Here is a 48,097-nt window from a genome sequence, read left to right as displayed (position 1 = left end):
ACAAACGATAGCAACTATAGATGAAACACAAACTGATAACCCTTATACACTAAAAAAACGTTATTGCATCAGCGCCAATCCGCTCTATGCAATAACGTTTTTGTCATTTTAAGTAAGCTCGTTTCAGTTCCCCAATCATGCTATCCGTAATGCCTACAACGGTGTGTAAATACGCCTGTATGCCCCCGTATTCTTCATTGATCAACGACATCGCTCGTTGGTAATAATCCAGCTTAACGGTCGATAAATCACACACTGAGTTAATAAACGCCGGCGACATATTCGCCTGCCGCGCCTCGGCTACCCGCCATTGAACGCGTTTTACCGACAATGGATTGGTCATTAAATAATCCGCTTCAATGTACTCTGGACTAACACCTAACGCAAACAACAATAGGATGCTACACATCCCAGTCCGATCTTTACCGGCTGAGCAGTGAAACAACACCGTTTCATCCTTTCCATGAGCCGCTAAATAGGCTAAAAAGCGATGGTAGGTCCGCTGAGCTTGCGGGTTGATCACTAAATCGCGGTAAACGTCCAGCATCCGTAAATAACCACCCTCTGGATTCGTCGCGTACACCTGCTGTAATTGTTCACTAATTTCAGTACTCTCAGTTTCATCATCATCGAGAACGGGCAAGTGAATATAGCGGGTTCCCGTCATCATCCGATCCGGATATTGCCGAAGCTCAGCCGACGACCGTAGATCAACGTTCACCGTAATCCCGTAATCTGCTAACTTCACCTCGTCAGCAATCGTTAACTCTGCCAAGTCCCGGCTCGAACAAGCTTATGCCACTTTGTTTGACGGCCATCTCGCGTCAGATACCCGCCGAGGTCGCGAAAGTTAACGCCACCCGTTAATGAAATTGCCTGCGTTGCCATCTCACAACCTCCCATCTTATTTAGTCGTTCAATAGCCGTTGCGCCCACGTTGGTTCACTGACGATTGGGGTCGCAATCCCAATTAAATCAGCGTTGCTGGTCGCAACATCCGTTTTGGTGCGGATATGGCCAGCAATCATCACCGGTACCTGACTGGTTGACTTCACAATATCCGCAACCGTCCAAGTTGCCAGTCGTGAACTCGTTTGCGGCCGTTGGTCATAGTGGTGCAACGATAAACTCAGATAATCAATGCCCAACCGCTCAAGAATTTGCATCAAAAACAGGTTGTCCTCTAGGGTTAGACCACCTGGTTCAGCCTCCTCGGGCGAGATTCGGTAACCAACCGCAAAGGGCCGATTAGCAGCGTTCGCTTCTTGGACAACTAACCGAGTCAGTATCGCCGGAAACTGAATGCGATTGACTAACGGACCGCCAAATTCATCGTCACGCTGATTAGAGGCTGGTGACATAAACTGCTGGCATAAAAACGTATTGGCACCGTGAATTTCAACGCCATCAAATCCAGCCTGAATCGCTCGCCGAGTTGCGTCAACGAAGTCCTGCATGATCTGAATAATTTCATCCCGCGTCAGTTCTCTTGGAATGTCGACTTGACCGTGCTTCGCTTGAATCGCACTTGGCGCAACAACGTCATGTCCAGCCGTCACAAACCGATTGGTCATCCGACCAGCGTGAACTAACTGTAAGATAGCCCGACTGCCACCCGAATGAATGGCCTGAGCCAACTGACTTAACCCCTCGATAGCGTCATCCGATGCACAGCTAACCGCTCCAAAGCCTGAGTTGCCAGAAGCTGAGACATAGCCCGACCCAATAATCGATAAGCCAACCGATTGACTCCGCTCGCGATAAAATTCAACGTCCTTTTCAGTCACTCGGCCACCAGCTGATAACTGAGCATTCATTGGTGCCATCACCAACCGATTACGTAAAATGATCCCTAATTTCAGGTATAACTCTGCCTTAACTGATCCATACGGCATTCCTCCATGGCATTTAGTTGACCCAACATCGACGTTGGGGACTCACCCATTTCTCTCAGATAAACCAATAAACCAACCGGCTTATTCGCTTATCTGAGGGGATAAACCACTGGCTTATCCCACCCAAGAATGTTAAACCACGTTACCGTGCGCGGGCTTTCGTCCTACCGACACCATTAACTATCAAATCGGTCAATGATCCCGACAATTGCAGCGTCCATCACATCAGCGTGCGGATCACCTTGAGGACTACTATTTCGAGCACCAGCCCCCCGAACATAGAGGACGTACTCACCAATCCCGGCACCTACTGTATCAGCAGCCACCTCTTCGTGACGCACCGTTTGACCATCCGCATTAATTGGTTGAATAATCATTAACTTTCGACCAACTAGTGACGGATCCTTCTGCGTTGAAACAACGCTGCCAACGACTTTTCCCATATACATGGCATCTGCCGCTTCCTTTAACTATTCTGGTTCATGATCGTACATTGCAATACCTAGTGGTGTCACGAATTGTGGAAAATCCGGTTTATAGGCGGGTAACGTTAGCGTTTTACTGAAAGTTGGAATGAACTGTTTGAAATTGATCGCCCCGCCAACAACGATAACGGGTTGCTTAACTTCCGTTGTCACTGCAGTTTTAGTGATCATGCCATTTTTTCGACAACTGGCCGAATGACCGCAAACACTTCGCCTTCCTTGCTTTCATCACGCTTCATTAACTCCGCTTCTGCCGAATCAACGTGGTGGTAACCCGCTAACACTAAGGTCATATGGAACCCACCAGTTGCTTCATCCAGCACTTCGTTGAGGTGACCGTGCTCAAAGACACTGATTCCCGTTGTCCCACCACCAATATCAACTACGGTGCCATCCTGCATGTGCAGGAACTGCGCCGCAGCAGTTGGTTCATCAACTATTTCGCGACACTCAAACTCGGCTGATTCAATTACGTTCGTCACGATTTTAGCACTGCCATGTCCCGTTCCCGGTGGCACAGCACCACAGGCCGTGGTTAGGGTGACCCCTAACACGTCTTCCGCCTTTTGCTTCAACCGCTTTAAAATCTGCACTGATTCGATAAAGTTGACCACGATACCATCGCGGACGGCGTTATCGTATTCAAATGCACCATATAGCGGCTGATTCTGTTCATCTAATACCGTCAACACAATTGACGAGGTCCCAAGATCCACGCCGACTCGTAGCTGTTCGTCAGCCGTTACTTCCCGGATTGGGTGGTTACCGTTCACAACGGTCGCAAATGCTTGGAGTTGCTGATTGACTTGTTTAAGATCAACTTGCGTTTTAATCGTCATCATCTTTCGCCTCACTGATTGTAGTTTCCCTAGGTTCGGGTAATGGTCGAAACTGAGAAATCAAGAATATCCTGCAACTTAGTCACGACTTCGCGTAGAGCAGCATCAACTTCTGACACTTCTCCACACACGACAACGGAACCACTGAAGCGATCAATGAATCCTAGACTGACACTACTGGCCTTCGTCGCGATATCACTAGCAATAATTGACGCCTCGCTGGGCGTAATGGTTAGAATCCCCAATGCAGTGTTCGTATCACTTAACCCTAATTTTTCGAAAATATCCTTATCCGGATTAGCGATAATGTGCGCTAGGGTGATCTGTTTGCCGGGAACGTACTCTTGAATCATCCGTTCCGGTTCAGTTCGATGTTCCTGTGATGAATCTGTTACCATTATTCATACCCCCTCAACAACCTGATGCCGTCACTCACCTGCGTTAACAGTTGTCGCACCACTCGTTGGTCGCACACTACGTTAACCCCTGATTGTCACTAAGCTTGGTTCGCCCAGTCGGCAGGATAAGTGATATAGATAAACCGAGCTTCCTTTGGTGCAGAGAATTTAATTTGACTGCCCTTAGGAATCAAGATGATTTGGCCAGGACCCGCCGTAGCAGTCCCGTTCTTCCCAATCACACTGAGTTCACCGGAAACAACGTAATCCACTTCGTCGTAGTTAAGGGTCCAATCGAAGGTACTTTCCTTCATGGTCATTAACCCGGCACCAAGACGGGGGCTTTCGTTCAGGTCAAAGAAATCCTTGGTGTAAACTTGATCACTTGGATTTCCCGTATCCATTCTGTCAGCTTCCGACACACTCCAATTAGGCAGGTCAATGCTGATCAGCATCTGGGGTCGTAGTTTTATTGGTCCCTAACTTTTCCAACACAATTTTCCGAATAATGGCTTCAACCTGTTCACGATCAATGTTCATCTGCAATCACGTCTCCTTCTTCGGCTTTCTTATCTTCTTTACCTAACACCCGGTTAGCCATAAACATTGCGACTGCAATGGCTGTAATCCCGGCAACTAACTTGCTGACAATCATTGGAAAGATCATTTCTTTGGCTACCCCAGCGGTAAACCCTAAGTGATCCCCAAAGACGAAGGCTGCAGAAACGGCAAAGGCAACGTTGATGATCTTACCGCGGTCATCCATATCCTTCATCATTTCAAACATTGGAATGTTGTTGGCCAACGTAGCAACCAAACCGGCAGCCGCCGTTTCGTTCATCCCAAGCGCCTTCCCTAAGCCCATCAATGGCTTGCGGAAGACCTTAGTAATCACGTAAACCAGCGTAAATGCACCGGCTAAGGTCATTGCGATCCCACCAACAACTTGGATACCTTCACGAACGTTCCCCATACCAGGGATAACTTTAATGCCAACCATTGATTGAATGGCACCAATGGCTAACCCTAAGGTCCCGATAATCACGATCAATTGACCGAAAATGGAGAATCCCTTGATCATGCCTTCCGGTTTGAACCAAAGCCCTAATGCGATCAAAGCGGCAAACAAGATGATTGGCACAAGGTTCTTCAAAATCATCATCAATGGCATACCCATCAGCAAACCACCAACGAAACAGCCAATTGGAATGGTGATCATCCCTGACAACACGCCGGTTGCCAAGAAACGGTGATCCTTCTTATCAATGATTCCTAACGCAACTGGAATTGAGAACACGATGGTTGGTCCCATCATTGAGCCGAGGATAACGGCTGCGAACATCCCAGCTTGTGGATCAACGGCCATTTGTTGGGCTAATTGGAAGCCACCCATATCAAGCGCAATCAAACTCGTCGCAAACATTGATGGGTCAGCACCTAACGCCGTGTAAACTGGCACAACAACTGGTGATAAAATCTTGGCCAAGATGGGCGCCAAGATGATGATCCCGACCATGGAGAGCGCCAAAGCCCCCATGGAGTTGATCCCTTCTTCGAACTTTTCACCCAAGCCGAATTTGTTACCGAGCATCTTATCAACGGCGCCTAAAATCATGAAGAGCACCATGACATACATAATTATTTCATTAATTCCCATAATCTAAACTGCCCCCTTCCAAACACGCGTTACAAACGTTAAAATCAATAATTGCTGTTTGGCTCACCAAGTTGTCAGCCAAACAAATTCGGTTAAACTTTGAGCCGATGATCACGGGCCCATTCAGCAGCCAAGTCCGTTAACACCTCACCCTCGTTCAGCAACGGTTGCTTATTTTGCCACCGTTGTTGGAGCGTAAGTTGGGTGATAAACTGGCGTTTGATTGGTGCTGACGCCATGACTTGTGACTGCTTCGGCAATGTTTTCAGTCGTTGCGTTAGTGCGACATCATCCTTGATAAAGTGAATGTTAAACTTGGCCACTTTTTGGAGTGCCAGTTGTAATTCATGCCACACCGCGTACTTTGCCTGCTTTCGGTACGGTCCCAGTTGTGGTGCCGCTGCCAAAATCCAAACTGGCTTGCCTTTCAACAAAAAGTCGATGACTTGGGTCGTTTCTGGATCAATGGCAGTCAGACTCGCCACGGCGAGTAACTGCTGTAATGTCATCTGACTAAGACAAAGCAGGATAGCATCGCTATCCTGCTTTTGTCCAAACTCGAAATGGAAGTCAGCTGAAAGTTTTTCGACATACGGTGCAGGATACGCTTCAATTTTGTCCTGAAACAGAATACTGTCTTGGGTAACGACTTCAAGTTGCGCTAAAACCCGGTCCGTGACGATTTGAATGATTCTTTCTATTTCAGCAGACTGCATTTTTAAAACCTACTTTTTATAAAGTGTTCCCCGCGTTCCCTTGGTTAGGCCACAAGCGTTGGCTTCATCAAAGTCGATGTGCATCCGGGTAGCAAACCGATCACTCACCCGAATGACCACGTTATCAAACGTTAAACCGCGATCGCCGCCAATTTTGACGCTGACGATATCGCTATTTTTAACCCCAAATAACTGGGCATCAGCTGGCGTCATATGAATGTGACGTTGCGCGATCATCACCCCAAGTGGAATGGTGACCTGTTGGTTATCGTGAATCAACGTGACACCTGGCGTCTGGTCAAGATGACCACTTTCGCGTAATGGTGCTTTCACACCTAACGTCATGGCATCCGTCAATGACAGTTCAACTTGTGATTGTTTCCGGGCAGGACCAAGAATCGCAACGTTCTCGATTTGGCCTGCGGGTCCCTGAATCGTTAAGCGTTCTTCACTGACGAACTGGCCCGGTTGGGATAGTGGTCGTTTAGGCGTTAATTGATAACCCTTCCCAAACAACCCATCGATTGTCGCCTGATCCAAGTGGATGTGGCGGGCCGAAGCCTCAACTTCAAACGAGGTCTTCTTACGTAATTCGGTTACAATGTCTTCAACTAATTCATTTAAATTCTGCGTTGTCTTCACCTACTCTCTATTAGTGACTGTGTCCAGTCCTGAATCATGGTTTGCCATGTAATCACTGCTTGGTAGTAAGCCGATTGTTTTAAGTCCGGCTGAACGGTTAAGTAGTTTGCTAACGCATCGGCAACCAGCCCTAAGCTGAGCTGCAGATTCGAAATACTGAAGGTTGAAACTTCAGGAAGTTTCACCTCTGCCAGTTTCAAATCATCTACCGCATACTCCTCGTTAGTGAGGATCTCTTCAAACGTCGTCGTCGTGAGTGAATTAACAAAGGTGGTAATATCGGTGACGATCGTTTGATTCAATTCTCCGGTTGTTTCGCCGAGAATCGTTAGCCATCGCAATAACTGATCTCTTAAAGCGGACTGTAAGTGAACTAACGGAGTGCCATAATAGGTTAATTGATTAAAATCAATTGGCTGATGAGTCACCTGAATCGTTTGAAGCCACGGGTTCGGTTTCGGCTTTTCAGCTTCTTGAATTCTAACCTCACTGGTTTCCGTGCCGGATAAGTTGACCTTAATCTGGTGTTCGGTCAAAAATCCGCGGGCCGCTGGGGTCAGAATAGTACCTCTTGGCAAGGTCAGTTGATCTTGGTCGGTCAATTTGTTGACCCGCATCAACTGTCTCACTGAGCTTTCAGTTAGTAATTTACCCAAGAGGCACCTCCTTTCATGGACGACTTACCGTGATCACTGATTAATCTAAGGTTTCACCAGCAGCATCGGATAAGTGAGGTAAGATCCCTTCAACTTCGTTGTGTGGACGTGGGATAACGTGGACAGAAATCAATTCGCCAACTTTTTCACTAGCAGCAGCACCGGCATCAGTAGCAGCCTTAACGGCACCAACATCACCACGAACCATAACCGTTACCAACCCTGAACCAATTTGTTCCTTACCGATCAAAGTAACGTTAGCAGCTTTAACCATGGCATCGGCAGCTTCAATTGCACCAACTAAACCTTTAGTTCGATCATTCCGAGAGCGTTTTCGTTTGACATAATAATGTCCTCCTTTTAAATGTAAGCTATTGAATTTGAGCTAAAACCTGACGCACTAATTCATCAACCAGTTGTTTTTGATCAACTGGGGTGGTACTTGGTGCTGCAGTAACACCAGTTGGTGCTACCTCAGCAACTTCGCGCTTAACTTCTTCGATTTCCCGAACGCCGGTCGCAACGTGCTTCACATCCAGCAAGTTCAATGGGCTAACGTTTTCTGAAGTTGCGCTACCACCAACGGCCCCACAACCTAACGTTAAGGCTGGGTTGAGGTTCGTTGAGGCCCCGATACCACCCAAGGTTCCTGGTGTGTTGATCAGGATCCGAGAAGCTGGTACCTTAGCTGCGTACTGACGAATCACCTTTTGGTTCTCCGAATGTAAGATGGCCGTGTGACCGGCACCTTCATTCGTCAATAATTTGACAGTCAAATCAGCAGCTGCCGCACAATCTGCGACTTCAAAGTAGGCCACGATTGGGGTCAACTTTTCACGTGAGAATGGATCTTGTGGGCCAACGTTTTCGGGTTGGTCTTCAACGATCAAGACGCGCGCTTCCATTGGGACGTTCAAACCGGCTAAGTCGGCAAGTTGTTGAACGGACTTCCCAACGATTTGCGGGTTCATCGTGTTGTCACCGCGAAGGATGAACTTCGATAACTTCGCTACTTCATCAGGGTTTAAGAAGTAACCGCCCTGCTTTTTCAGTTCGGCACGAACTTCAACCTTGTTGGCATCTTCAGCAATGATCGATTGTTCTGATGCACAAATCGTCCCATTGTCAAAGGTTTCAGAATCCATGATCCGTTTAACAGCTTGGGCCACGTTGGCACTCTTTTCGATAAAGGCTGAGCCGTTACCTGGGCCAACACCCAAGGCTGGGGTTCCTGATGAGTATGCGGCGTGAACCATCGCGCCCCCACCAGTTGCCAAGATCAACTTGGTTTCCTTATGTTTCATCAATTCATCGGTTGCTTCCAACGTTGGGCGGGTAATGCCTGAAATTAAACCTTCAGGTGCCCCAGCCGCAGTAGCAGCGTCGGAAACGACTTTAACGGCTTCCAAAATACAGTTCTTAGCATTTGGATGTGGCGAGAAGACAATGGCGTTCCCCGCTTTAACCGCGATCAATGCTTTATAAAACACTGATGAGGTTGGATTAGTTGATGGAATCAACCCGGCGATAACACCGACTGGCACGGCCATATCGATCGTCTTTAATTCCGGATGTTCTTCAACGATACCGACCGTCTTTAAATCACGGTACTTTTCGTAGATTGTTTTGGAACCAAAGACGTTTTTGATCACCTTGTCTTGCCAAATCCCAAAACCAGTTTCCTTTTGTGCCATTTTGGCTAGTCGTTTACTAGCTGCAACACCTGCATCGGCAATGGCTTTGCAGACAGAGTCAACTTGTTCTTGTGAGAACCGGCCAAATTGTTGTTGTGCCTTGGTAGCAGCGTGTAACAGCGTCCGTACTTCCTGGATGGAAGCTAAATCGTTATCAACTAGATTCAAGTGTTATCCCTCCTTTGCAAATCATCTAAGATAGCCTGGACTAGCGTCTTCTTGTTGCCCATCTTAATTTGCTTTTTAGTTAAGGTCTTGATGTTCATGCGGTAAGCTTGCCGACGAAGATCGACGACCCGCATCTTTTCAAGTTCTTGTTTATCAGTTACCCAGGTCTTCTCATCACCGGTAATTGGCTTTTGAGGGGTACTGCTGGTCTGAGTAGCTGGTTGTTTGGCTTCAGGTTTTGCTGAAACCGTTGGCTTACTTGCTTGTGGTTTCTCTGGTACTGCTTCGGGTTGTGCAGATGCGTTTTCAGTTTTCGGTGCGTCTGCTTGTGCGTCCGAATCAGTGACCGAACTTGGCTCATCGATTTGAGGTTCAGCTAGTGGTGCTGGTTGATCGACGACCGGTTTTGGCGCTTCCGGCTTCGGATCTGGATCATCTGGCAATGGTGCTGCGCCATCACTGCCGTTTGATTATCCATTCGTGCGATCACGTGTTGTGAAATTAAGCAGTTGAAGTCTTCGATAATGGCAACCCCAGCATCCACACTCGCATTGACTGCAGCAACGTCTCCCGTTAATAACACGGTGACCAATCCGCCGCGCGTAATCGGCATATCACTTAACTGAACGTTTGCGGCCTTAAGTGCCGCATCGGCTGCAACGACAGCGCCAAGGAAACCCCGTACTTCAATCATGCCAAGGCTTTCCACTGCCATTTTCAGTCACATCCTTAATCGATTCCGGTTGGGTCAGCAGCAATTTGTTTAACGGCTGTGGCAAATGCGTCACAGGCTGCCTTACATGCTGATTGAGACCCCGTCAATAAGCCCCCACCAAAGTTGGTTTCCGAAGGAGGACCGTAGAGAACGCCCATTTGGACGTCGGCTGCTTTCATCGCAGCATCTAATCCGTAAATGGATTCCAATGGTGGTGCGATCAGGTAAGCAATTGCGCCACCCTCTTGAGCACCGGCAACCTCTGATAGGTAACTCCCAGTTCTTGAGATCGTGTGTGCAAAGTAGACGATACTATCGTCTTCGTTAGCGCTTACAAAATGGGCTTCTTCTTCAATCACCCGAACGCAAGCATCCAACCCGCTTCGAACTTCAGCGGGGTTAGGCCCGCCAAGGATCCCGATAACTTCACCGGCTAACTTAGTCGAGGCGTTGCCGGCACCAGCGTACATACTCTTACCGTAAACAACTTCAACGGCAGCGGTTTTCGTCGCTTCGTCCAAGGCAACGTAGGTAACATCATCACAGTCTGATGTGATGAGACCCAGACTCTTGATGTGACTTGGTAAATCTAGGGCTTTGGCCAATGCGGCATCCACGTTAGGAATCAACCGGGTACTCAGGACATTAGCTTTAAGTAAATCGTTCTTCACTTTGTAATTCCTCCTTCCGTTATCCGATAACGGGGTTAAGCACCAGCGTTTTCAGCGGTCTTCAAGTCGATCCCGGACTTCTTCAAGCGAACCATCTTATCTAACAGTTCAGCAATGTAAGCCCCTGCTTCAACGGCTGGTAACCCACCGTCATGGATATTGGAAACAACGGTCCGGTTTGCTTCAGGCATGCCGACAGTTGGTTTGTAGGCAATGTAAGCACTCATTGACTTAGCAGTAACTAACCCTGGCCGTTCGCGACGAGCATGCAGACAACGTCTGCGCCAGTTAAATCACCGATATGGTCTTCAGCGCCAACCCGAGCGTATTTGACGAAGATGACGTCCTTGTTTTCAAATCCCAAGCCGTAAACTTTTAACCCTTGTTGAATGGCTGGAATAATTTCACGAACGTTAGCTTCAATTGCGGCTGAACTTAGGCCGTCACCAACAACGATTTGAATCTTAGCGTTTTGCTTAACACCACTCTTGATCTTAGCCGCCATTTCATCAGAGAACTTCCGGCCGTGATCAGGACGAGTTAAGTATTCATCCTTTGATTCACAGGTTGTTTGGGTTTCAAGGAAGCCCATTTCCTTTGGTAATTCTGGATCAACGTCGCTGAAGACAGCGTCTTGAGCAGCGGCATGGTCAGCTCTGAAGCGAAGGACTGAAGCGGTCTTGTAACGAGACCCGGCACGCCACATCCCTAAACGAGCTGGTGTAAATGACTTGATTTTAAGATAGCCATCACGATCAGCAGCATTGGGTACTAAGAATTGCTTCTTTAAGTCGATCTTGGTGATATCGTCCAATACTTCTCCGGAAACTTCCGAACTCGTATCCGTCGTTGTTGCCGTTGCTTGTGATGACGTGTTGTTGTCTGAAGTGTTACCCGCAGTTACGTCTGACAAAATGTTCTCAATCATTGCTTTTAAATCTTGTTCATTCATGTCATATCACCTTCTTTTTTAGTTTAAGAAAATTGAAGCGTCGCCGGCGCGGTCAGTTAACTTACCGTTGTGGCTAATACCCATTGATTCCATCCAGTCTTCGAATTCCTTGATTGGGTGGTAACCGAAGATATCACGAACCGTTGCGGTTTCTTGGAAGCCAGTTGATTGATAGTTCAACATGATATCATCTGCATGAGGGATACCCATGATGTAGTTGCAACCTGCGGCAGCTAACAGAACCGTTAAGTCTTCGCCGTCGTTTTGGTCGGCCTTCATATGGTTGGTGTAGCAGACGTCACACCCCATTGAGATGCCTTGTAACTTGCCCATGAAGTGATCTTCAAGACCGGCACGAGTAACTTCCTTTGAATCGTAGAGGTATTCAGGTCCGATAAACCCAACCACCGTGTTGACCAAGAATGGATCGTAGCGCTTAGCTAAGCCGTAGCAACGAGATTCCATGGTTAATTCATCGGCGTCGTAGTTGGCTTCGGCTGATAATTCAGAACCTTCACCAGTTTCGAAGTACATGACGTTAGGACCTGGGCATTGACCTTCATGTAAGGCTAAGTCGTAAGCTTCGTCCAACATGTCGACCGTGACACCAAAGGCCGTGTTCCCCTTTTCAGAACCAGCGATTGATTGGAAGATCAAGCCAGAAGGTGCACCACGACGAATGGCTTCCATTTGAGTGGTAACGTGGGCTAAAACAGAACATTGAGTAGGTACGTTCCATTGCGCACGGAATTCTTCGAACTTGTTCAAAATCTTAACCACATTATCAACGGAGTCATCGTTAGGGTTCAAGCCGATAACGGCATCCCCAATCCCCATACTCAAACCTTCCATAACCGTTGCCATCACACCGTCGATGTTGTCGGTTGGGTGGTTCGGTTGAAGCCGTGAGCTAAAGGTTCCTGGACGACCAATAGTTGTGTTGGCAGTCTTTTCAACGTGAATCTTCTTAGCCGCAACGATCAAGTCCATGTTGGTCATTAACTTAGTAACGGCTGCAACCATTTCTGAGGTTAAGCCTTGGCGAATCCGACGAATTTCGTGGTCGGTGGTTGAATCTGATAATAACCATTCGCGTAGGTCTGAAACCGTCCAGTTCTTGATTTCGTTGAAAATTCGCTTGTTGATGCCATCGGTGATGATCCGAGTAACGGCATCAATGTCATATGGCACTGCTGGGTTGTTGTAAATGTCGTTTAAGGTTAATTGTGCTAAAACAATTTTGGCAGCAACTCGTTCTGTTGAATCGGCTGCGGCAACGCCGGCTAATTTATCACCAGACTTTTCTTCGTTGCTTTTGCCATAACTTCTTTAACGGATTTAAAACTGAATAATTGATCAGATAACATTGTTTGTAAAATCATTATTGTGTTGCCTCCCTTACAGGTTAGATGGTTTACAGTTAGCCAAAGACCAAGGTTTTCACGATGACAGGCAGCACTTCGCCGCCCGCAACGGGTTCCCCAATATCGATGTAATCCCCATTTTCAACCTTCACGCTGTCAATGCAGACAAACGGATAACGGTCTGGTAACTGTGCAAACAAGCTATGACCTAGCGCTTTGGCCATATCTTCATGAACCATGATGATGAGCGGTTCATGTTTATCAATTAAAACTTGAGCACCTTTGACAATGCCGGCTGCATAACGTTGAATATCTGAGAAGGTTGGGCTGCGCTTGCCAACCAAGGCTAAAACAACGTTGTTCAGTTCATTTTGAACTTGATACCACTTAATCTTTTCGGATATCCGGGTTGCTAAATCATCCGCTTCAAGCCCCTCATCGCCCTTCGCAATCTTAAGGATCGGTAAGTTACGTAGGGGAAGGATGCCGTCAGTATAGGCAATCGTGCTCCCAGTCACGTCCGTTGTGTGTGATCCCGCACCCACGACTGTTGCACGAATCGTTTCGACGGAAGGATAGACAGTCTTTTGTTTGAAAATTTCGGACTGCGCAACGGCGTGACCCAGCAAGACGCCAATGTCACCATAGCGGAATTCATCAGCTGGTAAAATTTCATTCAGACAATCGGCAACGCCACCGGAGAAGGTAACGCCGTCAACCAAGTACTCTGGATGTAAGGCGTGGTTCGTTACGAACAGGTCGAAGTAGGGGCTCTTATTCCCTAAACCAATACTGTTTTCGAGGACTTGCGTCAACACGTCAATGATTGGTTGTAACCGTTCCTTAGTCGCCACTGTTTTTTCGTGGATATCCAAGTGAAGTTCTTGAATTAATTGCTTAACTTTGGGTGAAATATAGGTAATTTCGTGAGTCTCTGGTGTGACTTTAATCAGACGACCACCAATATCGAAACAAGCGGTATCGAGCACATCATCATCGTTGAAGAGTCCCAGGTTACTAGTTCCCCCACCGATATCCATGTTGACCACGTTCTTGCGAGTCTTCTTGGCAATCACGTTGGTACCAGCACCCTTCCCAGCGATGATACTTTCTAGGTCGGGGCCGGCCGTCGCAACCACGAAGTCGCCGGCGTAGCCACTCAAGGCGTGGGTCACGGCACTGGAATTTTGCTTCCGCGCCGTTTCCCCCGTGATGATCACGGCACCCATTTGGATGTCTTGCTTGGAGATACCTGCTTTTTGATATTGATCAGCAACAAACTTCTTAATCGCCTCGGCGTCAATTTCAGTTTGGGTGGCCAGAGGAGTGAAGATAATATCACTCTGGAAAATAACCTCTTTCTTAGCAATATTAATTCTGGGCACTGAAAATGCTGACGCGAAGTTTTTAATCGTGAGTCGCGATAGAATCAACTGAGTTGTGGATGTCCCTAAGTCGATCCCAACACTCAGTATCGTGTCGTCTTTCATAAAACCTCCCTCCTTCCGAAAAAATGGGGCTCAAGGTCAAACCAGCTTCAAAACACGATCCAATTCAAAAATTGGTTCATGCTAGAAAATGGTTTGATCTTGAGCCCCATTGCTACTGCCACAACGTCAATGTTGTGGTTTTTGATCAAACGAGAAACTAACTTCAGTTCCTTGTGTTGTCGATTCAATTTTCAATTTACCCAACAACTTATCCTTAACGTAACTCCGAATGATGGTTAACCCCAAGCTGCCAGGACGCGTATTATCGAGGTCGAAGCCCACGCCATTGTCTTTGATGCGCATCGTAATGATTTCATCGTTAACCTTTCCTTCAACCAACACGTTGTTAGGCGGTGTGGTTTGTTCTTCTGGAAAGGCGTGTGACACGGCGTTTTGCAATAATTCGTTAACAATTATTGAAATGGTCACGACCTGATCACTGTCTACGGTGATCTTAGGATCAATATCAGTCGTTATATCCAACTTCCGGTTTCATCGTTAAGTTGGACAAAGTGGGAAACTAATAGTTGAATCGTGGCTTGCAGATTCGTCTCATCACCCAACTGCTTCGACATTAATTCGTAAGTCGAGGCAATCGCCATGATGCGACTGACGCTCTCAGTTAAGACTTTTTTCGCTTCCGCACTCTTTAATCGGCGTTGTTGGATCCGTAGTAATGAGATCACCGACTGCAAGTTATTCTTAACCCGGTGATTGATCTCGCGAATCGCAACCGATTTGGAAATGATCTCAGCTTCTTTCATCTTTACATCCGTCTTATCCTGAATCAGAATGACAACTTGCTGATTCTTGCGATTCCAGAACTTTCTGGTAGTAAAGTAGTAGTTCAGATAACTAAAGTTATAAGTTAATGGCTGCTCGTCCTCTGAAACGCCTTGTAACTGTTTCAACACTGTTTTGAATTCCGACCCGTCTAACGACAAATTATCGTAAACTTGGCCAACGATGTTACCGATATAACCGACCTGTTTGTACACCGTCAACGCTGTATGGTTGGCAAGTACTAACCGACCGCTCTTGTCAAAACACAAAATGGCGTCCGCCAACTGGTCCGTAATCGTTGTGTCCAGACGTCCCAACATCTGAATCGTTGCTGACACGTTACTGTACTTAAGTTCGAGGTTTTGAACTTTAAAGTCATCCAAAACGTCCGATTCAACGATCGTAACCCCAATCGTCCTATTATTTCGGGAGATAGGATAGATTTTCTGCTGGATCAAACGGTGTTCCTGCGTCTCTGCTAATAACCCAACGGAATCAAGCTTGGTCTCTAGCGTATGAAACACGCCGGGTTCGTTAGTTCTAAGTGCATCCTGGCCGACGACCTTCTTGCGATAAAGCGAAGGCACACTAGTAGGAGGCTTATGGTAAATCACAATGGCTTGATTGTTTAATTCGTTACGCGCGTCGATAAAAACGTCAAAGTCACGATACGCTGGATTAAGTTCAATCAGCTTCGTCTCGGCCACTAAGGTTGCAATATCAGTATCCGTTAGACTCGTATACTTATGGCAAAGATCTGCTAGTTCAGTCATCAGGCATCAGTCACGATCAGTTCGGCAATGTCGTTCATTGGGCAACGCTTGGTCATACTCAGATCACGAAGCATCTTGTAAGCGGCGTTTTCGGTCATGTTGTTTTCTGCCATTAAAACACCCTTGGCGCGTTCGATCACTTTACGTTGTTCCAACTTCACTGACAATTTTTCAACCTTCTCGCAAGCTGCCGGTTGTGCTCAACTCGCGCTAAGCCAACGTGAATGGTTGTGAGCAAGGACCGCTCTGATAATGGTTTTACTAAATACCAACTGCCCCAATTCGCCCAGCCGTATCCGTATCCGCTTCATCACTGTAAGCAGAGAGATAAATAATCGACTGAGTCAACTGATCTTCAATAATTCGTTTGCCGGCCTTTAATCCGTCCAACAATGGCATCCGGATATCCATGATGACCAGGTCAGGCTTTTGCCGTTGGCACACATCGATGGCTTCAAACCCATCACCCGCTTCGCCAACAACTTCATACCCTGCCTGTTCCAAAATATCTCGAATGTCTAACCGAGTAATCGGTTCATCATCAACAATTACAATTCGTTCATTCACGATAACCACCCCTTATCGCCATAGTTAAAATCAACTTTTCAGTTACTATCAGAAGCACATGGTTGATATCGAAACGCTTCCATTTATTCTGCCATGTTAGCTGACATTCTTGTTCCTATCAAGTAATAAAAAAATTACAATTCATCAACATTTCTCATTTAAGCGATTTTTCACAATGGCGTTAGTTTTAAGAGTAGCTTGTCTCCAAAATCTTGATCACATCATCAGCGCTTGGTACCCGAGGGTTAGCAGCCGTTGTGCCATCCTTGAGGGCAGCTTCAGCAATTTCGTGCTTCGTTTGTTCGAAGAGCTCATGGCTGATACCGTAGTCTTGGAAAGTTGCTGGCATGTTCAACTTCTTACGGAATTGGATAATGTGGTTGATCAAACTACGAACCGCAATCTTGGGGTTGGATCCGCGAATGCCAAGAAAGCGTGCTAACTTTGCATACTTGATGGCAGCCTGGTTTGGTGTTTCCATGATACCCTTTTCCATTTCAGCGTTGAATTCAATGATGTGTGGCATGAGAATTGTGTTCAGTCGACCGTGTGGGATATGGTACTGGGCACCAGCTGCGTGCGCGATACCGTGATTCAATCCCAGGTTAACGAGGTTAAACGCCATTCCGGCGATACATGACGCATCATGCATCTTCTGGCGAGCTTCCAAGTCAGAACCGTCATCGCTTACCCGTTGTAGGTATTCGAACACCATCCGGAATCCCTTTTCTGCTAACGCGTCCGAGAAATCGTTGGCGTTAATTGAAACGTAAGCTTCCAAACAGTGCGTTAGGACGTCCATCCCCGTATCAACTGTGATATGTTGTGGTGCTGAGACAACCAAGTTAGCGTCTAGCAAGGCAATCTTTGGTAAAATCTCATCAGTTACCAGCGGGTATTTGATGCCCTTTTCGCTGTCGGTAATGACTGCGAAGTTGGTTACTTCCGATCCGGTCCCACTCGTTGTTGGCACCGCAATCAAATCGAGGTCGACTTCACCGTGTGATGCTTGTTTGGCGAAATACTTCATCGCCTTCGTTGCATCAATCGCTGAACCACCGCCAACAGCAACCAACAACGTTGCTTTAAATTCCTGAAGTGCGGCGATTCCTTTGGTAATCTTGGTAATTGGCGGATCAGGTTGGATATCCGAGAAGATCGACAACTCATTCTTAGCTTCAAGATGGTCGGTAATCTTACTCAAACTGCCTGATTCAACCATAAATGGATCAGTTACAACAAAGATCCGCTGATCATGGATGTCTTCCAAGCCGGATAACGCCCCGTCACCAGACCAGATCTGTGTTTTAAACTGTATTTTCTCCAATCGCATAACCTCCTTTACACTTTCGATTAATAAATAAAAATGAAAAAGGTGCTTTAGGCCATACTAAATAGTATGAACTAAAGCACCATCGCTTTTTTGTGTACGCCATTGTACGAATTATCAATTTTATTTACGTATTAAATATAGCGCTTACATGAATTGGTGTCAACGTTTTTTTAGTGCATTAATATATAACTCACTAAATGATTGGGAAAGCCATCACAAGCAAAATTAAAGCAATTGCCGTCACTACGCGGTTAACACCTGTTCGCTAAAAAAATGAGCCTCAGGGGCTAACCCCAGCCTCGTTTGCCAACTTTTTCAATTAAAAAAGAGCCGCATCGCTGCGACCCCACCATAAACGCCATTGTTTACGTTACCCGCACCCCATTGTGCAGGTTGAATTGACATGAAAAACATTTCGCCTTTTCCACGAGGCAAAATGTCACTTCTCATAAGTAGCTTACTAAAAAGATCTGACTGATAGTAGTATACCACTACTAATCACAGTGGCGGGTCCGTACCGGAATTACACCGGTTTCCATTTAGTAAGCCTTTTCATTCAATTGTTGATTTTAGAATACCATTTTTATACAAATTTGTCTACTAACACTATTTTGTGCTACAACTACTATTAGTACTTTGACTGGCGTTATTTGTTGATATGATAAGTTTCGCACAATTCACTAATTTACTAAATTAATAATTGGTCTAGTTATTAATGAAAAACCTGATTACCATGCTCATAGAAAACTTCAGGTGTCCCCTGTCGATAGTTAACCACCCGCGCCAGTGCGTAAAAATAGTCGGATAATCGGTTAATAAACTTCAACATCTCGCTTGGTAAGGTTACTGACCAATTCAGTGACACAATCTGCCGTTCCGCTCGCCGCGTGATCGTCCGGCATACCTGGAACAAGGCCGATTGCTCACTGCCACCAGGTAAGATAAACCGTTGAATAGCCGGTGGCTCATCCTGATACTGATCAATCTTACTTTCTAACCATCCAACGTACTTTGGGTTAAAGCGCATCGTGTCATCATTGAGGTTGGGATTGGCAAGATCACTCCCAAAATCAAATAAACAGTGTTGCAACTGCAGCAGTTCCGCTTGAATATCTTGTTCCTTTGAATCAAGTTTAGTGGCAGCCAAGCCAATAAAGGTATTTAATTCATCAATCGTGCCATATGCCCACACACGATCAGAATCTTTGCTGACGGTTCCGCCGCCAACCAATTTCGTGGTGCCCTTGTCGCCAACTTTCGTATAGAGTTGCATCTCAAGTCCTCCTTTACAACTAAAAAAGGAGCACCAAATAACGACTCAACCCTGAGTCATCATTTGGCGCCCTTGCCAACTTATTACCGTCAGTATAGCGCTTACATCATTACTATTCAACCATCGTTATGACCCAAGGCTGACAAATTAAGTGCTTAATTATAGGAAAACAATTTTTAAATTCAAATTATTTTTCTTCAGTGTGCCGCTTCACATCCACCCGATACGTGATCTCCAGCACCACCAGCGCGGCCAGCGTTACCCCGGCGGCCATGACCAGCTTAGTCACCCAACTCGTCCACTGCCAGCCAGTAATTCCCGCGACACCCAACGCCACCACTAATAAAACGCCAGTCGTCAACATCAGCCACAGACGACGCGTAGACCATCGGTTCACCCAACGTTCCCCAGTAACCGCCTCTTGAAACCGCTGAATGCGCTGTAAGACCGCAATGTTCAGCAAGCCCATCAGCATCACCAAACCACCAGCGATACCGTGCACCGGAATGACCAGTAAAATGGCAATAAAAATCAAGTCGATCACCGTTGTCAATTTCACGATGGGTTTAATTTCGTCCATCACTTCTTGTTTCTTCAAATACTCCTTCATCCCCGAGTCCTCCTTTAATAACACGTCCAACGAAATCTGGTAGACGTCACTCAGTTGAATTAAGCGATCGATATCCGGATAACTATTGCCCGTTTCCCAGCTCGAAATGGTTTGTCGAGAAACGTTCAGTTGCGCTGCCATTTCTCGTTGGGTTAACTGCTGTGCTACCCGCTCTCGTTTAAGTCGTTCACCAAATTTCATTTTTTCTCCCCCTTGCTGATTTTAGAATACGACAGCCAACTGAATTTGCCTAGCTAAGCTTCTAAGCATGGGTGATTCTCCATAATTTCGTGGTTATTTCCCGGGTTACATGCAACGTAAAAATGGCGTCATTACAGGTTTTTCGTCTGTAATGACGCCATTCACGATTATTTTATAATTCCGTTGATTTCGGATTTCGTTGCAGCAATAATCCCGCACCAATTGCCCCAATCAGGACAATGACCGCCGCCGCAATCGTTAGCGAGGTCATACCGTGGTCGTAAGCGCGGATGACCACCTGCTGGAACGCATGCGCGAATGGCGCGTGTTGCACCCGATCGGCAAAGGCAATCGTGTGTCCCGAAAACGGTCCAGCATCGACCAACGCTTTTTTAAGGCCATCAACGGCCGCGGTTGGCATGCCGAGATGACCGAGATGACCGTTCAGGTAAGTTTCGTACTGGCTATCCTGAATCAAGCCTAGGCCAACCACGCCAACTGTCGTTCCCAGTTGCCGAAAAACGTTTAGCAAACCAGACGCCATCCCCATTTCATGCGGTTGGACGCCTTCCATGCCGGCGGTATTTAACAACGGATTAACCATCCCGTTGGTGATTCCCATCAGGACCATACCGGGCCATAGACCAGCGAACGTGACTGCAGGACCAATTGCCCGGGCCATTAGGACGAAGCCGATGCTCCCAACCAACAAGCTGATGGTAATCATCCACTTCTTCGAGTACCGTGCGCTCAGGATTCCCACAATGGGACCCAGAATCAGCGACCAGATACTGATGGTCAGTTGCCGAACCCCGGTTTGAGTGCTGAATAACCAATGTAGTTCTGCATCAACGCCGTCAGGAACGTGTTGAAGGAGTAGATCCCCGCGCCTAACGCAAATGCCACGATAACCACCCCAACAAAGTGGGGTTTCTTGAACATTTGTAAATTAACCATTGGCTCTTTGATGTGCGCTTCTGCTACGATAAAAATGATCAGTACCACAACACCGCCTAATAGCCAGCCACTGACACGTAAGTCTAACCAACCCCAGTGCGTATGCCCTTCTTTGACGATTAAACCGTAGATGACCGCAAACAATCCAACGGCCGAGAGGAACATGCCCACCAAGTCGACTTTTTGATTTTTACCATAGCTTGGCGTTTCCTTCACGTAAATCACGGTCAGGATCACCGCAATAATGCCAAACGGTACGTTGACGTAGAAAATTGATGGCCAGCCGAAGTGTTCGACCAGGTAACCACCAATTAACGGTCCTGACGCTGATGACATCCCGATAATGGAACCTAGAATGCCCAGTGCTAAGCCCCGGTCACGGCCCTCAAAGTTCGATGCCACCAAGCCATCGACAGCGACATCATACCGGAACCACCAATGGCTTGAACGCCTCGGCCAATATCTAGAATTAATAAATTGCTGGCCATCCCATTCACAGCTGATGCCAGCACGAATAAGATCAGTGACCCTAAGAAAATTTCTTCCGACCATACATATCCCCCAGTTTGGACATGATCATCAAACTGACGGCGTAGACCAGCGTGTAGGCATTTAACACCCACTGCAGGTCCGTAAAAGTGGTTTTAAAATCCGTAACCATTGTTGGCAGCGCCACGTTAACGACCGTGACGTCCAGTAAGCCCATGAAGACCCCCAAGCCCATTGCAGCTAAGGCGATCCATTGTTTCGTTGATTTAGTTGTTGCCATGTTTGCCCCCTTGACTCATTTCTACCCGACACTGGTCGATCCACGCCTGCTTTGCATCACAGATGGCGATTCCTAGTTCGAGTGACCGACAGCCCCACGTTAACGCATCGTGGCGCGCATCGGATTGGTGTAACTTATCTTGTAAATGTTCCCAAACTTCTTGATAAACGTTGCGATCAGTTTGATTACTAGCTTCGTAATCAGCTAAAATCCGTTCCTGAGTCGCCACATCAACGGCTGACATCCCCCGAAACTTGAACCGGTAAATCGATTCGCGTTTCCCATCTTCAGCAACGGGTTGGCGCATCAGCTCCTGCACCCGATCCATCCCTGCTTCGGTAATGTGCGCCAATCGCTTTCCTCGCGGGTCATTGGGCTGATCCACAAAGACGATAAATCCCTGTTCCGCCAGTTTTTTAAGTACTGGATACATCACGCCGTTAGAAACCGGCCGCCGCGGTACCAACGCACTTTCCAGCACGCACCGCAGTTTATAGCCGGACATATCTCGGGACGTTAATACCCCTAAAATTAATAATTCGTACATTCGCACCTCCATAGGTCGTAACGACTGATTAAGTATAGGTCGTTTTGACCTATTGTGCAAGTTTTTTTAGAGTGCGGAGCAAGGCGGTTAGAGAGTGGAGCATAAGTGACTTTCGCCAGAAACCCCGGTTTTTGGGGTTTGTGGTGGAAGTCGCTTATGCGCAACTCTCTGCCTTGCGGAGCACGTTTCGGCGCAGTTGCCTAAAACAACTTCCGTCACCAAACTCCACACCAAAACCGATTCTCCTAAATCCCCAATCCAAATAGCGCCGAAAACCACATAACAGCAATGCACGTCACCATCACCACTCACTATCGCCAACAAAAAAAGTGATCTCAAACCGGCACTCCCAAAAGAGCACTCAATCCGAAACCACTTTTCCTCAATCACCAAAATAAATCCCCGCATGCACCGCACACCGCGGATTAAACCCATGTCCACAAGCCGGACAATGCCCCACCGCATAAACCGCATACGTCATCCGCTGCCCACAAACACCACAAATCGCAACCTGTTCCGTTTTCGGACTCGGTACAAACGCATGATCCGTTAACTCATCATGGCACTGATAGCAGGCAAAATACGTCTGACACCGCGCGCACTTCAGTCCCACAACATCCGTTTCCAAGTGATAATGCCGGCACCGACCAGCGTCATCCGTCAGCCGTCCCGCAATCAACACTGACTTAGACACCAGATTCACCTTGGTCACTTCACCGCTCCCATAGGCCGTCACTTGCCCGGCGTCATCGGTTAACACAAGCTGGCCCTGATCATCGATCGTTTGTACGATACCGGTCACCGTTCGAGACCCAACTTTCAACGTGACCGGTTTACCAATCACGCCAGACCATTCACGATAAACCGGCATCAATGCACCAGTCATGTAGGTACCACAATCCGTCTGAATTTGACTGATCAACGCCGCCGCCAACCGATTCCGATCAACTTGACCATCTGGCGCAATGCCCCGTGCCTTTTGCTTGATTTCATCCGGGAAAGACGCCGTACTTAAATTGAGTCCAACCCCAATCACAAACGCCATCGATGACGTCGATTCGAGTTCAAGGCTAGTTTCGGTTAAAATACCGCAAACCTTCTGCCCTCTAGATAAATATCGTTGACCCATTTCAACTGGAACGGCTTTTCAGGAAAAAACTGTGACAATACGCGAACCACCGATACCGCTACGCCGGTCGTCAATAACCCCGGCTGCGGCATATCCGTATATGGATTTGGTAAAACTAAACTCATATATAACCCAGTTTCTTTCGGCGAATAAAACGCCCGGCCACGTCGGCCATACCCCTGCGTTTGCTGTTCCGCAAAGAACGCCGTTGTGCCTAACTCTGGTGTTTCACTCAACACCTGCTTCGCCCAACTTTGAGTGGAGTTGATTTCATCCATCACTCGTAAGTCACCCGAAAAGTGACCGTCAGCGTAATGCTGAATGGCATCCGCATCCAGCCGATCACTGCCAAGATAGCGATACCCTAAACTCCGCCGGCTTTCAATTTGATGGCCCTGCTTCCGAAGACCATTGATTGCCTTCCAAACACTTTCCCGGGAAATATTGGCGTCACTTGCGAGTTGATCACCAGATTGCCAGTCACCGGGGTGACTTAATAATTCGGCTAAAATTTGCTGTTTGGTTGTCTGTGTCATTGATTCATCCTCCGTTACTTAAGCCAATTTTAGCACTGGCCGTAACCGCCGAGCTAGCAAAACTGCAATTATCGCTTTTAGGATATCGCCAGGTAAAAAGGCAGCATTTGACAACAACGCCGTTGAAAGCGTCATGTGCGACTGTCCCGCCAGCCATAACGACCCAATCAGGTCAACCAGTCCGACGCCAATTAACAGTATGATCACCAATTCACGCCACCACCCGTGGGTTTCACGGGCGTGCCAAATTGTCGACAAGCCACTGATCAAAGCTGGCGCCAGCAACCAACCAATTAAATAACCACCAGTTGGACCGAAAAACACCGCCGCACCCCCACGACCACCAGAAAGGACTGGTAAGCCGATAAACGCCATCAGCAATAACAACCCCACTGAAATCGTGCCAAACCGCGCACGGAGTAAAGCCCCCACTAACATGATGCCTAAGTTTTGTAACACGATGGGGACTGGAATGAGTCCCAACGGAATCCCCGGAAATAGCCCTAACACCACTAGTAATGCCGTCATCATTGCCGTTGTCGCAAGTTGACGAACCGAAATCGTCGTTGTCATTTTTAATAACCCCCGTTAATCAGTTTGAATTAGCTAGTATACGCGTTAGTAACCCGGTCGTCAATGTTGGGGTTACTAGCAAGTGTGCGGAGCGAGACGGGTTGAGAGCAGTGTGTAAGGTGAGTCCGGTGAAGGCGCCCGGGTCTGGCGGGTTTACCGGACTCGCCTTACATGCAGCTCTCAGTCTCGCGCAGCACCATTCGGCGTGGTGGCCAGAGAGCGCTGATTTTTATGCGGCTTTGGCGAGCGAAGCGATGACAAACAGCCTTCACCCAAAATCCGCCCAATGCTTACGCTGGACACAAGCGACAACAAAAAGCAACCGACCGGATAAGTCGATTGCTCTCTAGTTATTTATTTAATTCCAAAATCGGATCAAAGTAAGCCAACTTCGTGTAGTCCACGTTCCCGCCATCAGTAATGGCAAGGTCCGGAATCGCAGTAATTGGTAAGAAGGACAGGTAGAACAATGGATCTGGCAGTTCGCTGCCAAGCTGTTCCGCAGCCGTCTTCAATTCGATTTCCTTAGCCGCTAATTCAGCAGGTGTCAAATCAGTGGTGATGCCACCAATTGGTAATTCCAGCAAGGCCACAACCTTCCCGTCAACCACGACGACTTGACCACCGCCGCATTCGATCAGAGTATTGGCCGCTAACGCCATGTCATCGGTGTTCACACCGGCAACGACCAAGTTATTGTCATCCGGTGACGCTGAGGTTGCGACGGCGCCACGTTTGATCGACCAGCCGTGTAAGAATCCGCGAGATTGATTGCCGTTAATGCCGTAACGTTCGATTACCGAAACCAGTGCCGTATCCTTGGCAACGTCGGGTTGAACGACGCCGTTCTTGACTGCTAACTCAACGTCTTGGCGTTTTCTGACAAACGGGCCAACACTATGAATGGCTTCAACGGTTGCGGTACCATCGGCTAAGTCAACTTGGTAGTCAAAATCAGCCGGCTTCAATAACTCATGCTGCAACTTACCTTGAAGGGTCGCGCTCCGCTTTGGTGGTTGGAAACTAGCAACCACTTCGTTATTTTCGGACACTAACTGGCCCTTGCTGATGACTGTTTCAACGTTGAAAGTACCGGGTTGGTCAACTAACAGAATGTCAGCGTCCTTACCTGGCGCAATGGAGCCAACCGTATCGTCGATGTGGTAAGCTTCAGCACTATTTAACGAAGCCATTTGAATAGCGGTCATTGGTGATACGCCAGCTTTAATCGCAAGTCGAACCATGTGATCCAAATGCCCGTAATCTAAAATGTCGCGGGCGTTGACGTCATCAGTACAAAAACTCGTGTGCCGGGCAACGCCAGCCGCACCTTCAGTGATGGCTCGGATATTTTCCTTTAAGAACTTGGTTACGGATGATTCACGAATGACCACGTGAACCCCCTTACGCGCCTTTTCCAAGAATTCTTCGTGAGAATAGCTTTCGTGGTCCACGTGAACGCCACTCATGAGAAATTCGTTCAAGTCGATGCCGGTTGCCATTGGTGAACAACCGAACACGGCTTATGGTATTTTTGCGCCGTTAAAATCGCTTTTAAAGTATCTTCATCCTTCATCTGGATGGCTTCACGCACCGTTTCCCAGACGCCGTAACAGTTTTCTTGGGGTTGGATCCGCTCATGATCCGCTGCTGAGACGTTGTAGGAAATTGTTGACGTTGGGATGGTGTACGGTGTTTTGTATGGCAGCCCCCAGAACACCTTCATGGCGCTCTGGTCGATTTCGGTAAAGAGTTCGTCTAACCCGGCAACCCCAACAACTGAAATATACTCGTCTAGGCCGGACACGATGCTGGTCGTCCCGTGAGGCACAACCGCCTGCGCAAACCGAGTCAGGCTCAGCTTACTGCATTCCACGTGAATGTGACCGTCGATCAAACCGGGTACCAAATACTTCCCGGTAGCGTCCACATGCCGAGTTTCAGGCCCCACGTAAGCACTCACGTCAGCGTCCACTGCCACGATCTTACCTTGGTAGACTGCAACGTCGGCCAAGTAATACTCTGCCGTGTTCACGTTTACCAAAGTGCCGTTTTCGATCACTAAGTCTGCGGGGAGCTTGGCTGCCCCGGCATCAATGTAGCGTCCTAGTTGTTCAACTGTTGTCAATTTAAAAACCTCTCATTTCTTTTTTGTGGCGATCTCGTCACGTTAAAGTAGTGTCATCAAGGTATTTTGGGCGGCTTACCGAGCCGTATTTGAACCCAAATGAGTCGTTTGACGGCGCCTCATTCGGTTAAAAAACAAGTTTGATTATGACTTTGGAATCACGTTCAAGACGTACAGCAAGAGTACGAATACGAAGAGCATGATCCACATGATGTAGTTGACTTCCTTGCGCCGGCCAGCAACGGTCATCAAGATTGGGTAAGTTAAGAACCCAAAGGCGATCCCGTATGAAATGTTGTAGGTCAACGGCATCCCGATCACCGTCAGGAAGGCAGGCAAGGCAATTTCAAATTGGTTCCAGTGAATCTCACTTAAAGCAGAAACCATCAGCACCCCAACTACGATCAACGCAGGTGCGGTCACTTGGTCGGTCACAACGGTCAACAGTGGTGAGAATAACATACTGAAGGCAAACAAGATCCCAGTCGTCAACGACGTCAAGCCAGTCCGGCCACCAACGGCGATCCCGGCAGATGATTCAACGTAGGCAGCTGTTGGCGTCGTCCCCATAACGGAACCGGCCAACATTGAAATGGAGTCCGCCATCAAAGCGCGGCCAATCCGAGGCATCTTGTTGTTCTTCATGATGCCCGCTTGTTGGGCCAAACCGATCAACGTACCGGCCGTATCAAAGAAGGCCACCAACAAGAAGATCAGCACAACCGCCCACATTTGCGGATCAGCGATACTTGGTAAGTGCTCGACCCCAACGCCAAAGGTTGGTTTCAAGCTAGGTGCCAGTGAAATGATACTGCTTGGCGCTTTAATCAAACCGGTCGCTAAACCTAAAACGGCCGTTGCTACTAACCCGATAAAGATGGAACCTGGCACTTTTTTAGCCATTAAGATGGCAATCACGAAAATCCCGAAAATGGTTAACCAAGTCGTTGGCACCGTAAATGAGCCAATCGCAACGAGGGATGACTTATCCGCAACGATCAAGCCGCCCCCTTGCATCCCGACGAATGCGATAAAGATACCGATCCCAGCAGCCATCGCCAGTTTCAAATCCTTTGGAATCGCATCGATCACGATTTCCCGAACTTTCAGGAAGGATAAGATTGTAAACAGCACGGACGCAACGAATACGCCGGCCATCGCCTTTTCCCAAGGAATGCCCATTCCTAAAACAAACGGAAAAGGTAAAGAACGCGTTATCGCCAAGGCTGGTGCAATGGCGATTGGGTAGTTGGCAAGAAACGCCATCAATAAACAACCAATAATTGCTGAAAGTGCGGTGGCCGTGAAGACGGCCCCTTTGTCCATCCCAGCAGCCCCTAAGATGATTGGGTTAACGAATAAAATGTAAGCCATAGACACGAACGTAGTCAGGCCGGCTAAGAGTTCGCGACCCACCGTGGTGTTTTGTTCGGAAAGATGGAAGGTCCGGTCAAGATAACTCCCATTACTTGTCGCACCGTTACTTAAATTTTGCATGAGCGTGATGATCCCCTTCGTCTGTTTGTTAAGTACAGTTCGTATTATGCCATATATTTTTAATTAACACAACATCAATATTCGTGTTTTATCGGATTGACTAGTTTGATTTACGTGTTACACTGAATATGTAATTTAAAAAACAAACAATATCATTGGAGGCATTCAGTATGAGCACCGAAGTGACGCCGGCCTTTACCCAGGGATTACCAAAAGCCGAATTGCATTTACACATTGAAGGAACCCTTGAACCCGAACTTAAGTTGAAGTTAGCCAAACGCAACCACGTTGACATTGGCCAATCGAGCATCGAAGACGTGCGGGCCACCTATCAATATGATGACTTAGCTTCCTTCTTAGCGGTCTACTACCCCGCAATGAACGTCCTGCAACACGAACAGGACTTCTACGACTTGGCCTTTGATTATCTAAAACGAGCCGCTAAGAACCACATCCGCCACGTCGAAATTTTCTTTGACCCACAAGCCCATACCAGCCGTGGCATTGCATTTGAAACGGTGATCAACGGCTTGTACCGCGCGACGGTGGACGCTCGGGCGCTCAACATCGATGCCACGCTGATCATGTGCTTCCTGCGCGACTTTTCTAAAGAGTCCGCACGCAAGACGCTTGAAGAAGCCCTTCCTTATAAGGATAAATTCGTGGGCATCGGTCTCGACTCCGATGAACACAACAACCCACCTCTGAAATTCGCTCGTCAGTACGAAGACGCTGCTGCAGCCGGCTTACACTTAACCGCCCACTGTGACATCGACCAAAAAGATTCTATTGAACATATCCGCCAAGCGCTTGAAATCATGGGCGTTGAACGACTCGACCACGGTACCAACATTGTTGAAGATCCAGATCTGGTCGACTTTGTGGCCAACCACAACATCGGCATGACCTCTTGCCCACTTTCTAACGCCTTTGTGTCACCCGAAATGAAGGGAAAGGAAGTCCTCGAACTCTTGGCTAAAGACGTCAAGGTTTCGATCCATTCCGATGATCCGCCTACTTCGGCGGCTACATCAGTGATAACTACTACGCCATTGCTGATAAGTTCAACCTCACTAAGGATCAAGTTGTCCGCCTTGCTAAAAACTCGTTTGAGACTTCTTGGATCAGCGATGAAGCTAAGGCACTTTACTTGGCTGAGATTGATGATTATGTTGCGGCGAACTAACCCGAATCCAAACTAAAAACCGGTCTCCCGACTTTCATTTCTGAAAGCCGGGAGACCGGTTTTTTTAATAAAATTAATTACTTTTCTGCCGCCAACGCTTGCTCCAAATACTGCAAGACGCCCTGCTCATTCGCAGCCGGCGCCGTATCATCACTCACCGCTTGAACGGCCGGAACAGCGTTCGCAACCGCAATTCCGCGGCCAACTTCAGCCAGCATTGGCACATCGTTACGATCATCGCCAAACGCCCACATTTCAGCGGTGCTGATGCCTAACTTATCCCCCAACGTTTGAAGACCAGTTGCCTTATTCACGCCGGGATAAACGAGATCGATACTCGTGTGCCCACTCGTCATCGGTGCCACCAACGGCCCTAACAGTTGCTTAACGTCATCGTACAGGGCCGCTAACTCATCTGCAGGGGCATTTAACGTGAACTTCACGATGTGATGTGCTGAGTCTTGAAGATCATCCACCAACGTTAACCGGTCGCAGAACTTACGAGCCGTTGCCAAAACCGGTTCTGGCTCCGTTTTACGAATGAAGGCCATTTCAGGATTACACATTGAAAAATGGTACTTCGAATCAGCCGTTAACCGTGAAATCACTTCACTAGCCACGTCATCACTAAACGTGGTCAACGCGTACGCCTGCGTTCGATCAGACACGTACGCGCCATTTTCCGCCACGTAAATCAAATCCGGATAGTCCGGAAATAGATTCGTTAGGTGGTACTTCTGGTTCCCACTCGCGATCACAAACCGAATGTTTCGATCAGCTAACTGCTGATAAATCTTGGTGAAGCGTTGATGATCGTAGTGGCCTGCATCCGTTAAGAAGGTGTGGTCAATGTCTGTCGCAATGAGTTTGGGTAGCATGGTTGAAGACTCCTTTTTTGGTCGTTGGGTTTAGTGTAACACATTGTGGGTGACGGCTTGAAACCGATGAATTATGGCCTGTATAGCGCGATTCATTTGGTTATTCAGTGTATGTTGATTGCTGTTGTTGGTAGATTGTGGTGCCGGCGACGTGCTTTCCGTCTACGTTGTTTTCGGCTTAGTTTAAACTGGTATTTCTTGGAGTTCTGGTTACCTAAGTGAAGGTTGGTTGCCTAACCGCCTTCTTGCCACCACGCCGAAATGCGCAAAACGAAGCTGAGCGTTGCATATAAGAAGAGCCAAGCAGTATTGCCCCAAACCCGGGCAATACTGCTTGGCTCTTCTTATACTCCACGCTCAAAGCGCTTCGTTTTGCGCTCTAGTCACTTAATTCCATAAACTTAGCTACAGTCGCTTCACAGATTGCTTGGTCTTCTTCAACCAATCCACCGCTGACACCGATCGCACCAACGATTTGTTCGCCGAATACCAATGGGATCCCACCGGCGAAGGATACTAAGTCGCCATCCAACATGGTTTCCATTGCGTACAATGGGGCGCCTGGTTGGATCTCTGAGCTAACTTCCTTGGTTGGTTGCTTCATTGAGATAGCTGACCAAGCCTTTTTAGGTGCCAATTGAACACTTACCAAGTTGGCGTTTGGTAAATGGTATGACATTTGAACCACGCGGTCGGCGTTCATAATGCAGAACGTTACCCCAACGCCAAGTTCGTTGGCTTTAGCGATTCCGGCATCGATTGCACTCAACATCTTGTGTGGTTCAAACAATTCAGTCATGGCATCGTAGTGCTTTTGGGCAATTTCGGTAAAATCTTGTTTGTTCATTTTGGTCTCCTCCAAGTTCGTATTAAAGAATATGCTCATATTATCACGAGAAACTTGCTAAAGCAATTAATTTTCGATTAGATTAGTAGTTTTTTCACAAAATTAATGATTAAATCCCATTTTGCCAGTTTCGCACCTTAAATTAGTGATACCGCATAATTACGGAATAAACTCAACCTTATCACTTACGCTGATTAAACAGCCAGTCTCGAACAGATGGGACCGTATAGCCGTAATCAAACGATGCCATGTGTTCCATCGCTTGCTGTGAATTTGTTAACACAGAGCCACTTGTCCAAGTGATAAAGTTGGCATTCGCCTTTTTCGCCAACATCTGATTGATCACCTGATTTTTGGTTTTAGCGCTTGCCGTGGCGGATAAGGTGCGATGCGTATACGCAACGTTACTCTGCTTCAGGTATTTGATCAACGAATTTTGTCCTGAAACCGCTGTGCTATCGCCACCCGCAACAATGTAGAAAAACTTTTGGTGTTTCAACGCCGCCAACTGTTTCACATCCCATTGCGAGGAAACGTATAACGTTGCCGCAAATAACTTCGGGTAGTGCGAATTCAAGTAGAACATCGTCATCCCACCCATGGATTGACCAGTACCATACAGGCGGTTCTGGTCAATATTGTACTGCTTCTCCAGCGATTTCAGCAGATCCAGATACGTTTGAACCTGTTTCTTCACCACGGCCGACCCCGATTGCCCCATACCACCAGAGACGGTTGAGGTGCTAAATACCGGATCAACGACAAAACTCGCGTGCTTAGCTTGTTCAGACGGTGTCGCCCAAATGACGCCACCATACCCTTGCGTAAGCCCACTCACCGTCGACTTACCAGTGACGGAATCATCATGGATAAAGCTGACCAACGGATACGCTTTGTTCTTGTTATAGTTTTCCGGAACGTACAGGTTATACTTTAACGTGACCCCAGTTTTTGTATCCTTGTACGATAACTGTTTGAATTTAGACTTTGTTTCCGATAACACCGTTTTGAGCGAACCATCAGCCTTACTGTCATCCGTACTCGTTTTCGTCATCGTTGTCTGACTCGTTTTTTTAGCTGAATTGCCACTAGAACTACTGCTTGCACTACTTTTTGATTGCGTCGTGGAACAGGCCGCCAATCCTAAACCTAACATCAGAATCGGTAGTGTTAGTAACCATTTTACCTTCATGTTTAACCGTCACCTTCTATTAGTAATAGTGACATTATGCCTAAGTTAACTGAAACTGAACTTAAAAACGAATCAAAAAAACGCTGATTGAAAAATTCTCTAATCAGCGCTACCCATTTAATTAAAGGCGCCGTTTTTAAACAGCACATAAATACCCAACAACACAAAAATCAGCGGAATCAACCAGCGCCGGTAACGCTCAATTCGCACCTGCAACGCTGGCAGGCTGGCCAACCGATAGCCGAAGTAACACCAAACCAAGGTCATCGCGCCATAAACCGCAATGATCACCCCAAGCTCCCAGTTGCTATACTGCGTGAACAATGGCACATAGATACCAATATTATCCGCACCGTTTGAGATGGTGAGCAGGCAAATTCCCAGTATGTTGCCAATCATTGAATGCTGGGCAACCACTGTTTCGGGCATGTTTTCGTTATCGGATTTGCTTTGGTAGTAGTAATCGTACCAGTATTTAACCCCTAAAATAATCGGTAGAATCCCAATCCACTTCAAGATGGACGTTGCCACTAACCCTAGACCGTAGTTGATCAGCAAGCTAATCAGCACCAAGCTGCCAATCCCTAATAGCTGACCCGCTATAATATGCCCCGTTCGGTACTTCCGGCGCTGCGTAAACAGCAACGTCAACACAATAATGTCATCTAAATCCGAACTTACAAACGATAAGATTCCCGTCAAAATTACCTGCAGCACCGTCTCCACCTCTTTGTGCTAAGTGTAACTTGTGACCCTTAAAATGCAAAGTCCTCCCGCCGAGTTTGCCAAAATGGCACTAAAATTGCGCAAATATTAGCCGTTTTCGTCACTAATATTTGACTTGTCTATCAGCATTATTTTGACTTGCCACGACTAAACGGGCTGCTCACCAAATGATGAGCAGCCCGTTTTTTAACAATGATTATTTGATTAACTTATCCCACAACACAACGTCACCCGTTGCTAACGACGCTGGGACATTAATGATCCGTTGGTTACTACTCCCACGAAACTGGAGAGTCAGGTCCATCTTAGCTTGTAAGAACCGACCATCAACCAAGATATCCAATAACTGCAAGAGTTCTCGCTTATCCTCAGACTCCTGCTTGAGTTCGTCCCAGGTGTAGCCGGTCCAGCTCCAGATATCCTTGGTATCACCAAACTCTTCGCGAACTCGGCGACATAGTTTCAGGCAAACCTGCGTATTTAAAAATGGTTCGCCACCCAATAACGTGAGGCCTTGCACGTAAGACTGACCCAAATCAGCAATAATCTGATCTTCCAGTTCCTGCGTGTAGGGTTGGCCAAAGTGGAAGTTTTGCGCCACTTTGTTGTAGCACCCCGGGCAGTTGAACTTACAACCACTCACGTAGAGACTGCACCGAACCCCTTCGCCATCCACAAAGTTAAACGGCTTATAGCTCGCGATCCGTTGGTCGCTCAACTCACTAGCCAACCACTCCTTGGGTTCGGGATTTCGTGGTAACTTAACTGATTCCGTTGTCATCTCATCACTCCTGATTACTGCCGCGCAATGTCGTTTTGGTCATTACCCAACGTCATGTGCTTGACCCGACTGGCAATTTCAACGTGGCGGCCGTGAACCATTGGCCGTTGGTTTGGATTGCCTAAATAGCCACAGGTCCGCTTTACAACATCACAGGTTGCGGGATCGTGATTGCCACACTGTGGGCATTCAAAGCCCCGGGCAGTTGGTTTAAATTCACCCTTAAAGCCACATTCAAAACACTGATCGATTGGCGTGTTAGTCCCAAGGTAGCCAATTCGGTCGTAGGCGTAATCCCACACGGCTTCTAGCGCCTTAGGGTTTTGCTTCAGGTTTGGGTATTCGCAGTAGTGAATAAACCCACCTGAGCTGTATGGCGGGTAAACTTTTTCAAAATCAATTTTTTCAAACGGCGTTGGTGCTTTCCGAACATCGTAGTGGAAACTGTTCGTATAGTATTCCTTATCCGTCACGTCTTTGATTCGGCCAAACTTCTTAATATCGGCTTGGCAGAAGGTGTTCGTCAAACTTTCAGCCGGTGTTGCGTAAACGCTGAAGTGGTAGTCGTACTCGTCACTCCACTGTTCACAGTTATCGTAGAGCGCTTTGACGACTGCAACGTAAAGGCCTTCGCCTCAGCATCGTGCTCCCAGTTAGGACCAAAGAACACCGTCCCGACTTCGTACAAGCCAATGTAGCCCAACGAAACCGTAGCCCGCTTGTTCTTGAAGAGTTCATCAACCGACTGTTCCCGGGTCAAGCGCTTGCCAAATGCCCCGTATTGATACAAAATCGGTGCATTTTCAGGCGTCGCTTGCTTGGCGCGGTTCACTTTAAAGACCAGCGCTTCCTTACAGATGGCCAAGCGTTCGTTTAAAATTGACCAGAACCGATCCTGATTACCCTTCGATTCAAGTGCAATTCGTGGCAAATTCAGCGTCACAACGCCCAAGTTCATCCGCCCGGCATTGACTTCGTTACCCTGTTCATCTTGCCAACCCTGAAGGAAACTCCGGCAACCCATTGGCGCTTTAAAGGAGCCGGTCAGTTCAACCAACTTGTCGTACATCAACACATCGGGGTACATCCGCTTCGTCGCGCATTCCACCGCCAACTGTTTGATGTCGTAATTGGGATCTTGAGGATCGAGGTTCAACCCCCGCTTAATTGAAAAGACCAACTTAGGGAAAATGGCTGTCCGCTTTTCTTGACCCAAGCCACCGATTCGCACTTTCAAAATCGATTTTTGAATCTCACGTTCGATCCAGTTCGAACCTAACCCAAAACCAAGGGTGGTAAATGGCGTTTGGCCTTGAGATGAATAAAGCGTGTTGATCTCATACTCCAACGCCTGCATCGCATCGTAGATATCTTTTCTAGTCTTTTCCTTCGCAAATTCAGCTTGGCGCTCGGCACCATCGATCCATTCCTTAGCATCCGCTAAGTGTTTCTCGTAGTTCTTCATCGCAAATGGTGCCAACAATTCGTCGACCCGGTCAGCTGAACAGCCACCATACTGGCTAGAGGCAACGTTAGCGATAATTTGAGACATTTGAGCCGTGGCCGTTTGAATGGAGTGTGGTGGTTCAACTTCGGCGTTGCCAATTTTGAAACCATGGTTCAGCATTTCCTTAAAATCAATCAAACAACAGTTAGTCATTGGACTGTATGGTTGGTAGTCCAAGTCGTGCCAGTGAATGTCACCCTTCAAGTGCGCATTGGCAACCTTTGGCGGCAACATCTTCAGCCCCATCGCCTTGGCAACTGTCCCCGCTGTCAGGTCGCGTTGCGTGTTGAACACGTTGCTGTCCTTATTGGCGTTTTCGTTGACCACCGTTGAATCCTTTTTTAATAGCTTTTGAATCGTGAAGTTGATATCGGTCGCTTGATTACGCTTTAAGTCCTTTTGCGTCCGGTAGTTAATGTAAGCTTTCGCCCAATCGAACTGTTGCCGTTCAATCAGTTCGTGCTCCACAATGTTTTGGAGTTCGTAAATCTTAACGTCGGTCTGGAACCGGTTCGTGACTTCAGTTAAAACGGCCCCCAACACGTCATCAATATCGTGTTGATCATCCGGCGTCAACGCCGCGGTCGTCGACTTGGCCGCCCGTTCAATGGCCCGTTCAATTTTTGCTAAATCAAATTCCACGTGCCGACCATCGCGCTTCACAACGCTCAAAGTCGCAATTCCCCTAGTCTTTGGTTCTTGCATGGTATCCACTCCCATCTCTCATCTCAATTAACAGTTACGACCATCATAGCGACTTTTACGGTTGGGTTCAACTACATATTGTGGTCAACTCAGTCGAAATACTCGCCATAAATACAAGATGTAGAATTATTCTGGATTGAAACTAGAATTTCGTCCAGCAATCGAGTGGGTGGTATTCTGAAATTAGATGAGATTGTTGGAAATATTCTTTAGGGTGTTACTAACGTTTGTGTTTAGGTTAACGCGATTTAGGTGTTGGCTGTTTGTCGGCGCTTCGCTTGCCAAAACCGCATGAAAACTGGCGCGCTCAGACTACAAAATTCGGCATCGCTTAAACTGTTATTTCCGGGGTTCCTTAAGTGACTGGAGCTTGTCAACCACGCACTTTCTGGCCACCACGCCGAATGGCAGATAGGCTTCTGACTTCGTCGAGTCGTGCTGCGCGAGGCAAAAAGCTATGTGAAAAGGCTCTAAGCCAAACTACCAAAACCCGGTAGTTTAACTTAGAGCCCTTTCCACGCCGCCTTCTAACCGCCTCGCTCCGCACACTATTTTCGCACACTAACCTTCCATCATCGTCCCCTGAATCGTAATCGCATCACGACCATTTTCCTTCGAATGATAGAGGTTCTTATCCGCTCGGCGATAAATTTCCAAACAGCCTTCATCTTTAAGACTGCTATAATCACAACCAATCGAAATCGTCCAGTTGATCGTTGTTTTCGGTAGCATCAACCGCTGTTGCCGAATCTTCGTTTGAATCTGTTGACACAACCGTCGTGTCCAGAGTTCATCACCAGGTTTAACTGGTAGCAAAATCCCGAATTCTTCACCGCCAACCCGATAGGCATAGGCATCCGGATCGGCTTCTTTCGCCAACTCATTAAGCGCCGTGGCAGTTTGCTTGAGGACAGAATTGCCAACCAAGTGACCATAAGTGTCATTGATGGCTTTAAAGTGGTCAATATCCATCATGACTAGAATAAATTGATTCTGGGTTTCCTTGAACTCATCGTACTGTTGACTCAAATCATTATTGAAGGCCCGAAAGTTCTTAATCCCGGTTAAATCATCAAAATTAGCTTGCTTGGTCAGCATCAGTTCGCGATTATATCTCGCCGCAACCGAACGTTAAAGGCGTTGACTAAAATAAACTGGCCACTAAAGATGGCGAAGTTAACGGCCCAGTCACCAAGCTGATCACCGTCAGTTGCGGTCCCAACCGCGATCCAAACAGGAATGCACATGACCACCGCACTCAGGTAAATTTGCCAAACGTGCTTAAGCAACTGCTCACCAAAGTGCGAAATCACCATTGCAATGGCCAAGGCCGCAATCAATGTCGGCCATGAATACCAATATGAAAAGAAGCCCCGCTCCCAGTAGAATAGCAGACCAACGCCGATCAAGAATCCCCGACCAACACTGGATCGAACTGTGACGGCCATAAAAATGTAAAGTATCAATTGAATGTTCAAAAACGTCCAATCAAATGAATAGGCGCCCGACCCAATATTTTTAAAGGTCACGACTTCAGTGTGCAAAAAGAGCAGCATCGCAAAGAGAAAGCTTGCCAATACTGTGTCCACTAGCACTGACGGGTGTGTTGCGATATTAACTTATCTTCCAGCCACTTTGAAAGGGCAATGACGCCCAGTATCAGGAAGAGATTACCAAATTGAAATTCATAGTACATCTCGTGTGCTCCTTAGCGGTAACGCCTATCCGGTCGTCATCCCGACTAAACCGGTCGTATATATCATGTCTACCCTTTAATATACGCTACTGATTATATATTTCAAGCGATTTCATAAATTCGTTTAACCGTGACGTGCCGCTAAATCAGGCCGCAAAAAAACACCCACCGGTTCGATAAGAATTTAGTGGGTGTTTTCAAAATAAAAACCTTAACTAGCCGTCTTAACTAACTGATCAATAAAGTACTGATGGAACCGGTGATCCGCCGTCAGTTCTGGATGGAACGCGGTTACTAAGATGTTACCCTGAACCGCGGCAACAATCCGACCATCCGGCAACGTTGCCAACGGTTTGGCAGCATCACCAACAGTTTCAAAATACGGTGCTCTTATGAAAACGCCATGAAATGGTTTTGACCAGCCCGCCACGTTAATGTCGGCTTCAAAACTTTCTCGCTGGCGACCAAACCCGTTGCGAATCATGGTGCCTTTAATGCCATTTAACGATTCGGGTTGCGCTAACAATACCAACCCCGCACAGGTCCCGAAAATTGGAAAGCCCTGCTTAACGAGTTCTTGCAGTGGTGCCAGCAGGTTTTCGCGCACCAGTAACTTCCGAATCGTAGTACTCTCACCACCGGGCAACACTAGCCCGTCTAACCCGGCTAAGTCAGCCGGTGTTTTTACTGGTCGGCCCGTTACGCCACACTGTTGCAGTTGCGCCAGGTGCTCACTCACAGCGCCCTGTAACGCTAATACGCCAATTTTCATGTTGTCATCCCCTCACTAGATCCCGCGGTCAGCCATCTTTTGGTCATCCGTCAACGTTGAGATTTCGATGCCCTTCATTGGGTTACCGAGATTCTCCGATACTTTGGCAATCAACGCGTAATCGGTTGGGTGCGCCGTAGCGGTCACAATAGCCTTCGCAAATTTCGCTGGGTTCTCAGACTTAAAGATCCCTGACCCAACGAAGATGCCATCGGCGCCCAAATTCATCATCAACGCGGCATCTGCTGGGGTTGAGACACCGCCAGCCGCAAAGTTAACTACGGGCAACTTCCCAGTGTCATGAACTTCTTTCACCAAGTCGTAAGGCGCCCGCAAATCCCGCGCAATCGTCATCAACTGGGCCTCTGTAGCCCCAACCACGTGGCTGATTTGTTGATTGACCTTTTCCATGTGCCGAACCGCTTCAATGATGTTGCCGGTCCCGGGTTCCCCCTTTGTCCGTAACATTGAGGCACCCTCACCAATTCGCCGAAGGGCTTCACCAAGGTTGCGGCAGCCGCAAACAAACGGCACCGTGTAATCGTCTTTTTTAATGTGGTACTGGTCATCGGCTGGGGTTAGGACTTCACTTTCATCAATGTAGTCAACGCCAATGGCTTCCAAGATGCGCGCTTCGGCAATGTGGCCGATTCGAACCTTGGCCATCACAGGAATCGTCACCGCGTCCATAATCGACTTGATCATCGCGGGGTCAGACATTCTGGCAACCCCGCCAGCGGCGCGAATATCTGAGGGCACCCGTTCAAGGGCCATCACGGCAACGGCGCCGGCTGCTTCCGCCACCTTAGCCTGCTCGACATTGGCAACGTCCATGATGACGCCACCCTTTTGCATTTGTGCCATACCACGTTTTACAGTTGTTGTTCCAGTTTCTGTCATAATTGAATCCCTCCAGCGCTTAAATTTTAAGTTTATGTTAGGCTGGAAGACAGATAATAAAAACCACCAATTGGTTGGTATTTTTACCACCCAATTTTAGAAAGGATATCCGTATGAACTGGCAATTACCCGCAACCCATCAATCACTCTACTTACGCGTCATCGCGCTGATCACCCACGCCATTGAAACCGGCGCCCTGCTTCCCGGCGAAAAACTTCCCGCTGAACGGCAATTGGCCGAAAAACTCGTGGTGAACCGCTCAACGATTCAGCACGCCCTCAACGAACTGGTCAGTAACGGGCTCCTCGTTCGCAAGGTCGGTAGTGGCACCTGGGTCAGCACCGACAAGTGGGGCGTGCTCCCCGAAAACGTGAACTGGCAGAACTACCTGTCCACGAACCGGTTCGGCGATCCCGCCAATTACCTGACTCGCTTACGGGCGATGGAAACCGAACCCGATGTCATTAATCTGGCCCACTTTAACATCTCCCCAGAACTGGCTTTGCCAATCTCACTCAATCACGTTTCCGCTGAACAGCTGATCGACCAAGAAACCAGCGTTAATTTAAGTGGCGCAACAGTCCTCAAACGGCAACTCGTTCAGCACCTAACTCCCCTGCTCCAGCAAGCTATTCAACCCGATCAAATTCTCATCACTTCAGGCGCCCAACAAGCCTTTTACCTCATCACGCAAGGCCTCCTATCTTACGGGGACGCAATTGCGATTGAAAAGCCCTCCTACTTCTACCAACTGGCGCTCTTTCAAGTGGCCGGCATCCGGGTATTTGGCATCCCGCTCCAACCAGATGGCAGTCTCGACCTCGTGGCATTGCAGAAAGCCTACTATAAGCACCACTTTCGCTTCCTATTCGTGAACCCCAATGGTCAAAATCCAACCGGGATGGCGATGCCCCTTGCCAAACGCCGCGCACTGATCAAAGTTTGCCAGCAACTAAAACTGCCAATCGTGGAAGACGACCCCTTTGGCATTAGCAACGCCCTTAACCCAACGTCACCAATCGTGCCACTGAAGGCGTTGGATCCTAATAACGTGCTTTACGTTGGCTCACTGTCGTCCCTTGTTGGGAGCCATACTCGAATCGGCTGGTTGCTGGCGCCCGCTTCCTTGGTAACGCGCTTAGCCGACATTCGCCAGCAAATGGAAGCCGGTATGAGTATTTTCCCTCAACTTATCGCCACTCAGTTCCTCGCCCAACCCAATCTCGCTGACCAGGTCAACCAGCAAACCGCCCAACTCCGTCAACGAACGCAGTGGCTCCATACAGCGCTCCAACCACTAGCCGATGACGATCAATTAACGTATCAGCAGCCAACCGTTGATGGCAGCAGCTTTTGGGTGCAGTTAAACGTTAATCGGTCGCTCACCGCCGCAGACTACGACCAGTTTTTAACGCACCAAGTGCTCGTTCGCCCCGACTTCTTGTTTGGGGCCCACCAGAACCACATCCGGCTGGGAGTTGCCTACTTCACAAAAACGCAAATTTCAGAGCTTCGGACCCGGTTAACGCAGATTTTGACGCATTTTAACACGCAATCTGAAAATCCGCTGTGAGTTAGGACTAGTTTCTCGCTGTAATCTTTGTTATCATGTTAGCCGCATGGTCAGTTAAGGGCCTTGACGGCTACGCCCGTTTTAAGCTCACTTTAAGTTACCATTGGTAGCCTTGATAGGTTATCGTTTCAGCAATTTTTAAATCATTAACTCATTATTGATAGTCAATTAAAGATCGGAGTGACACACGTTGCAAGCTCAAGCTGTTCAAGCGCAAAAAAAGAAGCGTCGACACCTTTATGAGGTCGACTTTATGCGGATCTTCTTCATTTTCGGGGTGTTATTAAACCATTCCACCACCGTTTTTCTTCACGAGATGAGTTCAACGGGCTGGGAACATCTGGCCCTGCTGTCGACCCACTTGATGTTGCACTTTACCCGAATGGGCTTCATGTTCATGACCGGCCTCGTGCTGACGTTGAGTTACTACAACCGAAACGACTGGCCAACCTTCTTCAAAAAGCGGTTCGCCGGTTCCGGTTGGCCGTACCTGTTGTGGAACTTCTTCCTATTATTAGCCATGATGGTCTTCTCTGATCCCCATCTGGCCAATCTCTCAGTGTTCAGCCAAACCTACTTCGATGCCATCATCCACGGTGATCGTTTCTACCTCTACTATATCCTGATCACGCTGCAGTTATACATCATCTATCCGCTGATCGTCACGCTGTTCAAACGGCTGTATAACTATCATAACTGGATCCTCGGCATCAGTTTTACGATTCAGATGATCTTGATGTTTGTAATCAAATACGTCTATCCACACATCGACAAAACCCACTGGCTCTGGTGGTTCCAATCCTACGGGGTCAACGTCTTCACCTACCAGTTCTTCTTCATCTTCGGGACGTACACCATGTTGCACTACAATGATATGTGGGCGTTTATCCAGCGCCACATTAAACTCATCGCCACGTTCACCATCGCAATGGGGCTGGGAACGGTGCTCTACTACACTTGGGACACCAAGATCATGGGCTTCAGCAGCGCCGCAGCCTTGTCGCCTCACCAACCCTACATGCTGGTTTACGATACGTTGATGATCATCTTCGTCTTTTGGATTGGTAAATGCTACGCGTACTGGCGCGAACACGGCATCTGGCCTTGGTTTGAAGCCTTCATCAAAACTGGCGCCACCATCAGTTTCGGGATCTACCTTGACCAAACGCTGGGGCTCAACATCTTGACCCGAATCGTCAGTTACTTCAACCTGCCTGATTGGGGCTTCCTACTACTCATTCCCGTTGGCTACGCCTTCGCGTTAGCGGTTTCCTTCCTCATCGCGCTCTTCTGTTATAAAGTGCCGCCATTCGGCATCTTCATTGGCCGACCACAGTGGCACATTTTGAAGAAGAACCGGGATGCGGCGAAAGCGAGAGCGGCACGCAAAGCGTTGGAATCTAAATAATTAATTTGCTTGAAAAAAACACCCAACAAATCCAACACTAATAAAGGCACCGCGGACCGCAAACGTCCGTGGTGCCTTTATTAGTAGCTTAATTTCAAACCCGTTACTCGGTCGCCGCATCCCCCTGCGCCCGCACACAGTTACGCCCGCTCTGCTTGGCGGCGTACAGGTTACGGTCAGCCTTCTTGTACACGTCATTGGCACTGTAATCGCCAGCCTCCACACGTGCCTGTCCAATTGAACACGTGATGGTCAGGTTCGGATCAGCATCCGGGAATCGCACCAACGTCAGCAAATACAGGAACCGTTCACCAATCGCCACCGCCTGTTCGTGGGTCAACTGCGTGTGGGCGATGATGGCAAACTCCTCGCCACCCAGCCGGTATGCGGTCGCGGGAAACGGTAAGGTCACAGCGAACGAATCGAGCTCCAGAGCCAGCTGCCGCAAGACCACGTTACCCGCCGGATGGCCGTACGTGTCGTTGATGTGTTTGAAATGATCGAGGTCGCCTTCAAAAACGGAGTACTGCTTGCCGTCCTTTTGAAATTGAGCAAATAGTTGGTCGAGTTCCTTATTGAACGTGCCGAAGTTTTGCACGCCGGTTAGCTCGTCAATCGTACTCAGCGCGTGCAGCTTATCCGTCCGCTGCCGGGTTGCGCGCATGAGTTCATCGAAGGTCAAAGACAAAGTGCCAAGCACCAACAGTGTCACCAGCTGTTGTGCCCAGAATAGCGAGTCGGTTTCAGCCACATTGACATCACTAACCAGTACTGCCACACCAAATACAACCAGCGCAATGACATTCATAGTGAGGTGTTGCGTCATTTGCCGCGCGAACCGCTGTGTTAAGAAGATCAGCACGACCGCAAGCACCACACCGACCGCGGAAAAAACCGACACCCGCGCGCCGAGCCAAAGATAAAGCACTACGATCAGCACTGCGCTGAGAAGCGCTGGCCAACGAATTCCCTGCTGCAGGTTGACCATGTACAGCGTGACGATCAACATGACCAGATATGGTCCTGCGCCCGGGTCGCGCCAAATCTGCGCGACTAGAAAGACCAGGAACACGCCCCCAGCGATGTACGTCAGCATTCGGTTATGCGCGATGACAAACGGGGTTGCTGTACTGGCATTCAACCAGTAAAGAAACGAAATTGCGCCGACCATCACCAACAAGCCGCTGCCCAGCGTCAATAGATATGTCATAATACTCCCGGTTACAACCATAAACTGCTTCACTCCAGTACATCTACAAGTAAGGATGCAGGCCTGAATTACGCCCGCACCACAGACTCCGTTTTTTCAAAAACGTTTTTCACAAACTGTCGCTTATAGTTTATATATTAGCACAAAGCGTGGGGACGAGTAACTAGTCCCCACGCCGGATGTGGTATTGGCGTCAAAAGTGAAACTAACGCAAATCATTCATGAGTCATCCAGCCTAAGTCGTTGGCAACCTGCTGCAGATTACCGTCGCGGTACGCGCCGCCAAGTACTGCCTTGACTGTTGCCATTACAAATCGGCAAGACGCTCGAACTTTCAGGCAACGAAATTCGGCGCCACCTAAACTTGTTCTTTCTAGGGTTCCTGAGGTTTCAGGTATTTGTCAACCACGTCCTTTCTGGCCACTACGCCGAATAGTGCTCCGCACACTACCCCCGAACACCACATCACTAAAAAATGATAATCAGTAACATATTTAATATAGTACGATACACTTTTACCCATAATTAACCGTTTTCGATAGTGCTATCAACCACTTTCTCCGGTTTTAGACCTGAATTTGGCAATATTACAAAAATTACAGAATTTTGAAATATTGTCATAGTCTGACGCACGTTCTTAAGGTCACTGACATTCGAGGGTAACACCCCGCCTGTAGACTGTGTCGTGTTGATTGATATTGATCGACACATTGAAGAGACCGATTTGGTTCTAAATAATAGGAGTGTATATTCTTGAATAAATTAGTAACGACTATCTTAGCCACTTCCGCAGCAGCTTTAGGCTTGTTCTTTGCCGGCACTAGCGCAAGTGCATCTACGACCTACACTGTTAAGTCAGGCGACTCAGTTTGGGCGATTTCGCAAAACTTCAACACCACGATCAACGCTATCGAAACTGCTAACAACATCAACAACCACTTGATCATCGCTGGCGAAAAGTTGACGATTCCTGATGGCTCAACGACAACTAGTACGACTACCGCTACTAACAATGCGGCAGCCACTACGTCATCAAACCAGGCTGCAACTTCAACTTACAGCCAACCAGCAACGTCAACGCAATCAAACACCACTAGCAACACGACCACTTCAAACAGCTCAAGCTACGGCAGCAGCTCACAAAGTGCCGTGTTAAGCCAAATGGCTGCTAGAACCGGTGTTTCTGCTTCAACTTGGAACGCCATCATCACCCGTGAATCAAACTGGCAATCTGGTGTTGTGAACAGCACTAGTGGCGCCTACGGGTTATTCCAAAACATGCACATCAGCAGCGGCGATGTTCAATCACAAATTGACGCAGCCGTTAGCTTGTACAACACTCAAGGTTTAAGCGCCTGGGGTTACTAAAATTTAAATTTAACTCAAAAAAGCGCCTCTCGAGTAATCGAGAAGCGCTTTTTTTGTGTTAAATTACGATACCGTTGCTGATTTGGTCATCGTCTTAGCTAACAGCCAACCAACGATCACACCGATAACGGCTGGCACTGTCCAACCTAAACCGATACTGAAGCCCGGTAACCACTCACCCAACTTCAACGTTGCCGCGACAACACCAGTGTGTAGGTTAGCCGGCAACGCATTTAGCCCATCCAACAACGCTGGAATTACCGTAAACAGCGTCACCGTTCCGAACAGCCAGCGTGATTCGCCCAGAACTGGCGTTAGTAACCCTAATAGGATCAACGTAATCGCTAACGGATAAATGAAGTACAAGATTGGCGTTGAGAATAACAATAGCCGATCTAAGCCAACATTAGCGAAGATTAACGGTACGGCGCTCGCTAACGCAATCAGCACTGCGTAAGGCACCTTGGGGAAGAGTTCCTTGAAGGTGTCCCCAAACGCCGTAATCAAGCCGATAGCGGTCTTTAAACAGGCTAGGATGACTAACACCATCAACAAGACGTTCCCGAAACTGCCAAAGTAGGCGTGGGCCACGTTGGCGAGAATCGGGCCGCCATTCGCTGCCCGTGAGAACGTGCCAAGCGCATTTCGCCCCAGTAGTGCTAACAGGCCGTAAATAATCGCCATCAGCGCTACTGCAAGACTCCCAGCCCGAATCGTATCCTTGGCAATTTGTCCCGGTTGTGTGACGCCAAGACCTTAAGTGCATTGACCACGATGATACCAAATGCCAACGCGGCTAGCGCATCCATCGTCGAATAACCGGCCGTAAAGCCCGCAACTAACGGCACACTAGCGTAATCGCCAACCGCCGCTTGTCCATGTCCCATCGGTTTGATGATGACCATCACCAATAAAATGGCCAGCAACACTAAGAAAGCCGGCGTGAGCACCTTACCCACGTATACCATAATCTGGCTTGGCTTCCGCGCAAACAGCCAAGCAATCAGGAAGAAGGCAACTGAATAAATCAGTAAGCTACTACTTTGATGCGCTGAACTGATAAACGGACTCAGACCAACTTCAAACGAAATTGAAGCCAACCGAGGTAGCGCGAATAACGGCCCGATACACATATACAATAGAATGGTAAAGCAGTACGCGTATAGCCGCCCAACTTTTTGGGCTAACGTGAACACGCCATCCGTCTTAGTGACTCCAATGGCCGCCACGCCTAATAGCGGTAAGCCAACACCAGAGACCAAAAAGCCAATCAACGCTGGCCAAAACTGAGTCCCCGCCTGTTGCCCCACGAACACCGGAAAAATCAAGTTGCCGGCGCCAAAGAACATCCCGAACAACATCATGCCAATGAAGATCAGGTTTTTGGTGCTAAGTTTCTGAGTTTCCATATCACTTCTCCTTGTCTCCGCCCAGCGGCAACTACTGACGACATTTGCTGTCACCCTAATGCCAGGTGCTGGACGCCAATTCAACGACCCGTTACATAATTCAAAAACATTATACCGGTCGGAAACGATAAAGGCGTTGGAAACGAATTAGAAATTTAGGGAAATCTCATAACTTTAATTAATTTGTTTATTCAGGCAGCTGATTAATCGTACTCCCTTCTCCATACAGCGACTCCCAGTCTGTTGTAAATTGCGCAACCGCATCGTTAATCGCCGGCGTCCCCAAAGCTTGGTCAATGAGTTCCGGGCCCATCGTTACCGCCTGCGCACCAGCGGTGAAGGCATCGTTAACCTGCTGAACCGTATGGAAACTAGCTGCTAAGATTTTAGTTGCGGCATGGTCGCGTTCAATTTGAGCTGCCAAATGCGCAATAACCTGATTCGCATCGATATTCATATTAACCATCCGATTAACGTATGGCGCAAGGTAGTCAGCACCGGCCGCAATCGCTAAACGCCCTTGAAATTCACTATAAATTGCCGTAGCCGTCACGTGACCACCCTCCGCCTTCAACTGCTTCATGGCAGCTAAACCGGCCGCATTTGTCGGTATCTTAATATAGGTCGCCGAGTCAACTTCAGTCATGATGCGGTGCGCATCGGCTAAAATTCCCGCCGTTGTCTGCCCCACCGCTTGAACGTGTAATGTCCGTTCATCACCGATCAACCGGCGAATTTGGCGCAAATGTTCAAAAAAGTCATCAACCTTGCCTTCTCGACGAACGATCGTTGGGTTAGACGTCACGCCCGCCAATGGTAAGTCCCGAACGCCCTTTTCAATTGCTGCTAAGTTGATTGTATCTAATAACCATTCCATTATCTTCACCTCATTGATCGGTAGCCAGCGCTAAAATGCGGGTCGCCGTTTCTTCATCCGTAACTAATGTGTTTAACACGTGCATCTCCATCAACGTCTTGATGGAGGCTGCCTTTGTCAGTGACCGAGCGACCCCGATACTGTGTGGTGCTCGTTTCAGCTCCGCAAGGGAAATCGCAATCGTTCGGTTTAAAAGATCACCTGTCAACACCTTGCCGTTTCGGTCGTAAAACGTACAACAACAGTCCCCAATCGCTTGCCGCTCACGCAGTAGGTCAATATCAGCTGGCTGTAATAAATCTCGCCAACGACTTGTCGTTTTCGTCATGGGGCCGCCAATGCCAACAACTGCAATGTCTAGCTTTTGCCAGTAATCCTGAATATCCCGAAAGTACTGTGAACTAATAATGCCATCGCGGATATACTGCGTTTCCTGAACCGCAGCCGCATCCACAAATAAACTCCGTCCACCAAATTGATGAGCCGCATCGTATACGATGCCGTTAACGTGATACTGCGCATTAGACGGGCTGGGGCCGCCAACTAATGGCACAAAAACGGCATCGGTTTTCATTGGGTGTTCTAGCTGTCCCACCATGCCGGACAAGGTGCTGCCCCAAGCGAACCCCACAACATTGTGGGGCCGAATAATTTGTTTTAAATACTGGGCTGCCGCTGCCGCCAACCGTTGATCCTTCTGGGCAACTGTTTCACCTTCAAAATTGGGGACCACCACGACCTGACGTAGACCGAAAGTCGTCTTCAACGTGGTTTCTAGCTGAAACAGTTCTGCATTAAAATCATTGATCTGAATCGTAACGACCCCAGTTTCACGCGCTTGTTTGAGTAACCGGCTAATCGTGGTTCGATATAAATCAAGCTCTTTGGCAATGGTCGCTTGCGTCTGGTTTTTGACGTAGTACAGGTAGGCCACTTTAGCAAGTAACGCCCGTTTTTCCGCTTTCACTCCTCATCACCTTCTCTTAAATGTAAATAACAATTTCACAATGTAGCTAAGAAAACGATTTCTAAACAAAATTTCC

At 47.9% G+C, this 48,097-nt stretch carries 36 protein-coding genes, 13 pseudogenes and 1 riboswitch; of the genes and pseudogenes, 4 read left to right on the top strand and 45 right to left on the bottom strand.

Features of this window, described 5'->3' with window-relative positions:
- Nucleotides 1-103: 103 nt before the first annotated feature.
- The 31 genes and pseudogenes from JCM2765_RS01120 to JCM2765_RS00965 all read right to left on the bottom strand — a co-directional run bounded on the left by JCM2765_RS01120 (nt 104) and on the right by JCM2765_RS00965 (nt 28,018).
- Nucleotides 104-888: pseudogene (locus tag JCM2765_RS01120) on the bottom strand (tyrosine-protein phosphatase).
- A 20-nt stretch (nt 889-908) separates the two neighbouring features.
- Nucleotides 909-1,895, bottom strand: coding sequence for an oxidoreductase (locus JCM2765_RS01115; protein ID WP_082404932.1), 987 nt, complete (start codon nt 1,893-1,895; stop codon nt 909-911).
- 176 nt (nt 1,896-2,071) lie between these two features.
- Complete coding sequence (locus JCM2765_RS01110; RefSeq protein ID WP_054732736.1) at nt 2,072-2,344, bottom strand: EutN/CcmL family microcompartment protein; 273 nt, start codon at nt 2,342-2,344, stop codon at nt 2,072-2,074.
- A gap of 21 nt (nt 2,345-2,365) precedes the next feature.
- Nucleotides 2,366-3,222 (bottom strand): annotated as a pseudogene (gene eutJ, locus JCM2765_RS01105) (ethanolamine utilization protein EutJ).
- A gap of 26 nt (nt 3,223-3,248) precedes the next feature.
- Nucleotides 3,249-3,617 (bottom strand): BMC domain-containing protein, encoded by a 369-nt coding sequence (locus JCM2765_RS01100; protein WP_054732731.1) that lies wholly within the window; start codon nt 3,615-3,617, stop codon nt 3,249-3,251.
- A gap of 98 nt (nt 3,618-3,715) precedes the next feature.
- Nucleotides 3,716-4,157 (bottom strand): annotated as a pseudogene (locus tag JCM2765_RS01095) (EutQ-related cupin domain-containing protein).
- Nucleotides 4,147-5,274: an ethanolamine utilization protein EutH gene (gene eutH, locus JCM2765_RS01090; protein ID WP_054732729.1), complete on the bottom strand. Its 1,128-nt coding sequence runs from the start codon at nt 5,272-5,274 to the stop codon at nt 4,147-4,149. Before eutH ends, JCM2765_RS01095 begins: the two are co-directional and overlap by 11 nt.
- A 92-nt stretch (nt 5,275-5,366) precedes the next feature.
- Entirely contained in the window at nt 5,367-5,990 is a 624-nt protein-coding gene (locus JCM2765_RS01085; protein ID WP_054732725.1) for a hypothetical protein, read from the bottom strand.
- Between the two features lie 9 nt (nt 5,991-5,999).
- A complete protein-coding gene (gene pduL / locus JCM2765_RS01080) occupies nt 6,000-6,632 on the bottom strand; it encodes a phosphate propanoyltransferase (RefSeq protein ID WP_054732722.1) in 633 nt (210 codons plus the stop codon).
- Nucleotides 6,629-7,288 (bottom strand): hypothetical protein, encoded by a 660-nt coding sequence (locus tag JCM2765_RS01075; protein WP_054732719.1) that lies wholly within the window; start codon nt 7,286-7,288, stop codon nt 6,629-6,631. The genes pduL and JCM2765_RS01075 overlap by 4 nt, the downstream gene beginning before the upstream one ends.
- A 40-nt stretch (nt 7,289-7,328) precedes the next feature.
- A pseudogene (locus JCM2765_RS01070) lies at nt 7,329-7,633 on the bottom strand (BMC domain-containing protein).
- Nucleotides 7,634-7,659: 26 nt separating this feature from the next.
- The gene (locus tag JCM2765_RS01065; protein ID WP_054732716.1) at nt 7,660-9,150 is read right to left on the bottom strand and encodes an acetaldehyde dehydrogenase (acetylating); all 1,491 of its coding nucleotides are present in this window, start codon (nt 9,148-9,150) and stop codon (nt 7,660-7,662) included.
- A complete protein-coding gene (locus JCM2765_RS01060; protein WP_054732713.1) occupies nt 9,147-9,593 on the bottom strand; it encodes a hypothetical protein in 447 nt (148 codons plus the stop codon). Before JCM2765_RS01060 ends, JCM2765_RS01065 begins: the two co-directional genes overlap by 4 nt.
- The gene (locus JCM2765_RS01055; protein ID WP_054732711.1) at nt 9,527-9,865 is read right to left on the bottom strand and encodes a BMC domain-containing protein; all 339 of its coding nucleotides are present in this window, start codon (nt 9,863-9,865) and stop codon (nt 9,527-9,529) included. The genes JCM2765_RS01060 and JCM2765_RS01055 overlap by 67 nt, the downstream gene beginning before the upstream one ends.
- A gap of 14 nt (nt 9,866-9,879) precedes the next feature.
- Nucleotides 9,880-10,536, bottom strand: a complete 657-nt coding sequence (eutL, locus tag JCM2765_RS01050; RefSeq protein WP_054732708.1) for an ethanolamine utilization microcompartment protein EutL — start codon at nt 10,534-10,536, stop codon at nt 9,880-9,882.
- A gap of 35 nt (nt 10,537-10,571) precedes the next feature.
- Nucleotides 10,572-11,488: pseudogene (gene eutC, locus JCM2765_RS01045) on the bottom strand (ethanolamine ammonia-lyase subunit EutC).
- 18 nt (nt 11,489-11,506) lie between these two features.
- Nucleotides 11,507-12,870 (bottom strand): annotated as a pseudogene (locus JCM2765_RS01040) (ethanolamine ammonia-lyase subunit EutB).
- Nucleotides 12,871-12,908: 38 nt separating this feature from the next.
- Nucleotides 12,909-14,342 carry an ethanolamine ammonia-lyase reactivating factor EutA gene (eutA, locus tag JCM2765_RS01035; RefSeq protein ID WP_054732705.1) on the bottom strand — a complete coding sequence of 478 codons (1,434 nt, stop codon included), beginning with the start codon at nt 14,340-14,342 and terminating at the stop codon, nt 12,909-12,911.
- Between the two features lie 126 nt (nt 14,343-14,468).
- The gene (locus JCM2765_RS17735; RefSeq protein WP_054732700.1) at nt 14,469-14,825 is read right to left on the bottom strand and encodes an ATP-binding protein; all 357 of its coding nucleotides are present in this window, start codon (nt 14,823-14,825) and stop codon (nt 14,469-14,471) included.
- Nucleotides 14,816-15,898 carry a histidine kinase N-terminal domain-containing protein gene (locus JCM2765_RS01025; RefSeq protein WP_054732697.1) on the bottom strand — a complete coding sequence of 361 codons (1,083 nt, stop codon included), beginning with the start codon at nt 15,896-15,898 and terminating at the stop codon, nt 14,816-14,818. The genes JCM2765_RS17735 and JCM2765_RS01025 overlap by 10 nt, the downstream gene beginning before the upstream one ends.
- A pseudogene (locus tag JCM2765_RS01020) lies at nt 15,898-16,465 on the bottom strand (ANTAR domain-containing response regulator). Before JCM2765_RS01020 ends, JCM2765_RS01025 begins: the two are co-directional and overlap by 1 nt.
- 187 nt (nt 16,466-16,652) lie before the next feature.
- Entirely contained in the window at nt 16,653-17,792 is a 1,140-nt protein-coding gene (locus tag JCM2765_RS01015) for a 1-propanol dehydrogenase PduQ (RefSeq protein WP_054732692.1), read from the bottom strand.
- A 411-nt stretch (nt 17,793-18,203) separates the two neighbouring features.
- Nucleotides 18,204-18,362, bottom strand: a riboswitch (adenosylcobalamin (AdoCbl) riboswitch).
- A 148-nt stretch (nt 18,363-18,510) separates the two neighbouring features.
- The gene (locus tag JCM2765_RS01010; protein WP_054732688.1) at nt 18,511-19,071 is read right to left on the bottom strand and encodes a cob(I)yrinic acid a,c-diamide adenosyltransferase; all 561 of its coding nucleotides are present in this window, start codon (nt 19,069-19,071) and stop codon (nt 18,511-18,513) included.
- 187 nt (nt 19,072-19,258) lie between these two features.
- On the bottom strand, nt 19,259-19,882 hold the full coding sequence (locus tag JCM2765_RS16585; RefSeq protein ID WP_082404931.1) for a helix-turn-helix domain-containing protein: 624 nt from the start codon (nt 19,880-19,882) through the stop codon (nt 19,259-19,261).
- A gap of 172 nt (nt 19,883-20,054) precedes the next feature.
- A pseudogene (locus JCM2765_RS01000) lies at nt 20,055-21,608 on the bottom strand (MFS transporter).
- Nucleotides 21,595-22,155: a PadR family transcriptional regulator gene (locus JCM2765_RS00995; RefSeq protein WP_082404930.1), complete on the bottom strand. Its 561-nt coding sequence runs from the start codon at nt 22,153-22,155 to the stop codon at nt 21,595-21,597. Before JCM2765_RS00995 ends, JCM2765_RS01000 begins: the two are co-directional and overlap by 14 nt.
- Before the next feature lie 382 nt (nt 22,156-22,537).
- Nucleotides 22,538-22,837 carry a CHY zinc finger protein gene (locus JCM2765_RS00990; RefSeq protein WP_054732743.1) on the bottom strand — a complete coding sequence of 100 codons (300 nt, stop codon included), beginning with the start codon at nt 22,835-22,837 and terminating at the stop codon, nt 22,538-22,540.
- A 12-nt stretch (nt 22,838-22,849) separates the two neighbouring features.
- A pseudogene (locus JCM2765_RS00985) lies at nt 22,850-23,820 on the bottom strand (biotin--[acetyl-CoA-carboxylase] ligase); the annotation flags it as partial.
- 18 nt (nt 23,821-23,838) lie between these two features.
- Nucleotides 23,839-24,393 (bottom strand): biotin transporter BioY, encoded by a 555-nt coding sequence (locus tag JCM2765_RS00980; RefSeq protein WP_054732682.1) that lies wholly within the window; start codon nt 24,391-24,393, stop codon nt 23,839-23,841.
- 350 nt (nt 24,394-24,743) lie between these two features.
- Nucleotides 24,744-26,521, bottom strand: a pseudogene (locus JCM2765_RS00970) (adenine deaminase C-terminal domain-containing protein).
- 144 nt (nt 26,522-26,665) lie between these two features.
- Nucleotides 26,666-28,018: an NCS2 family permease gene (locus tag JCM2765_RS00965; RefSeq protein ID WP_054732676.1), complete on the bottom strand. Its 1,353-nt coding sequence runs from the start codon at nt 28,016-28,018 to the stop codon at nt 26,666-26,668.
- A gap of 170 nt (nt 28,019-28,188) precedes the next feature.
- Between JCM2765_RS00965 and add the strand changes: the two are divergent.
- A pseudogene (add, locus tag JCM2765_RS00960) lies at nt 28,189-29,204 on the top strand (adenosine deaminase).
- Between the two features lie 77 nt (nt 29,205-29,281).
- Here the strand turns inward: add and JCM2765_RS00955 are convergent.
- The 10 genes and pseudogenes from JCM2765_RS00955 to pdxS form a co-directional block, all read right to left on the bottom strand.
- Entirely contained in the window at nt 29,282-30,082 is an 801-nt protein-coding gene (locus tag JCM2765_RS00955) for a Cof-type HAD-IIB family hydrolase (RefSeq protein ID WP_054732673.1), read from the bottom strand.
- 379 nt (nt 30,083-30,461) lie between these two features.
- Complete coding sequence (locus JCM2765_RS00950) at nt 30,462-30,929, bottom strand: GlcG/HbpS family heme-binding protein (RefSeq protein ID WP_054732671.1); 468 nt, start codon at nt 30,927-30,929, stop codon at nt 30,462-30,464.
- 181 nt (nt 30,930-31,110) lie between these two features.
- The gene (locus tag JCM2765_RS00945; protein ID WP_054732668.1) at nt 31,111-32,121 is read right to left on the bottom strand and encodes a carboxylesterase family protein; all 1,011 of its coding nucleotides are present in this window, start codon (nt 32,119-32,121) and stop codon (nt 31,111-31,113) included.
- A 117-nt stretch (nt 32,122-32,238) separates the two neighbouring features.
- Nucleotides 32,239-32,838, bottom strand: a complete 600-nt coding sequence (locus tag JCM2765_RS00940) for a cadmium resistance transporter (protein WP_054732665.1) — start codon at nt 32,836-32,838, stop codon at nt 32,239-32,241.
- Nucleotides 32,839-33,043: 205 nt separating this feature from the next.
- Nucleotides 33,044-33,628, bottom strand: a complete 585-nt coding sequence (nrdG, locus tag JCM2765_RS00935; RefSeq protein WP_054732663.1) for an anaerobic ribonucleoside-triphosphate reductase activating protein — start codon at nt 33,626-33,628, stop codon at nt 33,044-33,046.
- A 14-nt stretch (nt 33,629-33,642) separates the two neighbouring features.
- Nucleotides 33,643-35,840: pseudogene (nrdD, locus tag JCM2765_RS00930) on the bottom strand (anaerobic ribonucleoside-triphosphate reductase).
- A gap of 561 nt (nt 35,841-36,401) precedes the next feature.
- Entirely contained in the window at nt 36,402-36,938 is a 537-nt protein-coding gene (locus JCM2765_RS00925) for a GGDEF domain-containing protein (RefSeq protein WP_054732660.1), read from the bottom strand.
- Nucleotides 36,938-37,417 (bottom strand): hypothetical protein, encoded by a 480-nt coding sequence (locus tag JCM2765_RS00920; RefSeq protein ID WP_156301630.1) that lies wholly within the window; start codon nt 37,415-37,417, stop codon nt 36,938-36,940. Before JCM2765_RS00920 ends, JCM2765_RS00925 begins: the two co-directional genes overlap by 1 nt.
- Before the next feature lie 330 nt (nt 37,418-37,747).
- The gene (pdxT, locus tag JCM2765_RS00915; RefSeq protein WP_054732655.1) at nt 37,748-38,308 is read right to left on the bottom strand and encodes a pyridoxal 5'-phosphate synthase glutaminase subunit PdxT; all 561 of its coding nucleotides are present in this window, start codon (nt 38,306-38,308) and stop codon (nt 37,748-37,750) included.
- A gap of 15 nt (nt 38,309-38,323) precedes the next feature.
- Nucleotides 38,324-39,208: a pyridoxal 5'-phosphate synthase lyase subunit PdxS gene (pdxS, locus tag JCM2765_RS00910; protein WP_054732653.1), complete on the bottom strand. Its 885-nt coding sequence runs from the start codon at nt 39,206-39,208 to the stop codon at nt 38,324-38,326.
- 113 nt (nt 39,209-39,321) lie between these two features.
- Here pdxS and JCM2765_RS00905 point away from each other — a divergent pair, with 113 nt between their 5' ends.
- Together JCM2765_RS00905 and JCM2765_RS00900 are read left to right on the top strand one after the other, a co-directional pair.
- Nucleotides 39,322-40,782, top strand: coding sequence for an aminotransferase-like domain-containing protein (locus JCM2765_RS00905; protein ID WP_082404928.1), 1,461 nt, complete (start codon nt 39,322-39,324; stop codon nt 40,780-40,782).
- A gap of 190 nt (nt 40,783-40,972) precedes the next feature.
- Entirely contained in the window at nt 40,973-42,190 is a 1,218-nt protein-coding gene (locus JCM2765_RS00900) for an acyltransferase (protein ID WP_054732651.1), read from the top strand.
- 103 nt (nt 42,191-42,293) lie between these two features.
- Here JCM2765_RS00900 and JCM2765_RS00895 read toward each other — a convergent pair whose 3' ends face one another.
- The gene (locus tag JCM2765_RS00895) at nt 42,294-43,400 is read right to left on the bottom strand and encodes a GGDEF domain-containing protein (RefSeq protein ID WP_162231379.1); all 1,107 of its coding nucleotides are present in this window, start codon (nt 43,398-43,400) and stop codon (nt 42,294-42,296) included.
- A gap of 753 nt (nt 43,401-44,153) precedes the next feature.
- Between JCM2765_RS00895 and JCM2765_RS00890 the strand changes: the two genes are divergently transcribed.
- A complete protein-coding gene (locus JCM2765_RS00890) occupies nt 44,154-44,768 on the top strand; it encodes a LysM peptidoglycan-binding domain-containing protein (RefSeq protein WP_054732646.1) in 615 nt (204 codons plus the stop codon).
- A 63-nt stretch (nt 44,769-44,831) separates the two neighbouring features.
- Here JCM2765_RS00890 and brnQ read toward each other — a convergent pair.
- From brnQ to JCM2765_RS00875, 3 genes and pseudogenes are all read right to left on the bottom strand, one after another.
- Nucleotides 44,832-46,177, bottom strand: a pseudogene (gene brnQ / locus JCM2765_RS00885) (branched-chain amino acid transport system II carrier protein).
- A gap of 187 nt (nt 46,178-46,364) precedes the next feature.
- Entirely contained in the window at nt 46,365-47,054 is a 690-nt protein-coding gene (locus JCM2765_RS00880; RefSeq protein ID WP_054732643.1) for a fructose-6-phosphate aldolase, read from the bottom strand.
- Nucleotides 47,055-47,064: 10 nt separating this feature from the next.
- Complete coding sequence (locus tag JCM2765_RS00875) at nt 47,065-48,021, bottom strand: sugar-binding transcriptional regulator (protein ID WP_054732640.1); 957 nt, start codon at nt 48,019-48,021, stop codon at nt 47,065-47,067.
- Nucleotides 48,022-48,097: the final 76 nt, after the last annotated feature.

Origin of the sequence: Secundilactobacillus similis DSM 23365 = JCM 2765, from assembly GCF_001311075.1 — a bacterium.
GTDB classification, from domain to species: Bacteria; Bacillota; Bacilli; order Lactobacillales; family Lactobacillaceae; genus Secundilactobacillus; species Secundilactobacillus similis.
The sequence above is the reverse complement of the archived record's forward strand: the minus strand, read 5'-3'. Positions and strand labels throughout refer to the sequence as shown.

Coding starts and splice junctions, on each gene's coding strand:
- JCM2765_RS01025 (WP_054732697.1), bottom strand. CDS start 15,898: ATGACTGAACTAGCAGATCTTTGCCATAAGTATACGAGTCTAACGGAT.
- JCM2765_RS00980 (WP_054732682.1), bottom strand. CDS start 24,393: ATGACAACGACGATTTCGGTTCGTCAACTTGCGACAACGGCAATGATG.
- JCM2765_RS01010 (WP_054732688.1), bottom strand. CDS start 19,071: ATGCAACTCTATACGAAAGTTGGCGACAAGGGCACCACGAAATTGGTT.
- JCM2765_RS16585 (WP_082404931.1), bottom strand. CDS start 19,882: ATGAAATTTGGTGAACGACTTAAACGAGAGCGGGTAGCACAGCAGTTA.
- pdxT (WP_054732655.1), bottom strand. CDS start 38,308: ATGAAAATTGGCGTATTAGCGTTACAGGGCGCTGTGAGTGAGCACCTG.
- nrdG (WP_054732663.1), bottom strand. CDS start 33,628: ATGACAACGGAATCAGTTAAGTTACCACGAAATCCCGAACCCAAGGAG.
- JCM2765_RS01115 (WP_082404932.1), bottom strand. CDS start 1,895: ATGCCGTATGGATCAGTTAAGGCAGAGTTATACCTGAAATTAGGGATC.
- JCM2765_RS00905 (WP_082404928.1), top strand. CDS start 39,322: ATGAACTGGCAATTACCCGCAACCCATCAATCACTCTACTTACGCGTC.
- eutH (WP_054732729.1), bottom strand. CDS start 5,274: ATGGGAATTAATGAAATAATTATGTATGTCATGGTGCTCTTCATGATT.
- pdxS (WP_054732653.1), bottom strand. CDS start 39,208: ATGACAGAAACTGGAACAACAACTGTAAAACGTGGTATGGCACAAATG.
- JCM2765_RS00950 (WP_054732671.1), bottom strand. CDS start 30,929: ATGAACAAACAAGATTTTACCGAAATTGCCCAAAAGCACTACGATGCC.
- JCM2765_RS00995 (WP_082404930.1), bottom strand. CDS start 22,155: ATGTACGAATTATTAATTTTAGGGGTATTAACGTCCCGAGATATGTCC.
- JCM2765_RS00955 (WP_054732673.1), bottom strand. CDS start 30,082: ATGCTACCCAAACTCATTGCGACAGACATTGACCACACCTTCTTAACG.
- JCM2765_RS01110 (WP_054732736.1), bottom strand. CDS start 2,344: ATGTATATGGGAAAAGTCGTTGGCAGCGTTGTTTCAACGCAGAAGGAT.
- JCM2765_RS00965 (WP_054732676.1), bottom strand. CDS start 28,018: ATGCAAAATTTAAGTAACGGTGCGACAAGTAATGGGAGTTATCTTGAC.
- JCM2765_RS00945 (WP_054732668.1), bottom strand. CDS start 32,121: ATGAAGGTAAAATGGTTACTAACACTACCGATTCTGATGTTAGGTTTA.
- eutA (WP_054732705.1), bottom strand. CDS start 14,342: ATGAAAGACGACACGATACTGAGTGTTGGGATCGACTTAGGGACATCC.
- JCM2765_RS01100 (WP_054732731.1), bottom strand. CDS start 3,617: ATGGTAACAGATTCATCACAGGAACATCGAACTGAACCGGAACGGATG.
- JCM2765_RS00880 (WP_054732643.1), bottom strand. CDS start 47,054: ATGGAATGGTTATTAGATACAATCAACTTAGCAGCAATTGAAAAGGGC.
- JCM2765_RS00895 (WP_162231379.1), bottom strand. CDS start 43,400: ATGACATATCTATTGACGCTGGGCAGCGGCTTGTTGGTGATGGTCGGC.
- JCM2765_RS00925 (WP_054732660.1), bottom strand. CDS start 36,938: ATGCTGACCAAGCAAGCTAATTTTGATGATTTAACCGGGATTAAGAAC.
- JCM2765_RS01055 (WP_054732711.1), bottom strand. CDS start 9,865: ATGGCAGTGGAAAGCCTTGGCATGATTGAAGTACGGGGTTTCCTTGGC.
- JCM2765_RS01085 (WP_054732725.1), bottom strand. CDS start 5,990: ATGCAGTCTGCTGAAATAGAAAGAATCATTCAAATCGTCACGGACCGG.